Origin of the sequence: Rhodomicrobium vannielii ATCC 17100, assembly GCF_000166055.1 — a bacterium.
Classification (GTDB): domain Bacteria; phylum Pseudomonadota; class Alphaproteobacteria; order Rhizobiales; family Rhodomicrobiaceae; genus Rhodomicrobium; species Rhodomicrobium vannielii.
Genome location: NC_014664.1, coordinates 1485482 through 1541750 on the forward strand (window position 1 = coordinate 1485482; position 56269 = coordinate 1541750).

General features: G+C 62.2%; 54 protein-coding genes and 1 tRNA gene (1 of these 55 only partly in view). 29 read left to right on the forward strand and 26 right to left on the reverse strand.

The genetic code is table 11. The annotated features are described in order from the left end of the window. Positions 1 to 118 precede the first annotated feature (118 nt). The 5 genes from RVAN_RS06745 (at position 119) to RVAN_RS06765 (ending at position 3706) form a co-directional block, all read left to right on the forward strand. Entirely contained in the window at positions 119 to 673 is a 555-nt protein-coding gene (locus RVAN_RS06745) for a hypothetical protein (RefSeq protein ID WP_013419007.1), read from the forward strand. A 356-nt stretch (positions 674 to 1029) separates the two neighbouring features. Beyond that, a complete protein-coding gene (locus RVAN_RS06750) occupies positions 1030 to 1731 on the forward strand; it encodes a GntR family transcriptional regulator (RefSeq protein WP_013419008.1) in 702 nt (233 codons plus the stop codon). A 90-nt stretch (positions 1732 to 1821) separates the two neighbouring features. Next, a complete protein-coding gene (locus tag RVAN_RS06755) occupies positions 1822 to 2415 on the forward strand; it encodes an NADPH-dependent FMN reductase (RefSeq protein ID WP_013419009.1) in 594 nt (197 codons plus the stop codon). Between the two features lie 82 nt (positions 2416 to 2497). Beyond that, positions 2498 to 3118, forward strand: a complete 621-nt coding sequence (locus RVAN_RS06760; protein WP_013419010.1) for a glutathione S-transferase family protein — start codon at positions 2498 to 2500, stop codon at positions 3116 to 3118. Between the two features lie 162 nt (positions 3119 to 3280). Then, the gene (locus RVAN_RS06765; protein WP_013419011.1) at positions 3281 to 3706 is read left to right on the forward strand and encodes a winged helix-turn-helix domain-containing protein; all 426 of its coding nucleotides are present in this window, start codon (positions 3281 to 3283) and stop codon (positions 3704 to 3706) included. Here RVAN_RS06765 and RVAN_RS06770 read toward each other — a convergent pair. Both RVAN_RS06770 and RVAN_RS06775 read right to left on the reverse strand, forming a co-directional pair. Then, a complete protein-coding gene (locus tag RVAN_RS06770) occupies positions 3621 to 4103 on the reverse strand; it encodes a TOBE domain-containing protein (RefSeq protein ID WP_245258043.1) in 483 nt (160 codons plus the stop codon). The two genes, RVAN_RS06765 and RVAN_RS06770, sit on opposite strands and share 86 nt — an antisense overlap. A gap of 157 nt (positions 4104 to 4260) precedes the next feature. Continuing rightward, positions 4261 to 4335: transfer RNA gene (locus tag RVAN_RS06775), tRNA-Val, on the reverse strand. A 363-nt stretch (positions 4336 to 4698) separates the two neighbouring features. Here RVAN_RS06775 and RVAN_RS06780 point away from each other — a divergent pair. The 7 genes from RVAN_RS06780 (at position 4699) to RVAN_RS06810 (ending at position 11445) form a co-directional block, all read left to right on the forward strand. Continuing rightward, a complete protein-coding gene (locus RVAN_RS06780) occupies positions 4699 to 5067 on the forward strand; it encodes a DUF2849 domain-containing protein (protein WP_013419012.1) in 369 nt (122 codons plus the stop codon). A 123-nt stretch (positions 5068 to 5190) separates the two neighbouring features. Next, positions 5191 to 6849, forward strand: coding sequence for a nitrite/sulfite reductase (locus tag RVAN_RS06785; RefSeq protein WP_013419013.1), 1659 nt, complete (start codon positions 5191 to 5193; stop codon positions 6847 to 6849). After that, positions 6836 to 7366, forward strand: coding sequence for a DUF934 domain-containing protein (locus RVAN_RS06790; protein WP_013419014.1), 531 nt, complete (start codon positions 6836 to 6838; stop codon positions 7364 to 7366). Before RVAN_RS06785 ends, RVAN_RS06790 begins: the two co-directional genes overlap by 14 nt. Before the next feature lie 175 nt (positions 7367 to 7541). After that, positions 7542 to 8531, forward strand: a complete 990-nt coding sequence (locus RVAN_RS06795; RefSeq protein WP_013419015.1) for a sulfate ABC transporter substrate-binding protein — start codon at positions 7542 to 7544, stop codon at positions 8529 to 8531. A gap of 58 nt (positions 8532 to 8589) precedes the next feature. Further along, entirely contained in the window at positions 8590 to 9441 is an 852-nt protein-coding gene (gene cysT, locus RVAN_RS06800) for a sulfate ABC transporter permease subunit CysT (protein WP_013419016.1), read from the forward strand. 4 nt (positions 9442 to 9445) lie between these two features. Continuing rightward, positions 9446 to 10372 (forward strand): sulfate ABC transporter permease subunit CysW, encoded by a 927-nt coding sequence (cysW, locus tag RVAN_RS06805; RefSeq protein WP_081449563.1) that lies wholly within the window; start codon positions 9446 to 9448, stop codon positions 10370 to 10372. Next, positions 10369 to 11445 (forward strand): sulfate/molybdate ABC transporter ATP-binding protein, encoded by a 1077-nt coding sequence (locus RVAN_RS06810; protein ID WP_013419018.1) that lies wholly within the window; start codon positions 10369 to 10371, stop codon positions 11443 to 11445. Before cysW ends, RVAN_RS06810 begins: the two co-directional genes overlap by 4 nt. Before the next feature lie 51 nt (positions 11446 to 11496). Here RVAN_RS06810 and RVAN_RS06815 read toward each other — a convergent pair whose 3' ends face one another. Next, positions 11497 to 13377, reverse strand: a complete 1881-nt coding sequence (locus RVAN_RS06815) for an ABC transporter ATP-binding protein (protein WP_013419019.1) — start codon at positions 13375 to 13377, stop codon at positions 11497 to 11499. A gap of 365 nt (positions 13378 to 13742) precedes the next feature. Here RVAN_RS06815 and RVAN_RS06820 point away from each other — a divergent pair, with 365 nt between their 5' ends. The 4 genes from RVAN_RS06820 (at position 13743) to RVAN_RS06835 (ending at position 18063) form a co-directional block, all read left to right on the forward strand. Then, positions 13743 to 14558, forward strand: a complete 816-nt coding sequence (locus tag RVAN_RS06820; RefSeq protein ID WP_155942371.1) for a hypothetical protein — start codon at positions 13743 to 13745, stop codon at positions 14556 to 14558. 42 nt (positions 14559 to 14600) lie between these two features. Continuing rightward, complete coding sequence (locus RVAN_RS06825) at positions 14601 to 16130, forward strand: substrate-binding domain-containing protein (protein ID WP_013419020.1); 1530 nt, start codon at positions 14601 to 14603, stop codon at positions 16128 to 16130. Between the two features lie 290 nt (positions 16131 to 16420). Further along, positions 16421 to 17242, forward strand: a complete 822-nt coding sequence (locus tag RVAN_RS06830; RefSeq protein WP_013419021.1) for a M48 family metallopeptidase — start codon at positions 16421 to 16423, stop codon at positions 17240 to 17242. Positions 17243 to 17328: 86 nt separating this feature from the next. Continuing rightward, positions 17329 to 18063, forward strand: a complete 735-nt coding sequence (locus tag RVAN_RS06835) for an arginyltransferase (RefSeq protein ID WP_013419022.1) — start codon at positions 17329 to 17331, stop codon at positions 18061 to 18063. A gap of 223 nt (positions 18064 to 18286) precedes the next feature. On the opposite strand, the gene RVAN_RS06840 is transcribed toward RVAN_RS06835, so the two are convergent. The 7 genes from RVAN_RS06840 to cutA form a co-directional block, all read right to left on the reverse strand. Beyond that, positions 18287 to 18865, reverse strand: a complete 579-nt coding sequence (locus tag RVAN_RS06840; RefSeq protein WP_013419023.1) for a hypothetical protein — start codon at positions 18863 to 18865, stop codon at positions 18287 to 18289. Between the two features lie 494 nt (positions 18866 to 19359). Next, the gene (locus RVAN_RS18775) at positions 19360 to 20187 is read right to left on the reverse strand and encodes a MipA/OmpV family protein (protein ID WP_013419024.1); all 828 of its coding nucleotides are present in this window, start codon (positions 20185 to 20187) and stop codon (positions 19360 to 19362) included. A 312-nt stretch (positions 20188 to 20499) separates the two neighbouring features. Beyond that, positions 20500 to 21414, reverse strand: a complete 915-nt coding sequence (locus RVAN_RS06850; protein ID WP_013419025.1) for an alpha/beta hydrolase — start codon at positions 21412 to 21414, stop codon at positions 20500 to 20502. A gap of 141 nt (positions 21415 to 21555) precedes the next feature. Continuing rightward, positions 21556 to 22407, reverse strand: coding sequence for a TerC family protein (locus RVAN_RS06855; protein ID WP_013419026.1), 852 nt, complete (start codon positions 22405 to 22407; stop codon positions 21556 to 21558). A gap of 33 nt (positions 22408 to 22440) precedes the next feature. Further along, the gene (locus RVAN_RS06860; RefSeq protein WP_013419027.1) at positions 22441 to 23190 is read right to left on the reverse strand and encodes a CDP-alcohol phosphatidyltransferase family protein; all 750 of its coding nucleotides are present in this window, start codon (positions 23188 to 23190) and stop codon (positions 22441 to 22443) included. 20 nt (positions 23191 to 23210) lie between these two features. Then, positions 23211 to 23612, reverse strand: coding sequence for a hypothetical protein (locus RVAN_RS06865; protein WP_013419028.1), 402 nt, complete (start codon positions 23610 to 23612; stop codon positions 23211 to 23213). Positions 23613 to 23786: 174 nt separating this feature from the next. After that, positions 23787 to 24122 (reverse strand): divalent-cation tolerance protein CutA, encoded by a 336-nt coding sequence (cutA, locus tag RVAN_RS06870; protein ID WP_013419029.1) that lies wholly within the window; start codon positions 24120 to 24122, stop codon positions 23787 to 23789. Positions 24123 to 24158: 36 nt separating this feature from the next. Here cutA and RVAN_RS06875 point away from each other — a divergent pair, with 36 nt between their 5' ends. The 3 genes from RVAN_RS06875 (at position 24159) to RVAN_RS06895 (ending at position 28087) form a co-directional block, all read left to right on the forward strand. Continuing rightward, entirely contained in the window at positions 24159 to 25010 is an 852-nt protein-coding gene (locus tag RVAN_RS06875) for an NAD kinase (protein WP_338053305.1), read from the forward strand. An 81-nt stretch (positions 25011 to 25091) separates the two neighbouring features. Next, positions 25092 to 26975: a hypothetical protein gene (locus tag RVAN_RS18780; protein ID WP_013419031.1), complete on the forward strand. Its 1884-nt coding sequence runs from the start codon at positions 25092 to 25094 to the stop codon at positions 26973 to 26975. A gap of 116 nt (positions 26976 to 27091) precedes the next feature. Continuing rightward, on the forward strand, positions 27092 to 28087 hold the full coding sequence (locus tag RVAN_RS06895) for a hypothetical protein (RefSeq protein WP_013419032.1): 996 nt from the start codon (positions 27092 to 27094) through the stop codon (positions 28085 to 28087). A gap of 24 nt (positions 28088 to 28111) precedes the next feature. Here RVAN_RS06895 and RVAN_RS06900 read toward each other — a convergent pair whose 3' ends face one another. The 3 genes from RVAN_RS06900 to RVAN_RS06910 form a co-directional block, all read right to left on the reverse strand. Further along, positions 28112 to 28843, reverse strand: a complete 732-nt coding sequence (locus RVAN_RS06900) for an MHYT domain-containing protein (RefSeq protein WP_013419033.1) — start codon at positions 28841 to 28843, stop codon at positions 28112 to 28114. A 172-nt stretch (positions 28844 to 29015) separates the two neighbouring features. Beyond that, positions 29016 to 29903, reverse strand: a complete 888-nt coding sequence (locus RVAN_RS06905; protein ID WP_013419034.1) for a DMT family transporter — start codon at positions 29901 to 29903, stop codon at positions 29016 to 29018. 132 nt (positions 29904 to 30035) lie between these two features. Then, the gene (locus tag RVAN_RS06910) at positions 30036 to 30446 is read right to left on the reverse strand and encodes a type II toxin-antitoxin system VapC family toxin (protein ID WP_013419035.1); all 411 of its coding nucleotides are present in this window, start codon (positions 30444 to 30446) and stop codon (positions 30036 to 30038) included. Here RVAN_RS06910 and RVAN_RS20980 point away from each other — a divergent pair. Then, on the forward strand, positions 30445 to 30579 hold the full coding sequence (locus RVAN_RS20980; RefSeq protein ID WP_280642125.1) for a hypothetical protein: 135 nt from the start codon (positions 30445 to 30447) through the stop codon (positions 30577 to 30579). The two genes, RVAN_RS06910 and RVAN_RS20980, sit on opposite strands and share 2 nt — an antisense overlap. A gap of 33 nt (positions 30580 to 30612) precedes the next feature. Here RVAN_RS20980 and RVAN_RS06915 read toward each other — a convergent pair whose 3' ends face one another. Further along, positions 30613 to 30858, reverse strand: coding sequence for a type II toxin-antitoxin system Phd/YefM family antitoxin (locus tag RVAN_RS06915; protein ID WP_013419036.1), 246 nt, complete (start codon positions 30856 to 30858; stop codon positions 30613 to 30615). Positions 30859 to 31076: 218 nt separating this feature from the next. On the opposite strand from RVAN_RS06915, the gene RVAN_RS06920 reads away from it, so the two are divergent. Then, entirely contained in the window at positions 31077 to 31691 is a 615-nt protein-coding gene (locus tag RVAN_RS06920) for a hypothetical protein (RefSeq protein WP_013419037.1), read from the forward strand. Between the two features lie 75 nt (positions 31692 to 31766). Here RVAN_RS06920 and RVAN_RS06925 read toward each other — a convergent pair whose 3' ends face one another. The 5 genes from RVAN_RS06925 to RVAN_RS06945 form a co-directional block, all read right to left on the reverse strand. Continuing rightward, the gene (locus RVAN_RS06925) at positions 31767 to 32528 is read right to left on the reverse strand and encodes an ABC transporter permease (protein ID WP_013419038.1); all 762 of its coding nucleotides are present in this window, start codon (positions 32526 to 32528) and stop codon (positions 31767 to 31769) included. Next, positions 32525 to 33448: an ABC transporter ATP-binding protein gene (locus RVAN_RS06930; protein ID WP_013419039.1), complete on the reverse strand. Its 924-nt coding sequence runs from the start codon at positions 33446 to 33448 to the stop codon at positions 32525 to 32527. Before RVAN_RS06930 ends, RVAN_RS06925 begins: the two co-directional genes overlap by 4 nt. A gap of 97 nt (positions 33449 to 33545) precedes the next feature. Next, positions 33546 to 35135 (reverse strand): ATP-dependent DNA helicase, encoded by a 1590-nt coding sequence (locus RVAN_RS06935; RefSeq protein ID WP_013419040.1) that lies wholly within the window; start codon positions 35133 to 35135, stop codon positions 33546 to 33548. Between the two features lie 230 nt (positions 35136 to 35365). After that, positions 35366 to 36355: a polysaccharide deacetylase family protein gene (locus tag RVAN_RS18785; protein ID WP_169309527.1), complete on the reverse strand. Its 990-nt coding sequence runs from the start codon at positions 36353 to 36355 to the stop codon at positions 35366 to 35368. A 224-nt stretch (positions 36356 to 36579) separates the two neighbouring features. Continuing rightward, positions 36580 to 37779, reverse strand: a complete 1200-nt coding sequence (locus RVAN_RS06945; RefSeq protein WP_049779254.1) for a hypothetical protein — start codon at positions 37777 to 37779, stop codon at positions 36580 to 36582. Positions 37780 to 38084: 305 nt separating this feature from the next. On the opposite strand from RVAN_RS06945, the gene RVAN_RS18790 reads away from it, so the two are divergent. The 4 genes from RVAN_RS18790 (at position 38085) to RVAN_RS06965 (ending at position 41348) form a co-directional block, all read left to right on the forward strand. Next, the gene (locus RVAN_RS18790) at positions 38085 to 38969 is read left to right on the forward strand and encodes an isocitrate lyase/PEP mutase family protein (protein WP_013419043.1); all 885 of its coding nucleotides are present in this window, start codon (positions 38085 to 38087) and stop codon (positions 38967 to 38969) included. A 218-nt stretch (positions 38970 to 39187) separates the two neighbouring features. Next, positions 39188 to 39736 (forward strand): DUF2087 domain-containing protein, encoded by a 549-nt coding sequence (locus tag RVAN_RS06955; RefSeq protein ID WP_013419044.1) that lies wholly within the window; start codon positions 39188 to 39190, stop codon positions 39734 to 39736. A gap of 139 nt (positions 39737 to 39875) precedes the next feature. After that, positions 39876 to 40544, forward strand: a complete 669-nt coding sequence (locus RVAN_RS06960) for a pyridoxamine 5'-phosphate oxidase family protein (protein ID WP_013419045.1) — start codon at positions 39876 to 39878, stop codon at positions 40542 to 40544. Between the two features lie 78 nt (positions 40545 to 40622). Beyond that, positions 40623 to 41348, forward strand: a complete 726-nt coding sequence (locus RVAN_RS06965; protein WP_013419046.1) for a type 1 glutamine amidotransferase — start codon at positions 40623 to 40625, stop codon at positions 41346 to 41348. Between the two features lie 21 nt (positions 41349 to 41369). Here the strand turns inward: RVAN_RS06965 and RVAN_RS06970 are convergent, their stop codons facing one another. Together RVAN_RS06970 and RVAN_RS18795 are read right to left on the reverse strand one after the other, a co-directional pair. Beyond that, a complete protein-coding gene (locus RVAN_RS06970) occupies positions 41370 to 41906 on the reverse strand; it encodes an NYN domain-containing protein (RefSeq protein WP_013419047.1) in 537 nt (178 codons plus the stop codon). A 166-nt stretch (positions 41907 to 42072) separates the two neighbouring features. After that, entirely contained in the window at positions 42073 to 42651 is a 579-nt protein-coding gene (locus RVAN_RS18795; RefSeq protein WP_013419048.1) for a Spy/CpxP family protein refolding chaperone, read from the reverse strand. A gap of 260 nt (positions 42652 to 42911) precedes the next feature. Between RVAN_RS18795 and RVAN_RS06980 the strand changes: the two genes are divergently transcribed. From RVAN_RS06980 to RVAN_RS18800, 3 genes are all read left to right on the forward strand, one after another. After that, positions 42912 to 44552 carry an alpha-D-glucose phosphate-specific phosphoglucomutase gene (locus RVAN_RS06980; RefSeq protein ID WP_013419049.1) on the forward strand — a complete coding sequence of 547 codons (1641 nt, stop codon included), beginning with the start codon at positions 42912 to 42914 and terminating at the stop codon, positions 44550 to 44552. Between the two features lie 157 nt (positions 44553 to 44709). Continuing rightward, positions 44710 to 45444 (forward strand): response regulator, encoded by a 735-nt coding sequence (locus tag RVAN_RS06985; RefSeq protein WP_013419050.1) that lies wholly within the window; start codon positions 44710 to 44712, stop codon positions 45442 to 45444. Between the two features lie 4 nt (positions 45445 to 45448). Further along, on the forward strand, positions 45449 to 46906 hold the full coding sequence (locus RVAN_RS18800; protein WP_013419051.1) for a sensor histidine kinase: 1458 nt from the start codon (positions 45449 to 45451) through the stop codon (positions 46904 to 46906). 49 nt (positions 46907 to 46955) lie between these two features. On the opposite strand, the gene parC is transcribed toward RVAN_RS18800, so the two are convergent. From parC to RVAN_RS07010, 4 genes are all read right to left on the reverse strand, one after another. Continuing rightward, on the reverse strand, positions 46956 to 49208 hold the full coding sequence (gene parC / locus RVAN_RS06995; RefSeq protein WP_013419052.1) for a DNA topoisomerase IV subunit A: 2253 nt from the start codon (positions 49206 to 49208) through the stop codon (positions 46956 to 46958). Positions 49209 to 49429: 221 nt separating this feature from the next. Beyond that, complete coding sequence (locus tag RVAN_RS07000) at positions 49430 to 51283, reverse strand: PHA/PHB synthase family protein (RefSeq protein WP_041787322.1); 1854 nt, start codon at positions 51281 to 51283, stop codon at positions 49430 to 49432. Positions 51284 to 51512: 229 nt separating this feature from the next. Continuing rightward, positions 51513 to 52229, reverse strand: a complete 717-nt coding sequence (lexA, locus tag RVAN_RS07005; RefSeq protein ID WP_041787323.1) for a transcriptional repressor LexA — start codon at positions 52227 to 52229, stop codon at positions 51513 to 51515. Positions 52230 to 52433: 204 nt separating this feature from the next. Next, the gene (locus RVAN_RS07010; RefSeq protein WP_013419055.1) at positions 52434 to 53912 is read right to left on the reverse strand and encodes a DHA2 family efflux MFS transporter permease subunit; all 1479 of its coding nucleotides are present in this window, start codon (positions 53910 to 53912) and stop codon (positions 52434 to 52436) included. Between the two features lie 238 nt (positions 53913 to 54150). On the opposite strand from RVAN_RS07010, the gene RVAN_RS07015 reads away from it, so the two are divergent. Continuing rightward, a complete protein-coding gene (locus RVAN_RS07015; protein ID WP_013419056.1) occupies positions 54151 to 55119 on the forward strand; it encodes a hypothetical protein in 969 nt (322 codons plus the stop codon). Between the two features lie 14 nt (positions 55120 to 55133). Here RVAN_RS07015 and RVAN_RS07020 read toward each other — a convergent pair whose 3' ends face one another. Continuing rightward, a protein-coding gene (locus RVAN_RS07020) for an ATP-grasp domain-containing protein (protein ID WP_013419057.1) crosses the window boundary here: on the reverse strand, positions 55134 to 56269 show its 3' portion. 163 nt of this gene lie beyond the right edge of the window; 1136 of the gene's 1299 nt are visible here — the last part of the coding sequence; its start codon lies off the right edge, out of view; it ends in the stop codon at positions 55134 to 55136.

The window sequence follows — 56269 nt, forward strand, 5'->3', positions numbered from 1 at the left end:
CCCCAGCCGCGCGCTGGCGAAGGGTTCGAGTTCGCTCCGCGCCTTAATCATTCGCTCAGAGGTTGGCCGTCTCATGGACGGCAATCGTTCAGTTGAACGCAAACCAGCGAGTGAAGTCATGCGTAAATCGCTATTGCTTTTAGGCGCGGCATCGGCCGTCGCCCTGACATTTGCGTGGCCTATGCACGCCGACGCGAAGACGATACGGGCCTGCGAGACCGAATGGCGGGCAAATAAGGACACCCTTCAGGCAACCGGCAAAAAGAAAACCGAATTCATGACGGAGTGCCGTGCCCAGACGGCTACGGCGAAACCCGCTCCGAACGCCGCGACCCCGCCCGCCGCCGTAGCACCTCCCGCAACACCGCCCACCGCCGCGCCGCAAAGACGCTCCGAAGCACCCGTGAATCCGGATACGTCGGCGAATACGCGCAGTTCAAACCGCAGACCTCAGGTTCTCGCCGCCGATGGCCAGTTCCCGACCGAGGCTGCCGCCAGGGCGCATTGTCCGCGCGAGATGGTCGTGTGGGCCAACACCCAATCGAAGGTGTATCACTTCCCTGGTTCAAGGACATACGGCAAGACCCGGCAGGGCGCCTTCATGTGCGAAAGCGAAACCGCGCCCGCCGGCATCCGCGTGGCAAAGAACGAGAAGCGCCCGCCAATTCGGTAGGCTCCGTTTTCGCCAGAAACCTGCTTTTTCGAGCCGCGCGCTTTCGTCGCAATTCGCCAGAACCGAAGCGCGCGTTTCCCTTGTATGCAATGCCGCACCTCCTACAAAATATTACAATTTGCCTTCCGCATGACGCGCAAAATTACCAGCCATGCGCTTGCCTCATGATTTATATCAAATCCCACCCAAAGCCGCGATGATACGATCCGTTCGATACAGGAGTGGACGTTTTCCGCGTCATTTTTTACGTGATACCAACAGGTTCGCCTCGGGGGCACGACAGTTATTCAGGCTGGGGCCCCGGTCTGGTTGATGTTTTTCAACCTCTCGAACACGATTACAAGGGAGCATTTGAGGTGGCACCATCGGCCCATCAGCCGGAACTCAAGATCGTCCCTATCGAAGCCGGGACAAGCTTGAGAACATTAGCATACGATGCCCTCAGGCTCGCCATCACGCAGATGGACATCTACGGTCAGATCGAGCCAATTCGTCTGGACGAAAGGCAACTTTCCCAAAAGCTCGGCGTCAGCCGGACACCCATCCGCGAGGCACTCACGCTCCTTGAGCAGGAAGGTTTCGTGCGAGCCGTGCCCCGCCGCGGCATTTATGTCGTGCGCAAGTCGAGGCGCGAGATTTGCGAGATGATCGTTGTCGCCGCCGCCCTTGAAAGCCTCGCGGCCCGCCTCGCCGCACAGAAGGCGACGGAAGACCAGTTCAAGAAGCTTTCCGAGCGCTTCGAGAAGTTCAGCAACGAAACCTCGTCCGAGCTCCTGAACCCGTTTTCGCAGGCGAACCTCGACTTTCATCGGAAGATCCTCGCGCTCGGCGGCTGCGAACTGATCCGAAAGACGACCGAAAACCTTTTCGCACATATCCGCGCGATCCGAACGATTTGCGTCACTCATGAAGAGCGGCCGCGCCACGTCGTCACCCTCTACAAGGAGATCGTGGAAGCGATCAGCCAGCGAGACGGCGACAAGGCCGAAAGGCTCGTCCGCGACTACACGCTCGACCTCGCCGCTTATGTTGAAAAGCACGGCCTGTTCGCCGAGTAGCGCGGCCACGCCATCGAAGGCGCATGTCGGGCGGCGAGGAAAATTCGCCGTGAACGGAAAAGCGCGTGGGGCGTTATGACGGATGGCCGCATGGCCATCCTGAAAGAGAAAGCGCTCCCAATGACCGGACCCTATACTGTCGGCGTTTTTGTAGGCAGCTTGCGCAAGGACTCGCTCAATCGCAAGCTTGCCAAGGCACTCGTCGAACTCGCGCCGTCCGAATTCAAGTTCGAGTTCGTCGATATTGCCGCGCTACCCCACTACAATGAAGACGAGGATGCCGATCCGCCAGCGGCGTGGAAGGAATTCCGCGAGAAGGTCAAGCCGCTCGACGCCCTCTTGTTCGTCACGCCCGAATATAATCGCTCCGTGCCGGGCGTGCTGAAGAACGCGCTCGATGTCGGGTCGCGGCCCTATGGCCAGAGCGTCTGGGAAGGCAAGCCCGCAGCCGTCGTGAGCGCCTCGCCCGGAGGAATCGGCGGCTTCGGCGCGAACCATCATTTGCGGCAATCGCTGGTGTTTCTGAACGTCCCCGCCATGCAGCAACCCGAAGCCTATATCGGCGGCGCGAACAAGCTGTTCGACGAAAACGGGCAGATCGCGAACGACGGCACGCGAAAATTCCTTCACGGATTCATGGACGCCTTCGCGCACTGGGTCGAATTGCATGCAAAGAGGGCGTGATCGGGCCTCGCTTCTCGGTCAGCGAGGAACCTTGGACCTCCGCAAACATTCCTCGCCTTAAGACAACAAAATCGGAGACTTCATGACCACGCTTTATTATGCACCCGGCGCGTGTTCGCTCGCCCCTCACATCGTGCTTGAATGGATCGGGAAGCCCTACGAGGAAAAGCGCGTCGGCTATCAATCGCCGGAACTGCTCGCGGTCAATCCTGCGGGCGCGGTGCCCGTTCTCGACGATGACGGCTTTGTTCTGACACAGGCCGGCGCGATCCTTCATTACCTCGCCCGGAAGCACCCGGAAGCGCGTCTCGGCGGCGGCGAGGGATTGCACGCCTCGGCCGAACTGGATCGGTGGTCCTCGTTCTTCACCGGCGACTTGCACCCCTCGTTCTTCCCGATCTTCATGCCCTACCGCTATACGAAGGACAAATCGGACGCAGCGCAGGAGGCGGTGCGTGACGCGGGACGCGACCTCGTTCGCAAGCGTCTCAAAATTCTGAACGCCCATCTCGAAGGCCGCGAGTGGATTCTCGATGGCGGCCGGTCGGTGATCGACGCCTACGCGTTTCCCATGATCCGCTGGGCCAAGGGCATGCTGCCCGAGGGTATCGGCGCCTATCCGAACCTCGAAGCCCTCCATGACCGGATCGCTTCGGACGAGAAGGTGAAGGCTGTTCTCGCCCGCGAAGCTGCCGAAAACTGACACCGCCGCCAAGCGCGTTTTGTCGTCGCGACGCGTCTCGGCGGGGGAACGATCGCCGATTGTTCAAAAGAAGGCGCGTCCTCGTAAGCGTTTAAAAGCCACGAACGCGGTGCTATATAGGAAAGAAGACAGGTAACGCCGCAACGAGGCTTGGACGCGACAATGGATCAACCCGTGAGTCAGAAGGAAAAGGCGCGCCTTCACGTGAGCCTCGCCCTGCCTAATGGCGGCAGCCTCGACGAGGAAGACATCGCGCTCATCGAAACCGTGCAGAAGTGCCGCTCGATCCTCGGCGCGAGCAAGCTGATGGGCATTTCCTATCGCAAGACGTGGCTGATGACGGACGCGCTGAACCGCACCTTCGAGACGCGCGTCATCGATACGTTTCCGGGCCGTCGCGGCGGCGGTGCCGAGGTGACGCCGTTCGGCGAGCGCATCGTCGCGGTGTTCCGCTCCGTCGAGCGACGCTCCGCACGCGCCGCAACCGCGACGCTCGAAGAGCTTACGTCGTCTCTGGATTGGGCGTTCGAGACTGCAACGTCGGGCGCGGCTCGGGAAGAGACTCAGGATTTACGTTCATCTGCGTGATGGCGATGGTCTTGATCATCGCCCACGCCTTGAGGCCGGGTTCGAGCGCCAGCCGCTCAACCGATTCCCATGTGACGAGCGAATGCAGATTGCAGACGCCGAGATCGAACGTCACCCGCGCATAGGGCGCGTCGAGATATTCCACCTCGACAATCGTTCCGGGCAGCCGGTTGGTGATCGACACGTCCATCGGGCGCGACAAGGCGATGGACACGTCGCTCGCATCGATCTCGACCGCGACACCCGTGCCCGGCTCTGCCTCGACGCGCGGCACGCGCAGTTCGAACGCGCCCAGAAACAGCGTCGTCACGCCGGTCTTGACGTTATGATGATGCACCCGCGCTTCGAGCGTGGTGGAAAGCTTGAACCTGTTTTTCGGCGCGCTGTCGGTCGGCAAAGGGATGTTCCCTGATCGAGTCGTCTGGTTGGTCGGTTTTGCAACACGGGATGCGATACAGCGCTTTGCAAAAAGCATGCAAGCCTCGCGCCATGGCATCGGCTCATAATTGGGAGCGACGCCAAACGGCACTGCGTTCTATCATGAATTGAATGAATGGTGGGCACGACAGGGATCGAACCTGTGACCCTTCGCGTGTGAAGCGAATGCTCTACCGCTGAGCTACGTGCCCGCGCCGCCATAAGCGAGCGAGGAACCTTTATTACCAATGCAGGCCTCGCAATCAAGAGACTTCGGCGAAGTTTTCCTATTTTTCCTGTCCGGCGTTCTTCGACCGGCGTTTCCGCCTGGCGAACAGGAGCTTTTTTGCATAACTCGCGAGAAAAGGGGGATGGTGTTCTCCCTCCGATCTCAGACGCAATATTGTTTTCCTAATAACGCTCTCAACCGCCAAACTGCGCACTTATTTTCCATATAATGCGCATTTATCCTTGAGAAGTTTTCAAAGATCGCCAAACTCTGGCCCAAGGCGAGCGGGTTCCGCTGGCCCCGCGGCGGGCTGCGCCGCTCACTTATCAGGGTCGGGGAAACGAGAATGGCACATCCTCATCAGCAGAAGCTCAAGATCAGCGGACCGGTGGTCATCACCGCAAACCGCCTTGCCGATGGCGTTGTGATCCACCGCACGAGCGAAGGGCGGTGGTCGGAAAATCTCGCGGCCGCGCAAATCCTCCTGACGGCCGACGAAGCGCTCGCCGCGCTGAAGGCCGCCCAGGCCGATGGGCTCATTGCGGTCGGCCCCTATGTCGCTCGCGTCGAGGCCGCGCCTACCGCCAAGCCGGGTCATTCGCCTAAGCCGGGCAATCTGCGCGAGAAAATTCGCAGCCATGGCCCCACATTCCCGCTTCCCTCCGATGCACCCGTTGCCTACCTTCCCAATGAAGTCGGCAAGGTGGCGGCTTAGAGCATGATCCGCAAAGGCTGGGCGCCGTTTTGCGATAAAGATCCCGCTCAACCAAGAACTTGGAGCGCGCTTTTGATTTATCGAAAGCGATAACGTTCTGGAAATTTCGGAGACCGTTCCGCGATGTATGTTTATGACGAATTCGACCGCACGTTCATCGCGGAGCGTGCCGCTCAGTTCCGCGATCAGGTGGCGCGACGTCTTTCGGGCGAAGTGACGGAAGACGAGTTCAAGCCGCTGCGGCTCATGAACGGCGTCTATCTTCAGCTTCACGCCTACATGCTGCGAATCGCGATCCCGTACGGAACGCTGTCCTCGAACCAGCTTCGCAAGATCGCCGAAATTGGCCGCGTCTATGACAGGGGCTACGGGCATTTCACGACGCGGCAGAACATCCAGTTCAACTGGATCAAGCTTTCCGACATGCCGGACGTGCTCGTGAGCCTCGCCGAGGCCGGGCTGCACGCCATCCAGACTTCGGGCAATTGCATTCGCAACATCACGACCGACCAGTGGGCCGGCGTCGCGCCCGACGAGATCGAAGACCCGCGCTTCTGGGCGGAAGTGCTGCGGCAATGGTCCTCGCTGCACCCCGAATTCACCTTCCTGCCGCGCAAGTTCAAGATCGCGATCACGGCCGCCCCGCACGACCGCGCGGCGATCAAGGTGCACGACGTCGGCTTGCGCCTCGTGCGCAACGACGCAGGCGAAGTCGGCTTTCAGGTGCTGGTTGGCGGCGGTCTCGGCCGCTCGCCCTTCATCGGCAAGCTTCTGCGCGACTTCCTGCCGAAAGAGCACCTCATCAGCTATCTTGAGGCGATCCTTCGCACCTACAACGCCCACGGCCGCCGCGACAACATCTACAAGGCGCGCATCAAGATCCTCGTCCATGAAATCGGGGTCGAGAAGCTGAAGGCCGATGTCGAAAAGGAATGGGAGCGCATCCGCGACGGCTATCTGAAGCTGGACGACGCGTTCCTCGCCGACATCCGGTCGCGCTTCATCTATCCCGACTACGAGTCGCTCGAAGACGAGTCCGAGGCGTTGAAGCTGGCGCTCGCCGCCGACGCACGTTTCGCGACCTGGCACAGAAACTCGGTCGCGCCTCACAAGACGCCGGGTTACGGCATTGTCACCGTGTCGCTGAAGCCCATCGGCAAGCCGCCGGGAGACGCGACCTCCGGCCAGCTCGACGCGCTCGCAGACCTCGCGGACACCTACAGCGCGGGCGAGATCCGCGTCGGCCACGAGCAAAACCTCGTGCTGCCCCATGTGCGCCAGCAAGACCTCTTCGCGCTGTGGCAGAAGCTCGACGCGACGGGTCTCGCAACACCGAACGTGAACCTCATCTCGGACTCGATCACCTGCCCCGGCCTCGACTATTGCAGCCTCGCCAACGCGCGCTCGATCCCGATCGCAACCGCCATCGCGGAGCGTTTCGCCGACCATGACAGGGCGCGCTCGGTCGGCCGTCTGCATCTGAACATCTCGGGCTGCATCAACGCCTGCGGCCATCATCACGTCGGCCATATCGGCATTCTCGGCGTCGAAAAGAACGACCGCGAATTCTACCAGATTACGCTTGGCGGCAAGGCGGACGAGGATGCGCGGTTCGGCGATTTGCTCGGCCCGGCCATTCCTTATGAGGAGGTGGTGGACACCATCGAGCGCATCGTGAACCGCTATCTCGACCTTCGGCAGAGTGAAACCGAACTCTTCGTCGACACAGTGAAACGCCTCGGCGTCGAGCCATTCAAGGAAGCGCTTCATGCCGTACATTAAAAAGGGCGAGATCGCGGACGATCCCTATGTCCGCCTCGGCGGAGATGAGCCGGTGCCTACCGATGTGCCGGTCATCGTTCCGCTCGAATGGCTGCTTGCGCAAACGCCGCAGTCGCTGGAGGGCCGCAACGTGCCGCTCGGCGTAGCGCTGCCGAACGACAAGCCGGAGAGCCTGCTCGAACCATACCTTCCGCGCCTGTCGCTGATTGCGCTCGACTTTCCGATTTACCGCGACGGTCGCGCCTTCACGCAAGCGCGGCGGCTGCGGGAAGCCTACGGCTTCACCGGGGAGATCCGCGCCGAGGGCGACGTGTTGCGCGATCAGTTTCTTTTCATGGTGCGTTCCGGCTTCGACGCGTTCGAAGTCAAGAACGATAAAGACGCGAAGGCCTTCGCTGAGGCGCTTCATGAATTTTCGGGCTTCTACCAGCCAGCGGGCGCAGGCGACGCGCATTTTCGGTTTCGCTTCGCTCCGCCATTTTCTCCGGCAAGAAAAGAGGGTGAAAGCGATGCTTGAGGCGTTTCTCTCTTACGTCCGGCTCGGTTCAAGGGGGATCGGCGTCCGCATACCCGGCCGGGCGTCGTGTGGAAGCCCCAGCTGAGGCGCGAACGCGCGCAGCAAGGGGGGAAGACCAGCGCGAGCTGGCGCATTGCAGAAGCATCGCATTCGAAACCGAAATTTGGAGATTTTCATGCTCAGACGGACAGTTCTGGCACTGGCGGCGGCTACGCTGATCGGCGCGCCTGCTTACGCTCTCGATTCATTGCTCAACGTTTCCTACGACCCGACGCGCGAGTTCTACTCCGATTTCAACAAGGCGTTCGTCGCCAAGTGGAAAGCCGACAAGGGCGAGACGCTTGAAATCAAGGCGAGCCATGGCGGCTCTGGCAAGCAGGCCCGCGCCGTGATCGACGGCATCGCGGCCGACGTCGTGACGCTCGCGCTTGCCTACGACATCGACGCCATCGCCGAGAAGGGCATTCTCGACAAGGACTGGCAGAAGAAGTTCCCGGACAATTCCGCGCCTTACACGTCCACCATCGTCTTCCTCGTCCGCAAGGGCAACCCGAAGGGCATCAAGGACTGGGACGACCTCGTGAAGCCGGGCGTCTCGATCATCACCCCGAACCCGAAGACGTCGGGCGGCGCGCGCTGGAACTATCTCGCGGCCTGGGGCTACGCGCTGAAGAAATACGGCTCGGAAGATAAGGCGAAGGAATTCGTCACGCAGATCTTCAAGCAGGTGCCGGTGCTCGACACGGGCGCGCGCGGCTCGACAGTAACGTTCGTCCAGCGCAATCAGGGCGACGTGCTCCTCGCCTGGGAGAACGAAGCGTATCTTTCGGTGAAGGAATTCGGCGACGACAAGTTCGAGATCGTCACGCCGTCCCTCTCGATCCTCGCGGAACCGCCCGTCGCCATCGTCGATTCAGTCGTCGACAAGCGCGGATCGCGGGCCGCCGCCGAAGCCTATCTGAAGGCGCTCTACGCTCCGGAAGGCCAGGAACTCGCGGCGAAGAATTTCTACCGCCCGCGTTCAAAGGAAGTCGCCGACAAATATGCCGACAAGTTCTCGAAGGTGGCGCTCTTCACCATCGATGACGTGTTCGGCGGCTGGCAGAAAGCCCAGAAGGCTCACTTCGGCGATGGCGGCGTCTTCGATCAGATTTACGGTCGCTAAGATTGCGGGGGGCAAGACCTGAACTCGCGTTTATAATCGGACACGGAAACAGACAAGAGTGAGCGCCTTGCCCCCCTTATCGAACACCTTGCGCTTTCGCGAACCGAGCGTCATCCCCGGCTTCGGGCTGACGTTCGGGCTGACCGTGACCTGGCTATCGCTGATCGTGCTGATCCCGCTGGCGGCGATGATTCTCTACGCGTCGAGGCTCGGCTTCGACCAGTTCATCGCCATCCTCACGGCTCAGCGCACACTGAACGCGCTGAAGCTTTCATTCGGCATCGCCTTCGCGGCCGCGATCTTCAACGTGATCTTCGGCCTGATCGTCGCGTGGGCGCTGACACGCTATGAATTCCCCGGCCGCCGCATCGCCGACGCGATCGTGGATATCCCCTTCGCCCTGCCGACCGCCGTGGCCGGCATCGCGCTCGCTACGCTCTATTCGCCGCAGGGCTGGATCGGTCAGTTTCTCGCGCCGCTCGGCATACAGGTCACGTTCACGCCGCTCGGCATTCTTGTGGCGCTGATCTTCGTCGGCATTCCCTTCGTGGTGCGGACCGTTCAGCCCGTGCTGAAGGATCTCGACCCGGAACTCGAACTCGCCGCGGCAAGCCTCGGAGCGTCCCGCTGGCAGGTCATCCGCAAGGTGATCGCGCCGACGCTGCTGCCCGCGATTTTGACCGGCTTCGCTCTCGCCTTCGCCCGCGCGGTAGGGGAATACGGCTCGGTCATCTTCATCGCGGGCAATCTGCCGAACATTTCGGAAATCGCGCCCCTTCTCATCGTCATTCGCCTTGAGGAATTCCGCTATGCCGATGCAACCGCAATCGCGGTTATCATGCTCTTCGTCGCGTTCATCATGCTGCTCATAATCAACCGGCTTCAGCGTTGGACAGAGGTCAGGAGCTAGGATGATGACGCTCGTTGAAGCGACGACCAACCGGCAGGCTGGTTTCGGCGGCGCGGAGGAAAGCTCCGGGCCGGCACGGCGAAGCGAATTCGCGGCGCGCGCGCCGAGAGGCGCCAAGGCGAATACGGAAACGCTTCCGGTCCGCATTCTTCTTGTCTTCGTTGCGCTCGGATTTCTCACGCTGTTCATCGTCATCCCGCTGGTCGCGGTGTTCTTGCAGGCTTTTTCGAAGGGCTGGACCGCCTATTTCTCGGCGCTTACGGACCCCGACGCCATCTCGGCCATACGCCTCACGGTGATCGTGGCGGCCTGTTCCGTCGTGGTGAACCTCTTCTTCGGCCTCATCGCGGCATGGACGATCACGAAATACCGTTTTCCCGGCAAGACGCTGCTGATAACGCTGATCGACCTGCCCTTCTCGATCTCTCCGGTGGTGTCGGGCCTCGTCTTCGTGCTTCTGTTCGGCTTGCAGGGCTTCTTCGGGCATTGGCTTCAGGATAATGACATCAAGATCCTGTTCGCCTTTCCCGCCATTCTGCTCGCGACGATCTTCGTCACCTTCCCCTTCGTCGCGCGCGAGTTGATCCCGCTCATGCAGGAACAGGGCACGACCGAGGAGGAAGCCGCGCTGTCGCTTGGCGCATCGGGGCTCACAACCTTCTTCAAGGTGACGCTGCCGAATATCAAGTGGGGGCTGCTCTACGGCATCCTGCTTTGCAACGCGCGCGCCATGGGCGAATTCGGCGCGGTGTCGGTCGTTTCGGGCCATATTCGGGGCGAGACCAATACGATGCCGCTCCACATCGAAATCCTGTATAATGAATACCAGCTCACGGCCGCTTTCGCGGTGGCGTCGTTGCTCGCGCTTCTCGCGTTGGTTACGCTCGTTCTGAAAGCCGTCCTCGAACGCAAACTGGAGCGCAAGAGATGAAGATCGATGTCCGTAACCTGTCGAAGCGCTTCGGAAACTTCGTCGCCCTCAAGAACGTGGATCTCGACATCGCAAGCGGAGAACTGCTCGCGCTTCTCGGCCCATCGGGTTCCGGCAAGACCACGCTTCTGCGTATCATCGCGGGGCTGGACTTCGCGGATGGTGGCGAGGTGTATTTCGCCGGAGAGAACGCAGCCAACCTCAACGTGCGAAAGCGGCATGTGGGCTTCGTCTTCCAGCACTACGCCCTGTTTCGCCATATGACCGTCTTCGAGAACGTGGCGTTCGGCCTTCGCGTCAGGCCCCGCCGCGAGCGAAAGCCGGAACACGAAATCGTGAAGCGCGTGAAACGGCTCCTCGAATTCGTGCATATCGAAGGGCTTGCCGAGCGCTATCCAGACCAGCTTTCGGGCGGCCAACGCCAGCGTGTCGCGCTTGCACGGGCGCTTGCGATCGAACCGAACGTGCTGTTGCTCGACGAACCGTTCGGCGCGCTCGACGCCAAGGTGAGGAAATCGCTGCGCCGCTGGCTGCGCGACCTGCATGGCGAACTGAACGTCACATCCGTGCTCGTCACCCACGATCAGGAGGAGGCGCTGGAAGTTGCTGACCGCATCGTCGTCATGGGCAACGGCAAGATCGAGCAGGTCGGCACGCCCGAGGAAATCTACAACGAGCCAGCGAACTCCTTCGTGTTCGACTTCATCGGCGAGTCCGTGAAACTGCCGGTGCGCATCGAAAACGGCGGAATCTGGATCGGCTCGCGACGCCTCGCCACAAACGATGAACTTCCGGCGTCGGGCCCGGCCCGGCTCTTCGTCCGCCCGCACGATCTCACCTTCGGAGAGGTCTCGGAAGCGCCGCTTCAGGGTGCTGTGCGCTCCGTCCGCCGCGTCGGCGCGCTGTCCTTCGCGGACGTGCGGCTCGACTACGGCGGCGACGATCTTCTGGTGGAAGCGAGTTTGCCGCCGGAGACGATAGTCCGCGCCGGCGACCTCGTGGGGCTGACCCCGCGGCGCTATCGCATTTACGAGGATGGAGCGGCCGAGTCGCTGACCTCGGCGGCCTTATAGACACCCAACGCGCCGAGCCCGCCTGTGCCGGTTCCGGCGCGCCGCGTGCGCTTATTCGGCCGCGTATCGCCCCGGCTCGGCGATAGGCTCGGCGGACTCGCGCTCCTCCAGCAGGAAGCCGCCCGACTGCCGCGCCCACAGGCTCGCATAGAGCCCGCCGTCCCGGAGCAGCTCCTTGTGCGTGCCGTCCTCGACGATATGGCCCTTGTCCATCACGATGAGCCGATCCATGGCCGAGATCGTCGACAGCCGGTGCGCGATGGCGATCACGGTCTTGCCTTCCATGAGATTGTACAGCTGATCCTGAATCGCGGCTTCCACCTCCGAGTCGAGCGCCGCCGTTGCCTCGTCGAGGATCAGGATCGGCGCATCCTTCAACAGCACGCGCGCAATCGCGATGCGCTGGCGCTGGCCGCCCGACAGCTTGACGCCGCGCTCGCCCACCTCGGCCTCGTAGCCTTTGTTGCCGTGGGAATCCTGAAGATCGACAATGAAATCATGCGCATGCGCCTTCTTCGCCGCCGCCACGATGTCGTCCATCGTTGCGTCAGGCCGCCCGTAACGGATGTTGTCGGCGACGGACCGATGCATAAGCGAGGTGTCCTGCGTCACGAGGCCGATCTTCGCGCGCAGCGAGTCCTGCGTGACCTTCGAGATGTCCTGCCCGTCGATCAGGATGCGGCCGGACTCGAGGTCGTGGAACCGCAGAAGGATATTGATGAGCGTGGACTTGCCCGCGCCCGAGCGACCGACAAGACCGACCTTCTCGCCCGGTTTGATGCGGAGCGAGAGGTCTTCGATGAGGCCCTTGCCGCGCCCGTAGTGGAACTGAACGTGCTCATAGGAAATCGCGCCCTTGTCGACCGTGAGCGGCTTCGCATCCGGCGCGTCGACGACATTCCACGGCTTCGACAAGGCGCGCATGCCCTCTTCGACCGTGCCGACATTCTCGAAGATCGTCGTGATGACCCACATGATCCACGACGACATGTTGTTGATGCGGATGGCGAGGCCCGTCGTCACCGCGATTGCGCCGAGCGTCACCGCCCCCTCGCTCCATAGCCAGAGCGAAAGCCCGGTCGTGCCAGCGATGAGAAGGCCCGTCAGCACCCACTGGCACATCTCGAAGAGCGTGATGACGCGGAGCTGAGCTTGCAGCTTGTGCAGATGATCGGAGATCGCGTCCTTCGCGTAGGCTTCCTCGCTCGCCGTATGCGCGAAAAGCTTCACCGTCAGGATGTTCGCGTAGCTGTCCGTGACGCGGCCCATGAGCGTGGAACGCGCCTCCGAAACCGTCACCGCCATGCGGATGAGCCGCGGCACGAAATACCAGACCATGACGCCGAAGCCGACGAGCCAAAGCAGCAGCGGAATGACAAGTCGCGCGTCGAGATCGAAGAAGATGACGGCGGCCGAAAGCCAGTAGATCGCGACATACCAGAGCGCATCCACCAGATCGATGGCCGATTGGCGCAGCGATTGCCCCGTCTGCATGATGCGGTTGGCGATGCGGCCTGCGAAGTCGTTCTGGAAGAACGACAGGCTCTGGCGGAGCGTATAGCGGTGCTGCCGCCACCGCACGAGCGCCTGCGTGTTCGCGTTGATGCTCTGATTGATGAGCAGCGAATGGATCGTAAACGCAATCGGGCGGATGACGAGCGCCACGATCGCCATGAAGATCAGCGTTCTGCCGTGATCGTGGAAGAAGGCCGCCGGGTTCTCGGCCGCCTTGGCGAAATCGACGATCTGCCCGACAAAGGTGAACAGCGCAACCTCGATCAGCGCTGCGACTACGCCGGAGATGAGGACAAGGCCGAACACCCACCAAACGCCGCCGATGTAATGCCAATAGAATGCAAGAAGTTTCTGCGGCGGCCGCGTCAGCGGGACAGTCTTGAAAGGGTCAATAAGCTTTTCAAACCAGGAAAACATGGCTTTGCTCGCGCTATGAGGTGAATTTTGCGCGGCAAGGCGAAGCTTAAGTGTTCGCGGAGGCTCGCGCCCGATCAGAAAATTTTTTCTGTCGCATTGTTTTGGAGATTTCTTTGCTCTCGCAGTGACAGCAGGAGCGCTGCTTCTACCACAGAACGATGCATTTGGGAAGCCGTCGGCAAAACCGCTCAACCTTCGCGATTACTGACGCATGCATTCACTTTATTGCCCGGCCGTTGTGAAATCCCACCATACCAACCCGTTTTGTTTTCGATAAAACAATAAATTAAGTTGTCATATAATTATCACATCAATATGATCGTATGCAAATATAGCGTAGTCGAGTTCAAGGTGGGACCGAACTCATGAATAGCCGCGCCTCCTGGTTCGCCGGCTCGTGTATGGTCGTGTGCCTGTTCGCCGCGTCTTCGCCTGCCCTTTGCGCTCCGGAATGCGGGCCGAGCGTCGGCGTCGAGCCCGTCAGCGCGGGCCTATCACGGATAAAAATCTCCGCCCCCTGCTTCCCGAGTGGGCGAATCGTTCTGCGCTACGACAGCCTTACGCTCGTTCGGGCGCTCGACGAAAACGGCGCGCTCACCCTGCTTTTCGACTGTTATCTCGGCGAAAAACCTCCCCTCAAACTGACCTTCCCCGATGGCGCGGAGGTTCAGGCCCAGCTCAGGACGATCGATCTCGAACGCGTGACGAAGGTGGCGCTGCTCTGGCGCGGCCGCGCGAACCTCGACCTCCACGCGTTGGAATACGCCGCAGATTTCAACGACGCCGGACATGTCTGGGCCGGCGCGCCTTCGAGCCGCTGGCAGGCGGAGGAGCGGCACCGGCGCGACAAGCGCGGTCACGGCTTCATGACGACCGTCTCTGACGGCACGAGCGAAGGAGACCAACTCGAAGTCTACACCTTCATTCATGAAACGGGCCAGGCTTCCGGCGCCGTCACGCTCGCCCTCGACTACGAAAGCCGCGCCCGCACCCCACAGGAGCCCGACAGCTGCGGCACCGGGCTTTACGCCGATCTCGAATATCGCGTCTCCGTCTTGCGCCCGAGCGGAGGCATTTCGCGCACGCGCGGTTCCTTCGCGCCGCTCCCCTGCGGACAGCCGTCGGATCAGACCGCCCGCTACAGTTCCAAGGCGCTGCCGCAACTCATTCTCACCCGCTGATTCCACCCGAAACGCCGACCGGCTCTCCTCCCGAGGTTTTCCATGTCCATTCGAAACGCTTGTCGCGCCAGCGCATCGCTTCTGGCCCTCGCCGCCTCCTTCGCGCCCGTGAACGCGGAGGATGTCACGCTCACGCTTCGCGGCGGCGGACTGACCGTGATCGGCGAACTTGTCGCCGCTGACGCCGCCTCCTTCGTGATCCGCTCCGACAAATTCGGCATGATGGCGCTCGAAAGCGCGAAGTTCGAGTGCAACGGGCCGTCCTGCCCGAAGCCGCTGATCCCGTCGCTCGGCATCCACGGCTCGAACACCATCGGCGCTCAGCTCATGCCGAACACCGTGGAGCGCTTTGCCGAGGAAGAGGGCTTCGTTGCGGAAAAGGTCGTCGGCGCGGACCCCGAGGAAGTGGTGTTCAAGTTCTCCGACGCCAGCGGAAAGGACGTCGCTTCCATCGACATCAAGTCGCACGGATCGGGCACCGCGCCGAAAAGCCTGATCGAAGGCAAGGCACAGATCGGCGCCATGTCGCGACCAATCAAGGAGGATGAGGCCAAAGCCGTCGCCGATGCGGGCGTCCCGCTCAAGACGCATGTCTTCGCGCTCGACGGCATCGTGGTGTTTGTCTCGCCGAAGAACCCGGTCAAGACGCTAAGCCTCGAACAGATCGCGAAGATCTTTTCGGGCGACATCAAGGACTGGAAAGACGTCGGCGGCAATCCTGGCCCGATCCACATCTACGCACGCGACGCGAAATCCGGCACCTTCGACACCTTCAACACGCTCGTGCTTTCGCCGCTCAAGCTGAAGCTGTCGCCCGGAGCCAAGCGCTTCGAGTCAAACCACGATCTTTCCGACGAGACGGCACGCGATCCGAACGGGATCGGCTTTTCGGGCTTCGCCTATATCCGCAATGCGAAGCCGCTTTCCGTCGCTTCTAATTGCGGGATCGTCTCCACGCCGGACGTCTTTTCGGTGAAGACCGAAGAATATCCTCTCTCGCGGCGTCTCTACCTCTACAGCGGCAAGGCCGGGCCGCTCGGCGACAAGCTTATCGCCTACGCGCTGTCCGACAAGGCGCAGGACATTATCTCCGAAGCCGGGTTCATCAACCAGCACATCGACCTTCAGACCTTCGACCAGCAGGCTGGACGCGTGTGGCCCGCCTTTCTGGTCGCGGAAAAGGACTTCAGTTTCGCCCTCATGCGTGACCTGACGGCCGACGTGAAGTCCGGCAAACGCCTTTCGGTGAACTTTCGCTTTCACCGCAACTCCGCCGTTCTCGACGACAAAGCCATGCAGGACGTCCCCCGGCTCGCGCGCTTCCTGAAAAGCGATGCGAACGGCAAGGACTTGCTTCTCCTCGGTTTCACGGACGGAACCGGCGCTTTCGAGACGAACAAGGCGCTGTCGCTCAACCGCGCGACGAGCTTCAAGAACGCGCTTGTCGCGGAAGGCGTGCCCGCCAACAAGATCACCGTGAAGGGATACGGAAGTCTTCTGCCGGTGGGCTGCAATACCTCGGACGCGGGCCAGAGCGCGAACCGCCGCGTCGAGGTCTGGATGAAGGACTAATCCACCGCAGGTTGTGGATATGGTTAACTTACCGCTGAAAATTATTGGAAAATTGTCGCTTTATTGAGCCTGTTGCAAAAAAGCGCAACCGGGGCTAGGAGAAAGGTGGTAATTTGCATGAGTGCGACAGGGGGAAGATTGCATATGGCCTTTGCCATCCGTTTTCGATAAGGTGGCGGTAATTATACAATCTGTGTCCAAAAAAGCGCAGATTGTTCACAGGGCCCATGCTATCGTTTCTGACGAGTCGCTGAGAATTGAAACCGCGTTGAAGCATTGACGAAAGTCTCATGCTAACAGCATCGATTATTACTCTTGAGCAAACTCCCGTTCTACGCGTCCCCGATGTCGGGTGCACCGTGGAACTCAGACGCTCGCCACGCGCCAAGCGATTTTCTCTCAAAGTCAGCCATACCGAGCGCGCCGCGATCTTGACGCTTCCCAGTCGGGGCCGCGTCGAAGATGCCAGCGCATTCCTCGCCCGCCATGCGGACTGGCTGAAAAGGCAACTCGAACGCCTGCCGGAGCCTGTCCCCTTCGCGGAAGGCTCGCTCATTCCATTGCGCGGCCAAATGCATCGTGTCCGCTTCGCCGGGCCGAAGCGCCATACGCAAGTCGTGTGGACCGAAACGCCCGAATACGCGCAGTCCCTTCCCTGTTCCATCATCCGCCCCGACATGGCGCGCGACCTTTCCTGTTTCCGCGTCGATCCACGAATGCCGGGGCTTTTCGTAAGCGGCGATTTTGAGCATGCGCCGCGGCGCCTTCATGACTGGCTCCGTGCCGAAGTACGCAAAGACCTCGCAGCATGCGTGGAAAAACACGCGCAAGTCCTCACCTGTTGCCCCAAACGCCTTGCGATCCGCGATCAGGCAACGCGTTGGGGCTCCTGCTCCACCAGCGGCACACTCTCTTTTTCATGGCGGCTCATCTTTGCGCCGCCATTTGTTTTGGACTACGTCGCCGCCCATGAGGTCGCCCATCTGAGGGAAATGAACCACGGCCCAAGCTTCTGGCGTCTCGTCCGCGACACTGTTCCCAATTATAATCGCGCCAAAAATTGGCTCAAAACAAACGGTGCGGAGCTCCATCGGTTCGGTAGCGAAATTTAATTTCCCGTTTATTCCCTTTTGCTTCTGGCTTAACGTCTTTTTTTTAGGCACTATGGTCCGGCTTCCACGCTAGCCACCAGAATCCCTTGGACCAGAAACGACGATTTCCCGAGTTTTATGTGACTGCGCCACAGCCTTGCCCCTACTTGCCCGGGCGAATGGAGCGCAAGATCTTCACCCATTTGTCTGCGGATCGTCCCCTCGCCCTCGTCGATAATCTGCTCAAGGGTGGCTTTCGCCGCAGCCAGAACATCGCCTACATGCCCTATTGCGACCACTGCGCGGCCTGCGTGCCCGTGCGCATCGTGGTCAACGAGTTCAAGCCGCACCGCACCCTCGCGAAGATCGGGCGCGCGAACGAGGATCTTTGCGCCCGCCGCGTGTCAGGCCGCGCCACGCTCGAACAATTCTCCCTTTTCCGCGCATATATCGAAGCCCGCCACGCCAATGGCGGCATGGCCGACATGACGCTGCTCGACTATTCGATGATGATCCAGGATAGCGCGGTCGAAACCTATCTTACGGAATACCGCCTCAGGCCGCGCGATGGCGAGAGCAAAGGCCCGCTTGTCGCGGCCGTGCTTTGCGACCGGCTCAGCGACGGCATCTCGCTCGTCTATTCATTTTACGATCCCGACATGGTGAAGCGCGGTCTCGGCAACTTCATCATCCTCGAACAGGTCGAATTTGCCCGGGCGCGGGGTCTGCCATATGTTTATCTCGGCTATTGGATCGCGGGCTCACGCAAGATGGCCTACAAGACCCGCTTTACCCCACAGGAGCATCTGACGCCGCTTGGATGGGTCCGTCGCGAAACTTAGGCGCAGTTGCACAAGCGCTGGAGGCCGCGCGCTTCAGAAGAAGGCGTGGCAGTCCGCCGCCGAACGTCGATCCTGACATCGAGTCGACAAGAAGACTGCTGCGGGCCGCAACATCACTCCACCGCGCCCGCTGCAACGCGATGCAAATCGCCCGCCAGATTCAAGCGCATGGATCGGCCTGCGCCCGCGTGGCGCTTTTACGGCACTTGCGGCGAAACTTCGCCTACTCGCCCATGCCCGCCTGCATCACCGTCGACATCGCCGCGTCGAGCTTGGCCACCATGTGACGCCACTTCGCCGCCGTATTCTTCACGACCTCGTCCATCGCCAGCCGGAATTCGCGGAGCATCGAACAACGCCCATCCTCCGAAGCCGCGTTACTTGCGTCAAAAGACTGCACCTTGACGAGCAGGGCACGGTTCGCGGCGTCCAACGCCGTCGTCGTGTCGTCCTTTACGAAGGGCGTCGCGTGAACCGGATAGGCCTCATCGGACCAGTTGTGAAACGCGCGCAGCGCCTGAAGCTTCGCCTGCACCGCCTTCGCATTGGCCTCCTGCAAGCCGGAGATTGCCGCACCGGTCTCCGCCATCACAGCCTTGAAAGCTCCCGCGCCGCATACCGTCGCTTGCGCGAAAGCAGGCGCGCTTGCGCCAACGAAAAGGACGATGAAAAGCCCTCTGACCTGCATGCCGATTTCGCTTGCCCCAAGCCTATTTGCGCATTCGCTCGGCCGGAACGCCCAACGCCCCGCCGAACCGGAAGCCTTCTTTGCATGTTCGACACGCGCAAAGGCTCGACCCATTTGTTTCTGCGCCTCTTTCAGCGAACCGGTAACCGCTCCGCTCGAAAGCGCTCAAAACGTGGACGCCACGCGTCACGCCTTGTTAACAAACGTTAATAGACAGTTCACGGTGCAAAATTGTGGCGGAGGCGCGCCCGAACCCGACAAAACGTCATCTTTCATCGGGAGATGTCATCGTCTTCTCAGCCGAGCGAACGCGGCGGCGTCGGAAGATCGTCGCGGCTACACGCTCGCGGGACTGACGACCACTGGCGCCATTCCAACGCCTGAACTTAAAAAGCCAGCGCTCGGGAAGCGCTGGCTTTTAGACTTACGGGTCGATCAGTTGTCCCGTGGTTCATAGCACCTGGACAGGGCAATCAGCGATGGAACTGCGCCTGGTTAGCTTGCGCATCCTTCAAAGCGTCGTGCAGCAAATTCGATGCGGCAGGACGCTGTAGTTCCGCGTGGCCAAATCTCCTCGTCAAATCGAGACCGATTTAACGCCGACTGCTTTAATACGCGAAGTTGAACTTGTAAGCAGCGCCGATGCCGGCCTGCCACTGGTTCTCGTCGCCGCGAAGCTTGACGAGTGGGCTGTCGGCCGCGTCGCCTTCGAGGCGGTTCCACTCCGCGAAGCCGCGAATAGACCAGCGCTCGTTGACGTCATATCGCGCGCTGCTGGAGACGCCCCAAGAGTTCAAGCCGCCATCAGCATTGTAAGCTCGCCCCAAATTCAGATATGACGCCGGCGTCGAGAAGAACTCGGAGTTATACTGGCCATCGACAAACTTGAGGCGCGGACCAACCGTGAACTGCCATTGCGCAGCCGGGCGATAGATGAAGTCCGCGATGAGGTTGGCTTCGAAGCCTTCCGCGCCGGTGATGCCCTGCAGCACTTCGATGCGGGTGCGGATGAACGGCACCGGATAGTATTCGGCGAAGCCGCCGAGCTGGATCGTGTAGTCGATGTCCTGGAGGCCCTGGAGGGCGCGGCGGTCGTCGCTAACATTGCGGTCGTCGATGTAGTTGCCCGCAACGCCGAATCGGAAATTACTCGTCTGATAGAGCGTGAAGCCGAACGAGTCGTTCGGAAGGCTCAGCCATTCGCTTTCGCCAGCGCGATAAAAATCGAAGATCGGGCGGAACGTGAAGTCCGTCTCCTTGGAGCCCGGGAAAGACGGCTCGACAGCGGCGTAGCCGCCAACGGTGACGACCCAGTAAGGTGCCGCCGCGCCATCCTTATATCCGCCATCCGCACTGAACAGGTCCGACGCCTGAGCGCCGCTCGCTGCGAGGCCCAGAAACGCAACACAAGCCGCAGCTTGTTTCAATCCCACCATAGCCCACGCCCTTGCCGTTTGACGTTTGAATCTGTGCGTAAGATGGCTGAGTCAGGCCCCGATGGCTTGTGTTTTTTGAAAGTGTACGGATCGAAGATCGATGCAAGTTGTATTTTTACATCGAATTTGAGAGCGCATTCTGAATACTTCGTACCAGCGCGGGAATGCTTCACCGATCAACCGTGAATTATAGTTGCCGCCGATGCTTACGATAATACGATCTCTCATCTGCGGAATTGACACGCGGACTTTTCCCCTCTGATGTGGCCGAGGAAAACGCTGAACGTGCTGGCCAGTTCGCCGAGTTCGGCCTTATCCCTGCACGCGGTGAACGAGGAATTCCTTGACCTTCTTGGCGAGTTCCTCCGCGCCGAGGTCGTGGAAGTTCTGATCGGTGCCGGGAACCACCGCCAGCGTCACCGTCTTGAGCTGCGAAAACTCACCCTCCGCCGCCTTGATTTCGGGGAGCGCCGGATCGCCGTCGCCGACCGCAATCAGAACCGGCAGCTTGATGCTCGGCAGAAGGTTGGTCGTCTTGAATTTAGGGTTGGACCCGTAATAGTTCGCGAACGCACCCGCCGTCACCGCCGGATTTGAGCAGGTCAGGAAGCCCGGCACATTCACGAACTGATTGCCGTTCTGGCTCGCCACGAGTTCCTCGGCCTTCCCGAGTTCCTGCCGGAGCGAACCTTTGAAAATAGCGCGATATTCCGCTTCGGCGCTTTCCTCCGTCTGCATCAGCGGAGCCATCAGGACGACGCGTTTCACGGACTTGTCGAGGCGGTTGATGGCGTAAAGCGCCACCTGGTTGGCGCCGCGGCCATGCCCCGCGACGGTGATGGAAGACGCGCCCTTGTCCTTCAGCCACTTCACCCAGTCCGCAATCTCGTCGATCGCGTCCTCGTGGTGATGGGCCTGTTCCAGCGCGCAGTTGAAGTTGCCCTTACGGTTATCGATGCCAAGCCCGAGCGTAATCGCAAGCGTATTGATGCCGTGGTCGCGCAGCGCGTCCTGAAGCGTCGCGATGGGCTCCATGCGGTCGCTGCCGAGCGTGTTGTGGACGATCAGCACGGCGCCGTCGCCCTTCAGCGACTTGCCCGGCGCAAGTTCCAGATTGGCGGTAAGGTCGAGCCCGAGATGGTCGATCGTAACCCGCTCGGCGACGCAAGGGGCCGCTCCCGCCGCGATCATGAACGCCGCGAAGGCCGTAACGATAAGGCCGCGCATGATTCCCCTTCCCGATATTGGTACCCAACCCGCAACCACTGGCTAGCGGGCGTTATGGACGAAATCAGGGCCAAGACCGCGGCCAAGTCAATGGCGCGGCTCCCGGTTGTGGAGAAAACGCGAGGGTTTGCCGCAAGTAGCCTATCGACGGCGCTGTTTTTGCGGGGATTTCCCCCGTCGAGGCGGCCTGCCTGCGTCTGATGCACCCCCTCCGGCTGACGGCGCAGCGACAGAAACGGGGCGCGTAGCCGGTTTTGATTCGGCACGCGCGGCCTGCGGGGCGGCGCGCTCGCGACGCGCCTTCGCCCATATGTTGAAAGCCTCGATCACCGCCGCAAAGCCCATCGCAAAGTAGATGTAGCCCCGCGGGATGTGGACCTCGAAGCCGTCCGCGATGAGCGCCACGCCGATCAGGAATAGAAAGGCAAGGCCGAGCATCTTCGTCGTCGGATGCCTCTTGATGAATTCCGCGACCGGGTTCGCCGCAAGAAACATTACTGCGATTGCGATGCAGACAGCCGCCACCATTACTTCGATGTGCTGTGCAAGGCCAACCGCCATGATGATTGAATCGAGCGAGAAGACCGCATCCATCAGCGCGATCTGCGCGATGACGGCCCCGTAACTCGCCTTGGCTGCTGAGTTGCTCGCGTGTCCATCGCCTTCGACAGAGGCGTGAATTTCCTGCGTGGCCTTCACAAGCAGGAACAGACCGCCGCCGATCATGATGAGATCGCGCCACGAGAATTCACGCCCGATGACTGAAAACACGGGATAGGTGAGGTGGATGATCCATGAAATCGCGAACAGCATCGCGATCCGCAGCACGAGCGCGAGGGTGAGCCCGATGGCGCGCGCCTGTCTTGCCTGCTCCGGCGGTAGACGCTGCGTGAGGATCGACAGCACCACAATGTTGTCGATGCCGAGGACGATTTCGAGCGCCGTCAAGGTGACGAGGGCGGCCCACACTGACGGATCGAGTAGCAATTCCACGGTTGTTCATCCGCTCGCAGAGCGGTCCTCAAATCAAGCGCCGGACTGTGTCGCCAACTTCGATGTATCGGATGGCGAAGCGCTTCGCCTTCTCCCGCTGACGCCGACCGCGATCAGGTAAACCGCCGCAACCACGAAAACGATCCGTTCTCCGAGCGTGCCGGGAAATCCGTGGACAATCGCCGAGATTGCTGCCGCGCCCCATGCCAGCGCAACACCCAGCGTGAGGAGGCGCAAACGCCGAACGCGCACCGGATGCACCCAGCACAACGGGATGAAGGTGAAGACCACGCAAACCGCGATCACGCCGGCTGCGATCGCCTGATCGAGGCCGAGCACGAAGCAGTAAAGAATGACAGCGTTCCAGATGGCTGGGAAACCGACGAAATAGCCCTCGGCCGTTTTGCTCTCCTTGTCGGAGAAATGATAGAGCGATGAGAGCATGATGAGCGCCGCCAGCGGCAGGCGAAGGCCCTCGGGCGCGATGGGCGAGGTCACCACCATATAGGCGGGTACGGTGACATAGGTCAGGTAGTCGACGACATGGTCGAGATCTTCGCCCGAAAAACGCGGCAGCGTCTTCTTGATGTCGAGCGCTCGGGCGAGGGGACCGTCGATGCCGTCCACCACCAGCGCGACCCCGAGCCAAGCGAATGCGATCTCCCATTGAGAGTCGCTCGCAGCCATGAGCGCGAAAAGGCCGAAGACAGCGCCGCTCGCGGTGAGAAGATGAACGCCCGCGCAAGCCCAGATCTTAAGCGTCGAGACAAAGCGCGAGGTCATCGAAAGCCCGCTGGCTGATGTCAGAATTTATGTGTGAAGGTGCCCTTGATCTGCACGTCGTCCTTTTCGATCGCGCGTTGATCGAATTGGAGGGGCGGAGCCGACAGTTCCGCCGCGGAACCGCCACTTTTCGGGCCGTACAGCAGTTCAAGGCCGAAATCGAGCTTCGGCAGGGTGCCGACGATGCCGATGCCGGGGATGGAAACTTCCGTGCCGCCCGACTTGGCGACCTGCTCCCCGGGCGCGTTGAATTCCGCCTGAGGCTGGGCCGGTTGTGCAAGCGGTGACGATGGAACCTGCGTCGCAGCCGGAGGTGTTACCGGCTCGGCCGTGAAGGCTTCCGCTGTCGTCGTCTGCTGGGCAAGCGACAAGGCGATACAACACGCCAGTGCTGCCTCCTTCAACTTTCCTTGCCTACCCATGCACTTTACTCCCCCGCTACAAACCTAAGATGATTGCGAACCTCTATGAATGCAAGTTCGTTGATTCATCCTTTAAGTACCTCTGTTTTCGAGGGTTTTAGGATTGTTGATGTGGAAGCGTTGCGAAAAAGCACCAACCTTGCGCGAAGCTTGCCATAATTTCGGCTCAATGAGCTAGCGCGAGGTGGCGGTTTGATTGCAGAGCCATTCGAGATAAGATGCCGCCACATCGCTGGGCTCGAAAACCAGGATGGCGGGGACCGTGTAGGGATGGCGAGCAGAAATTTCACGCATCACCTGCACCTTCAGGCTCTTTCTGGTTTTAACGAGCATGACGGCTTCGTTTCCGTTTTCGACGGCGCCTTGCCATCGATAAATTGAAACCATTCCGGGAAGAATATTGACGCAGGCGGCGAGCTTCTCTTCCACCAGCGCGCTGCCTAATTTCTGAGCATCCTCTTCACTCGGAAGCGTGGTATATATGACGATCATTGCGGCATCTTCGGTCATGGCTTCATCTCGGACGGGTTCACGAATGCGCATCGCATGTCGGCTGGCCGGCTTGCCGGACAACAGGGCCGGATTCTCATGGCCGAGGTAAGCCAGGCCACGAGCCGCGGCGCGGTCTTCGCGGATAAGGTGCGCCTCGGCTTCGTTGCAAGCCCCGCGCCGGAAGCACAGGCCGCCCTGAAGAAATTCGCAAAGCGTTATGGCGCGGTGGACCCGTCCTCGGCGACCGTGATCGTGGCGCTGGGCGGCGACGGGCTCATGCTGTCCACGCTCCATCGCTTCATGGGCACCGAGGTGCCGATCTACGGCATGCATCGCGGCTCGGTCGGCTTCCTCATGAACGAATTCATCGAGGACGACCTGCCCGAACGCGTGGCCAACGCCAAACTGTCGATCATCCACCCCCTCAAGATGCAGGTCGAGAACATGGCGGGCGAGACGCTCAACGCGCTCGCTGTGAACGAGGTCCATCTGTTCCGCCAGACCGCGCAGAGCGCTAGGCTGTCGATTTCGGTCGATGGCAAGGAGCGCATCGGCGAACTCGTCGCTGACGGCGTGCTGGTGGCGACGCCAGCGGGCAGCACCGCCTACAATTTCTCGGCGGGCGGCCCGATTCTGCCGTTGAAGGCCAAGCTGCTTGCGCTCACCCCCATCAGCCCGTTTAGGCCGAGGCGCTGGCGCGGTGCGCTTCTCTCGAACAAGGCGCATGTGAAGATCACGGTGCAGGAAGCCGGGAAACGCCCCGTGAGCGCTGTGGCCGACCATGCCGAGTTCCGTAACGTGCTCTCCGTTTCGATTCGCGAGGAGCGCGCCATCGGGCTGAAGCTCCTTTTCGATCCGGGCCACGCGCTTGAAGAGCGCATTCTCGCCGAACAGTTCCGGTTCTGACCGTGCGCCCTCGGCATCCGGGAAAGCGCGACGTAACCTTTGCCGGATAATGATGCTTGACGCGCGAAAAAGGGGTTTGCGATGCGGACGGGTCTTGCGGGTCTCCTTGGCGGCTTTTGCGTCGGCGGCCTGATGCTGCTTTCGGCGATGGGAGCGGCGGCTGCCGAGACACGCGCGGTGATCGTGCTCGATGCGACGGCGCAGATGAACGCGCATCTCGGTGCAAAGACGAAGATCGACATCGCGCGGGCAAGCATCACCAGCGCGCTCGCGAAGCTCGGTCCGGGCGCTAGCGTCTCGCTGTGGACGTTTGGCGGTAATCCGCAGAAGAAGTGCGCAGATCGCGCCGATTCGCTGTCGGGTCAGTCGCGGGAAGCGACGCTGCCAGCTCTGACCAAGGCACTCGCCAAGATCGAGCCGAAAGCAGGGCGCGCGCCCGCGTTCTCGGCCGTCGAAGAGGCGGTGATCGCATTCGGCGGCGACAGGCCCGTTTCCGCTGTGCTGATCGCGGGCACCGGCGACGACTGCGCGGCCGATGTCTGCGCGGCGGCTCGCGCGCTCCACGACGCAGCGCCGCAGGCGAAACTCACCGTGTTCGGCCTCGGCGCTAACGAGAAGGCGGCGGCCGCCTACACCTGCGCGGCCAAGGCCATGGGCGGCACCTTCACCGCGATCAAGGCGCCCGCCGATCTCGACAAGGCGCTGCGCCAGACCCTGGCCGACGCACAGGCCGAGACGGCGAAGGCCGCCCCCGCGAGCGAGTCTGCCCCGCCTGAGGGCGCGCCCGCCAAACCCGCGACAACCGCCGTTCCTTCGCCGCTGGAGGCGGACGCCGCCAAAACCGTCGCCGCCACGCCGGGCGAAGCCGCGCCTTCCGCGCCGCCTCCCCCGCCGCCTGCTGCACCCGCCGACAACAAGCCAGCGCCGCCCGCACCTGCGCAGCCCGAGCCGAACGTCGTCCTTTCCGCCACGCTCGCGCCGGGCTTGCCGATGCTCGACGCCGGAGTGACATGGGAAATCTTCAAGATCGTGCCGACCCCCACCGGTCAGATGCGCGAGGCTGACGCGCCGCTCTGGGTCGGCGGTGGCGGACAGGCGAAAGCCAAATTGCCGGACGGCCGTTACAAGGTCCAACTCACCTATGGCCTTGCCACGGCGAGCGCGGAATTTGCGGTCGAGGGTTCAAGAGTTGAGCGCACTGTGCCGCTTGACGCTGGCACGATTGCCGTCGAAGCGCTGAGATTGCCTGGCGGCGATCCGGCGGTGGGTGCATTCTTCACGCTCTGTCGGCAGGGCGCAAACGGGGCGCGCGAAGAAATCGGCCGCTCAAGCATCGCGCCCGCGATCTTTCAGGTAAACAGCGGCAGCTACATCCTCGCGGCCACAGCAGGGCTTTCGCGGCTTGAAACGCCGGTGCGCGTTGAAGGCGGAAAGGTTTCCGTCGTCAGTATGGCGCTGAACGTCGGCACGCTCGCAATCAGGACGCTCGCCGCCCCAACAGCGCAGACGGCGCTTCCCGCATGGCATCGCCTTTTTGCCGACGGCGCCAACCCGGCCGCGAAGGGTGGCCCGCCGCTCGTTCGGCTGTCTGGCGCATCGCCGCGCATCGATCTTCCGGCGGGAACCTATCGCCTTGAAACCGTCTATGGCGCGATCCGCGACGTGCGGACCGTGAGCGTCGCGGCGGGGCGGACGACAGCGGAAAACATCATTCTCGATGCGGGCGAAGCGAAAATCGCCCTGCCCTTCGGCAAGCAGGACGGCGTGTGCGCGGTCTACGAGGCGGGCGGTGAACGCGCGGCGGCGTCGCCCTTGGTCCGCGCGGCGGGCGGTGAGCCCCATTTCATCCTGAGGGCGGGCCGCTACGACCTCGAATGCCGGGCGAAGAACAAGCCGGACGCGCCGCGCCGAGCCGAAATCGTCATCGTCGCGGGAGAGGTAAAGACGACGAATCTCGGGGAGTGACCGCTTTCGCCTCAATTTCATCGAAGGCAGTTTCTAGCGTTTCCCGCGAAGCAGACGCTTCAAGAGGATGAGGACGACCTGAACATCCGATGACGACTTTCCGGGCGGAAAAATCGATGTGCGCTGCAACACCGGCGCTCCTTGGACGCGCCTTCGCAATCGCGCTCGCGGCGATGCTGTGCGTGGCGATGGGATTCGCCGTCGCCGACGCCGCGACGAAATACAAAGGCAGCCCGAACGTCGTCGATGGCGAGGAAATCCCGACCGACGCCGAAGCCGTCATTCCGCCCGACGCAGGCATGGAGGCCGAGCAGCCGCATTCGCGGCCCGCACCCCCGAATTCAGGGCCGCCCGCTCCGGTCACCCTCACGGCTTATCTGAGCGAGGGCAGCGCGCCCATGGTGGCCGATGTGGTCTGGCGCGTCTTCCAGCAGCGTAACGCCCGCGACGGCACCTACAAGATCGTCACGAAAATTCACGAGGCACGCCCAACAATCGAACTGAAGCCGGGCCGGTATCTCGTGAACGTCGCCTACGGCCGCGCAAACCTTACGCGAAAGATCGACGTCTGGCCGCAGACCCCCTCCAACGAGGATTTCGTCGTCAACGCGGGCGGGCTTCGGCTGATGGCTACGCTGGCGCATGGCCCCATCGTGGCCGAACACCTGCTGAAGCTCGAAATCTACTCCGATGCGCAAGATCAGACGGGCAACCGGCAGCGGCTTTTCGGCGATCTCCGGCCGGGTATCGTCATTCGCCTGAACTCCGGCATTTATCACATCGTCAGCACGTACGGCGACGCGAACTCGGTCGTATCGACGGACATCGTGATCGAACCCGGTAAGATCGCCGAGGCGAACGTCGATCACGACGCGGGCAAGGTTACGCTTAAGCTCGTACAACGCAGGGGCGGCGAGGCGGTCGCCGGCACGCGGTGGACGATTTACAATGCCGGCGGCGAGGTGATCCGCGAAAGCGCGGGCGCGTTCCCGACGCACGTGCTCGCGGCGGGAGAGTACCGCGTGGCGGCGCAGCATGGCGAGCGTCAATTTGCCGGAGCTTTCACGATTGCGGCGGGCGACACGACCCTAGTCGAAGTCCTCATGCAATAGGCCGGGCCGCGCAGGCGCGCGCATTCATTTTTGCTCGGAGCGGAACTGAGAGAGCACGAAGACGCAAAGACAAACGCTGCACACGACGTAAAGCGCGATGGTGGCCGTCCATGCGAGTGACTGGTCGCTCGTTTGCTCCACCGCACGCGGCAAAACGGCAAGCGTCTCGTCGAGGCGCATGGTGGACGCGACCGCCATATAATGCGTCGATGAAAGGACGATGCCGAGCGCCACAGCGCCCGCGCTTGTCAACACGATGCCCCGCAGCCGTATCCGCAACAGGAGCCATAGCGCAACGATTGCCGCCTGGATCGAAATCGCGACGCCTATGACCGTCAGGAACCAGGACAAGCGCAGTTCCCGCCCGGCTACCGCCGCGAGGCCCGAATAATTCGTAAGCACGAGCGTAAAGCCGAGGAGCGTCGCGGCGAGCGGCAGACGTGTCGCGGCCCCGTCCGACCTTATGCCGACGAGAAGCAGCGCGGCGGTGGTTCCGGTGAACGCCACGAGCGCAGAAAGGGCGAGCAGCTCCGGGTTATGTCCGAGATTAACTGGCGATTCGAGCGCCAGCAGGCCCACGAAATGCGTCGTCCAAATCGCGCCGCCGAGCACCAGCCCGGCCATGAGAAGCCGGGCGCGCCTTTCGCCGCCGCGAAGCCGATCCAGATTTGACATGAGGATGGCCGCCGTCAGGGCACCGATGAGCGAGATCGCCACCGACAGGATCACCAGCTCTGTCTCGTGTGGAATAGCCATCCGGCGCTTTCTGCTCGTGGTCGCTCCGCTAGTTGGCGATGCCCGCGACAAGCCGCCACCCTACCCCTTGCGGGTTTTCCCAAGCTTGAGCGATGGCGACGACATGGCTGCCTGCCGTGGCGCGCATGGCTGGCCCCATAGCACTGGCTGTCGCAAAACGGATGGCGGCCGATCAGGGAACCTGCGGCGGCAAGACCACGCCGCGTTTTTTCTCGCGCATCAGCGTCAGCATCCCGGACCCGACGATGAGCGCGATCCCCGCCGCCATCGGCGCGTCGACGTCATCACCGAAGAACAGATAACCGAACAGCACCGCCCAGATCATCTGGCTGTATTGCGTCGTTCCGACGAGCGAAGCTGGCGCTTCGGCGGTCGCGTGGATGAGCAGCACGCTGGCAACCGCCGCCAGCAGCCCGTATGAGGCGAGCAGCACCCACTCGATCCGCGTCGGCATCTGAAAAGTCGGGATCGACGCGAGGCCGCAAAGGACGATCGCGCCGAGCATGCCCGCTCCGAACAGCGATGCATTCGTTTCCTTCGGCCCCATGGCGCGCAGGATCACCACCGAAACAGCAGCGCCGAGCGCGCAGATGAACGCCCCCAGATGACCCACGGTAAGCTCGCGAAAGCCGGGACGCAGCACGATCAGCACGCCCGCGAAACCGATCAGCACGGCGGACCACCGCCGCACGCCGACACGCTCCTTCAGGAAAACCACCGACAGGACGATGATGAGCGAGGGCATGAGGAAGATGAGGACGAAAGCCTCCGCCATGGAAAGATGCGTGAAGGCCACGATCGCGCCGACCGAACTCAGAGCCGACGAGACGAACCGAACAAACCAGAGCGGCCTGTTCGTCGTACGCACCATGTCGAAGAACCCTTCCCCCTTCGCGAGCGCGAGCGGCAGCGCCGCCAGCCCGATGAGCGTTCCAAGGAAGGCCGATTCGTAAGCCGGGATCGCGCCCGCGATGGCCTTCACCGAGGCGTCGCTCACGGCATAGGCGAAGAAGGCGAGAAAGGCGATGAGAACGCCTCTGAGATGCTGATCGGAGGACAAGGGTTTGCTTTGCGGTGCGAGGGCGGGCGATGCAACGCTGGATAGCGCCCGTATGTGGCAGGTTGGCGACAGGGCGGCCGGAAATGATGCCGTGGCGCTACAGCGGTCGCGGGCTGATTTAGTGGAGCGGCGTCATTCCCACGGATTGAGAAGCGGCACCTCGGTTGCGACGAAATCCTTCACATTGCGGGTCACGACGGTAAGGCCGTGCACAAGCCCCGTCGCCGCGATCAGAGTGTCGATCACCGGCGCGCGGCCTTCCTTGCTGAGCGCGCCCCAGACGCGGGCCACTTCAGCGGTCACGTCGAGGATACGGTCGGAGAAATCCGTTTCGATGCGGTCAGCCCAGCGGCCGATCTGGTCGGCGGCGACCGCGTCCGAAAGACGCTTCTTCTCGACGCCCTTTTTCATTTCGCCGATGGTCAGCACGCTGAGATAGAGCTTCGTTCCGTCGGCGCCTTCGAGAAAGCGGATCACACCCGCATTCGGACGCAGCTTGCGCGTTTCCGACAGCACACAGGTGTCGAGGAGGTAGCCAGCCATGGTGCGCTTTCAGATGGAGCGGGTGGAGGAGCTGTGCGCCGCGATTGATTCACGACTGAAGCAATTCGGGGTGAGCTTCGTGGGAGCCTTGTGGGAGCTTCGTGCGGCGCGGCTGGTGCGAGCGCAAGAGTGACGCGTTTACGCCAACCGGCAGCCGACTCGAAACCTAAAAGTCGAAATCGCGGCCCGTGTCGCGGCTTCGCGGCGTTTCGAACTCCCCGACCTTCGGGCCGCCCAGCAGATGCGCCTTGAAGCCGCCCGAACCCGCCGCAAGCCGCCGGTAATCCTCCATCGAAAGAACGACCGCTCGCTCGGCCCCATGCCGCGTGATGATTTGCGGACCTTCGCCCTGCGCGCGCTCAATCACCTCGCTCAAGTGCGCCTTGGCGTCCTGAACCTGCCAATGTGTCATGTGAGCGTCCTCCAGACCAGAATATAGGTCATTCTGGTCTGAGACGGAAGGGCGTGGCTACGACTGGAGACATATGACCACCAGAGCCGCGCCATGCCGCCGCCGTATTCGTAAGGGGAAATGGCGAAGCTTTACCGAAACTGTGACATGCACGTCGCGTCAGTCATTCCGCGAGCGATATTGGGCTGACTGCCATTCCGAAGAAAGCGTGAGAATCAATGACTCGTCGTCGGCAGAATCACATCCTCCGCATTGTCGTTGCCGTTCTTGTGGGCTTCATCGCCTTATCGCTTTTGTCAAAGATCAACGATGACAACTCCCGCCTTTCCAATCTGTATGAGTTCATAAAGGATTCTTCGCTTCTGATCGCAACCATCGCAGTCGCTTATCTGGCGAATATTTATCAGAGAAGGCAGAACTTTCTTGATTCCTTGCGGGAGCAATGGCGCGAAATTGTGAAGACGAAAGGGGTTCTGCTCTATTATTGCAAGACGTCGGAACCGGATGCCGACCAATATTGGAGAACTTTTACGCAACTCTCCGAATGCATCGACAACATGCGCATCGTCTATGCCAATGTCGGCGAGACGAACGAACTGATCGGTGCCTACCCTTTCGAGCCTCTCCATGACATGCGGCGGGCTTTCGAAACGCTCGACCCTGCCCGTGGCGCTTCGACCGCGGAAGATCGCGTTCTGGTCTGGGGTAAAATTGAGCAGGCGTTCAACGCAATCCGCGAGAAATTCCTCGACGAATTCGACATTGATGAGCCGTCAAAGCCGATCCTGAAAAGAGGGGCCGGGCGAACGAAGGTAAAAGGCGCTCGCGTCTGAGACAATGCTTCGGCGATTGGCGCTATCGCCAAAAGTGCTCTACAAGCGTATTCGGCTTCGGGCTTTTCCGAGCCGTCACGTCTTCAGCCGGTAACCGGTGCGGAACACCCAGTAGACCGCGAGGATGCACAGCGAGAGGAAACCCGCCGTCATGGCGAGGCTCACGCCGGGACTCACGTCGGCGATGTTGAAGAACGACCAGCGGAAACCGCTGATGAGGTAGACGATCGGGTTGAACAGCGTCACCGTCTGCCACGCGGGCGGCAGCACATGGATGGAATAAAACGCCCCGCCGAGGAAGGTCAGCGGCGTGATGACGAGCAGTGGGATCACCTGAAGCTTCTCGAAATTATCGGCCCAGATGCCGATCAGGAAGCCGAACAGGCTGAAGGTGATCGCGGTCAGCACAAGGAAGCCGATCATCGCCACCGGATGTGCGATGTCGAGCGGCACGAACAGACCGGCGGTTGCGAGCACGATCAGGCCGAGAATGATGGATTTCGTCGCCGCCGCGCCGACGCAGCCGAGCGCGATTTCGAGGCCGGAGATTGGCGCTGACAGAATTTCGTAAATCGTGCCGAGGAAGCGCGGGAAATAGATGCCGAAGGACGCGTTCGCCACTGAGTTCGTCAGGATCGTCAGCATGATGAGGCCCGGCACGATGAACGCGCCGTAGGTCACGCCCTGCATGTCGGTGATGCGCCCGCCGATGGCCGAGCCGAACACCACGAAGTAAAGCACCGTCGAGATGACGGGCGAGACCACGCTTTGCAGCAGCGTGCGGCGCATGCGCGCCATCTCGAACTTGTAGATTGCGTAAACGCCGCGCCAGTTCATTTGCCGCTCACAAGCCCCACGAAGATATCTTCGAGCGAGCTTTGTTTCGTGTTCAGATCCTTGAAGCGGATGCCCGCCGCTGAAAGCTCATTCAGAAGCGCCGTAATGCCGGTGTGCTCGCCCTTGGTGTCGTAGGTATAAACGAGTTGCTGGCCGTTCCCGGCGAGCAGAAGACTATGACGGCCTAGTTCCGGCGGAAGCGCCGCGAGCGGCTGCGCAAGATCGAGGATGAGCTGTTTCTGTCCGAGCTTGCGGATCAGCTCCACCTTTTCCTCGACGAGCACGATCTCGCCCTTGTTGATGACGCCGATGCGGTCCGCCATCTCCTCCGCTTCCTCGATGTAGTGCGTGGTGAGGATGATGGTCACGCCCGCCTCGCGCAGCTTGCGGATCAACTCCCACATGCTGCGGCGCAGTTCAACGTCGACGCCTGCCGTCGGTTCGTCGAGAAACAGGATTTGCGGCTCGTGCGCGAGCGCCTTCGCGATCATGACGCGGCGCTTCATGCCACCCGACAGCGTCATGATCTTGCTGTAACGGCGATCGTAGAGCGAGAGATCCTTCAGCACCTGATCGATGAAAGCGGGGTTCGGCGCTTTGCCGAAAAGACCGCGGCTGAATGAAACCGTTGCCCACACCTGCTCGAACGTGTCGGTCGCGAGTTCCTGCGGCACAAGCCCGATCAGCGAGCGCGCAGCGCGATAATCCGTCACGTTGTCGTGGCCGCCAACCGTGACCGTGCCGCCGCTTGCGTTCACGATGCCGCAGATGATGCTGATCAGCGTCGTCTTGCCCGCGCCGTTCGGCCCGAGCAGCGCGAAAATCTCGCCCGGCGCGATGTCGAGGCTCACGCCCTTGAGCGCGACGAGGCCCGAGGCGTAGGTTTTGCTGACGTTCGAGACGGCGATGATGGGTTGCATGAGGTCTTCGGTGGGGAGGAAAACGCGGCCGGTGTTCTTCTTCGAGAGCTTAGAAAGCAGAATTCGGCCGCCCTGTCACCTTTCGCGGGCGGTGCCATTATTTCATGATGAGCCCGAGCTTCACGAGCCGCGCGCGAATGCCGCCTTCCTGACGGCCGACAGCGGCGGCGATGGCCTTAACGCTCTCGCCGCGTTTGTAGCGAGTCGACACGTCGGTCTCTTCCTCCTCGCTCCATTTCTTGTAGGCGTTCGCGATGCGGCCATTCTCCGCGTCTGCGGTGGGCGCGGGCTGGGCGGCGGTGTGCGACGCTGCGGCCGGACCGGCGGGCAGCCCCTTCATGTCGCGCAGGTTCGAAACGCGCAGCGCCTCGATCGCCTCCGCCCCTTGCGCGGCGAGCCGGTCGGATTCGCTGGCTGAAGCCTCGCGGAAATCGGCGTCTTTTGCCAGCGCCTCCGGGTGCACGCGAAGCGCGCGCTCGTTCCAGCCGAGGAGATGAAGCCCGCCGAGCGAGCGAACCCGCGACAGCGCAACATAGCCCTGCCCGTATTCGAACGCATTCGACAGATCCATCAGCGCCGCGTCGAGCGACATGCCCTGACTTTTGTGCACGGTGATCGCCCAGGCGAGACGCAGCGGCACCTGCTCGATGCCCGCCTTCACTGCGTCGTCCTCCTGCACCTTCCATTCGGCGGGCTTCGCGGTGACCGTGAAGCCGCTCTTCGTTTCGACCACCGGCCAGCCGCCGTCGCGGTCGAAGTTGCATACGACGCCGAGCGTGCCGTTCACGAAACGGCCTTCGGGGTCGTTCTTGGTGAACATCACCACCGCGCCGAGCTTCAGCGCCAGTTCTTCCGGCGAAAGACAGCCGCGCTTCAGCCCCTCGGATAGCACCTTGTCGCCCATCGTGCTCATGAGGAAGACGTTTGGCTCGCCCGGCAGCTTCATGAGTTCGGCGTAGTTGATGCGGTCCACGTCCATGTTGTGGGTGTAGAGCCGCGTGATGCCGTGCGGCAGCGTTTCGCGCGTCGGCTTGCGGCTGCCGAGGATATCGAGATGCTCGCGGCGGCAGGCGTTCGAGCGGATCGCGCCGAGAAGCTCGGAGAACTCGCGGTCGGTCTGGCGATGCTGCTCGGTGAGGTAGCAAATGGCGGGGTCGAGGTCGCGCCACGCGCGGCTCGCATAGGCGAAGGGCGACGCGTCGGCCTCGTCCTGGCTTTCCGTCTCGGCACCCGGATGCTCGTCACGGCGGACCACGGGCGGAAGCTGGAAGAAGTCGCCGACGAACACCGTCTGGATGCCGCCGAAAGGCGCGGGCGACTTGCGGACATACTGGCAGACCTGGCTGACAGCGGTGAGCGTCTGCCCGGACAGCATCGACACCTCGTCGATGATGAGCACGCGCGCCTTCTTGATGCGGTCGGTGACGCGGCGGTTGCGCGCGATGAAGTCGAGGTCGGAGCGCGATAGCGTCGAGCGCGTGCCGATGCCGCTCCACGCGTGCACCGTCATGCCGCCGAGTTGAGCGGCCGCGATACCGGTCGAGGCAGTGACGCTGACGGCGATGCCCTCGCGGCGCAGATAGCCGACGAAGCGCGATGCGATGTAGCTCTTCCCGCTGCCCGGCTCGCCGGTGAGGAAGGCGCTCGCCCCCGATTTGAGGATTTGAAGTGCTTCGTCCTGTCTCATGCCTGCTCGCCACCCCTTTGAGGGAGCAAACATAGCGGATCGCGAAAGGCCACAACAAGCTGCGATTGAGCGCTGTCCCCTTCCTTCACGCTCGCACGCGGGCTTTGCGCTATGCCGTCGGGCTCGCGTTACCGCCGGACGTCAGCACCGCGCATCGCAGCACGTGTGACGCCGGTCGCCGGACGCCGGAACGATGGACCTATCGAACACGCTCTGGCGACGCGCGGTCGTTACTGGATTTGGCCCGTCACGAGCCAACTGTTGGCCATATAGGCGCCGCCGGTCTGGCCGCCGTTACCGCCACCGCTCGTGCTGGTCGCCACGTAGCCGCTAGCCGTCTGGCCGCCCGCGCTGGCCGTCTCGGAGCGCGCCTTGCCGGTAAGCTGCTCATTCGCGAGCTTCAACTCGACCCACTCGGTCCGCATCACGTCCACGCTTCCGGCCTTGATCTCGGCCCGCGCCGTCCACCGGCCAGCCGTGGCGGCTGTTTCAGGCTTCGCGCGGAATGTGTCGGCGTTTGCCACCATTTCGGGATTGGGCTGGTAGTTCGTGTTGGAAACGACATGCACGAACTTGTAGCCGTCTTTCTTGAGCGCGGTGATGATGCCGTCCAGCGCCTCGGCCGTCGGCTTCTTGATATCGTGGAAAAGAATGATGCCCTTGCCTGCCCCGCGAACGCGCGCCAGCACATCCCGCGTCACCTTGGCGGCATTCGCGCCGGGGTCCGTATCGCCCGAAATCACATCGACCGACCACGTGCTGATGTTGCGGCTGGCGAGATAGGCGACGACCTCAGGCGAATCGCGAAGACCGGGGAAGCGGAAGAACGGCGCGACGGGCTTACCGAGCGCATGGCTGACCGCCGCAAAGCCCTTTTCGATCTCGGCGATGGCGTCCTGCGGTGGCATACGGTCCATGGCGAACGGATGCGAAAATGTGTGCGTGCCGATGGTGTGGCCGCGCCGGTCGTATTCCTTGAGCAGCTTCGGATCGGCGAGCGCCATACGCCCCACGGAGAAGAACGTGGCCTTCACGCAATGCTTGTCGAGCGTGTCGAGCACCGTGCGCGTGTTCGTGCCCAGCGGGCCGTCGTCGAAGGTCAGAACCACTTCGCGGTCGCGCAGGTTTAGTGTCCGCGCATAGGAGCGGTTCGATTGCGCATTCAGCGCCGTGCCGTAAAGCGCGCCGTGCGTGGAATCGGCGGCGACGATGCGCGACATCGCGGAGGTTTTCGGGTCGTACGCGCAGTCATTGTCGCTTGCGAGCGCGCCCGAAAAGACGCCCCCTGCCAAAATCAGACTTAGTACGAACCGCATCTCGAAATACCCATCGTCCCGCTAGACGCCAAAACTATAGATCGGAACCGCATACTCGACGAAGCGCAAAGGCCGCGATGCAGTCGGATTTTCCCCGCCCTGTTGATTCGGGGAGACAGCTCCCGCCATCACGATGCCGGCGCGAGCTTCCGGGTAAGAGTTTCGAATTCCCGCCTTAAATTTTCATTTCGGAAAATCTGCTCGAAGCCGGGAGCGTCAAGCTTCTGCAAAGAATCGAACGACGTTTTTGCTTCATCCATTAGCGCTTTCAACTGAAAGCTCGCTTCAACAGTTTCGTAGGTATTGTCGGCAACATTCAGATCGAACAGAGTTTTTTCACGGGTCTGCCATAGAAGTCGCCGCTGCGTAGCGAGATAGTCGCGATAGAAGCCCGACACCTTGCGCGAAAGCTCCTGCGCCTTGGCGTTCGCTTCGAGCGTGCGGCGCTGATCGTCGCGCGTCGCCGACTCCATCAAATCCCGCGTCTTCGCGCCCGTCCTCGCGATGTCGCCGATGATGCCGTCGAGCCGCGCCATATACACCTTGTCGATTTTTTCGATCAGCAACTCCTGAGCCTGCACGAGAAGCGCGAACAGCGCCGCATGCATCGCGAAGTAGCGCCGCGCGGCCTTCAGGTCGTCATTCGACTGCACCACGAGCGCCGCAAGCTTGCGGTCGGCGATTTTCGCAACCTCATACGCGGTCATCAGCCTGAGAAGGTCGCCGCCGAGCACGCTGTCGAGCAACAGGTCGAGCTGATCCTGACTGAGCGGAATCCCCGCCACATCGAGCGCCTTGCCGATCTCCTGCTTGACGCGGAGGATGTCGGCCTCGCGCTCCTTGATGTCGTCTTGAAGCGCGGCGATGGCCCCGTCGATGGAATCCTTCGTTTCGGTGAGGATGGCCGGCCAAGCGCTGCCCTGCGGCGCGTCGAGCCGTCGCTCGCGCAACGATGCGATGCGGTCACGGTTCGCCGCGATCTTCTCGCGCTGGCGGGCGATGTCCTCCTGAAACTTCAGAACAGGCGCGTCGGTGACGATGGAGAGCGCGCCGTCGAGGAGCGCGCGAACGGATTTCTCCCGGTCCTGCCGCGTTTCGGTGAAGACCGGCTCGAACAGGAACTTGTCACGGTTCGGCAGCGTCTTCGCCGCCTCGCGCTCGGCCGCTGCGCGCTTCAGGATGCGATCGATGGCGGAAAGCAGCGCGTCCGACTGAAGCCCGCGCGTGTCGGGTGCCACGATCGGGGCGGCGGCGATCGCATCGGGGCGATCCTCGGCGGCACGTGACACAGCGAGCCCCAGCGGCGCGGCGAGAACGACGAGCGCCATGGCGGCACGAGCAGCGGCGGTTCGGCGTGACAAGGCAGGCAACATGATACAAGTCCGGTCTGAAGGCAGATCCGCCGTAATATGGCGTCGCTTTCGGAGGTTCCAACATCGCCCGCACCCGAGCGAAAAAGAGCAGGCGATCCAAGGTTGCACGCCGGGCGGAAAGCGCGTGTGGACGGCATGAGACGCGCCATTGCAAGGCCGCATTTTGCTTGCGGGATCGGCGAAGGACATTTAACCAAAAAACACTCTTATCCGGCGTCGCCTCGCAGGACGCGGACCAATGGGCAGGGGCAGTGTGTGAGATGATTTCGAGCCATGTCGCAGATTCCTATCACGCATCAGGCATCGACGAAAACGCCCTCAGGGATCAGAAGGAAAAGGTTCGCCGCTTCCGCAAGCGCTTGCAGGCGCGCGAGGCGTTCATCCTGCCCGAGGTCTGGGACGTCATTTCCGCGCGCGTGATCGGCGACGCGGGCTTCGATATCGTCGGCATATCGCCCGTTTCCGTCGCGTGGTCGTGCGGGCTGCTGCCGAGCGACCGCGTGCCGCTCGACACGCTCGTCGAGACTGCGAAGAGCGTCGCGATGAATTTCTCCGTACCCGTCAACGCGGATCTCGAAGGCGTTATCGGCCGGTCCATGGAAGAGATCGGGCGAGCGGTCGGCGCCGTAATCTCGGCCGGGTGCGTGGGCGTGACCATCGGCGACGGCGGACGCGGCGGCCAGCACGGGATGGCCTCGATGCACGACATGACAGCGGCCATCAAGGCGGCGAAGGCGGCCGCGCTCGAAACCCGCGTTCCAGCCGTTGTGACGGCCCGCACCGAGGCGTTCCTGCTCGAACCGCCGCCCTATTCCCCGTTCGAAACCGCCGTCGAGCGCGCCGAAGCCTATTTCGCGGCGGGCGCGGACTGCATCGCTGTGCCCGGCGTGCAGCATATCCAGATTATCGAGCGGCTTTCCGCGCATGTGGACGGCCCGCTCCAGATCACCGTCGGGCTGACACCCGCGCCGGATCTGAAGGCGTTGAACGCGGCGGGCGCGTCGTCTGTCGCACTCGGCACGGCGCTGATGCGTTCGCTGCTTGGCAATCTGCGCCTCAAGGCCGAGGAAATCTTCGCCTTCGGCCAGTTCAACAACCTCGACAAGGCCATCCCCGCCGACGCGCTGAACGATCTGCTGCGGTAACGGGCCGCGCGCCGCAGCGGAAGCTTCGCGTTCGAGCTTGCGCGAATAGAGCGTTCGCATTATCCTTTGCGTCGGTCGGCAGTTCACCGAGGCGTCGCTGTTCCCTTTGGGAAGCTAAACCTGCCCTCATTATCCTTCGACGGGACACCCTCGGTGCCAGTCGTCAAGAGCGACCCGCGACCCGTTCTCCAAGCGGTTTGGCGCCATGAGGATGAGCCATGTCCAGAACCGTATTTCCTTACGCCGCCACCGATATTTCCGCACTCGCCCGTTCACTCGGCCGCGAGCTTGAAACCACGCCAGAAAAGCCCGGCCACGTCGAATTGCTCAACATGCTCGCGCGGGGAGCAGGATTTCGCAACTTTCAGCATTTCCGGGCGCAACAAGAGGCCGAGGCCAAGCTCGAACGCACGCCTATTGCGCCCGAGCCCGTGGATTTTGTTCGCGTCGAACGCCTCGCGCGGTATTTCGATGCCGCCGGGCGCTTCATCCGCTGGCCCTCCAAGGCAAGCCACCGCGATCTCTGCCTTTGGGTGATGTGGTCGCGGTGGCCCGCAGGTCTGGTTCTCCACGAGCGCGAGGTCAACGGCCTTCTCAACGCAAACCATCTGTTCGGCGATCACGCGCTGCTCAGGCGGGAGATGGTCGACACAGGTCTTCTGACCCGAACGCCGGACTGCCGCGAATATCGACGCGTCGAGAAAAAGCCTCCGGCGGATGCGGTCGCGCTGATCCGGCACGTTGGGCGCGCGTGCCAAGTGCAGTGAAGTGAAGTGAGGCGTAGGAGTTTGCTCGGCGCGTGATTCAACGTGCACCAAACGCGTGCGCCAACACACAAGCTCACGCCTGGCCTCGATCTTGCTAACGGAACTTATATATAGAGTGATACAAGAAAGGTTCCCGATCATGACCGAGGCCGAAACTCCGAGCAGCACTCCCCCGAGCGCGCGCACGACCGTCAACCGCTATCGCTGGCTCGCGAAGTACGACAAGGACACCATCCACGCCATCCTCGATGCGCAGCCGCTCTGCCACGTGGCGTTCATCCACGACGGCAAGCCTATCGTGACGCCGACGATGCAATGGCGCGAGGGCGACCGCATCTACTGGCACGGCGCGGCGGCCGGGCGCGCGATGAAGGCTTCGACGAGTGCGGAGGTCTGTCTTTGCGTCTCGATTCTCGACGGATTTGTCATGGCGCGCGCCGCTTTTAACTTCAATGTCAATCATCGCTCCGTGATGGTGTTCGGCAAGGCCGAGCAAGTTACCGACCGCGCGGAGAAGGAGCGGCAGTTGAAGCGCATGGTCGATGGCTATGTCGCGGGCCAATGGGATCGTCTGCGCCCCGTCACCGAGGCCGAGATGAACGCAACCACGATCCTGTCGCTTTCGCTCGACGAGGCGTCCGCGAAGGTGCGCACCGGTCATCCCGAAGACAATGATGCCGACTATGATTTTCCGGCGTGGGCGGGTACGATCCCGATCCGCTTCGATGTCGGCGAACCGATCCCCGACCCGCGCAATCTGCCGGGCGTGGAAATGCCGGCCGGTGTGAAGGACTTCAAGATCGGCTAGACTCCTATTATCTTTCTGACATGTTTTCATCGCGCGAGGCGGGCTCCGTTTCGCGCGAAAACGCTTCGGGGGTTCACCATGCGCATTCTCGTTTTCCAGCATCTCGCGGTTGAACATCCCGGCGTCTTCCTCGATTTCTGGCTCGACGCGGGCCATGAGGTGCTGGCGGTCGAACTCGACGAAGGGGACGAGATTCCCGACCTCGAAGAGTTCGACCTGCTCGTCGCCATGGGTGGCCCGATGGACGTCTGGCAGGAAGACGAATTGCCTTGGCTCGCGGACGAAAAGCGCGCGATCCGCCGTTGGGTGGTCGAGCTTGGCCGCCCGTATCTCGGCATTTGTCTTGGACATCAGCTTCTCGCGGCGGCGCTTGGCGGCGAGGTCGGCCCGATGGCCGCGCCCGAGGTCGGCTTCACGCATGTCGACCTGACCGAAGCGGGTCTCGCCGATCCGATCTTTCGGGGCTTCCCGCCTCGCGCGGAAATCTTCCAGTGGCACGGCTCGGAGGTGAAGCGCCTGCCCGAAGGTGGTGTCGTGCTCGCATCCAACGCAGCCTGCACCACGCAGGCGATACGCGTCGGCCGCCACGCCTACGGTTTCCAGTACCATGTCGAGATCACTCCCGACACGGTGCCCGAATGGCGCGACATCCCGGAATACGCCGCGAGCCTCGAAAAAGCGCTGGGCAAGGAAGGCGCGGCGGCGCTTGAAGGCGAGACGGAAGCGCGGCTGCCAGCCTTCAACGAAGCCGCGCGTCGGCTTGACGACAATCTGATGGCGCTGATCTCCCCCACGAACGCGTAACTTCGGCAGGCGGCAAATTGGCTACGCTGCGGGCGCGCGTCCGATCATGGGTGCGAGGTCCGCGAGGTCGATGAACTGATCGGCCATGCGGCGAAGATCGTCGGCGACGATGGGCGGCTGCGTGCGGATCGTGGATACGACGGTCACACGCCGCCCCCTCCGCTGCAAGGCCGACACCAGACCGCAGAAATCGCCAAGGCCCGAAAACAGCACAATATGGTCGAGCGAGTTCGCGAGACTCAACGCGTCAACCGCCAGTTCGATGTCCATGCCACTCTTGATCTTGCGTCGGCCGTTCGCATCCACGTAGTCCTTCGCGGGCTTCGTGATGACGGTGTAGCCATTATACTGAAGCCAGTCCGAGACGCCGCGCAGCGGCGAGGTGGCGAAATCGTCGGCGATCGGGAGATAGTAGTTCACGCGAATGAGTTGGCCCGAGTTGCGAAACAGCCGCAGAAGCGAGCCGTAATCGATCATGAAACCGAGCGTTCTCGCCGCCGCAAACAGATTCGGCCCGTCGAGAAATAGCCCGAGGCGTTCGTTCTGGTAAAATTGCATCTTCGAAAAAGGTCCACAAAGGTTGGAGAAGCTGGGAAAAGGGAAAGCGCGGCGGCCTTCCCTCCTCTGGAGCGGCGCCCAACGAACGTGCATGCCGCTCCATGCCATTGATTTGATTGAGCCTATCGCCGATCGAAGTTATTCATTCGCGCGAGGATCAATCTCCTCACGAGCGATGCTCATGCGGCGGAGGGGGCGGCGGAAAGCGCAACCGGGCTTCCGCATCGGCGAGTTTCGTCAGCTGCTCCGGCGTGAGCTTGGCGCGAAGGGCCTCGACGGACTTGACGAGCGCGTCGGCGGATTTTGCCCGCTGGCTCGCGGACTCGGCGAGGCGCAACGCCAGTTCGAACGGCTTCGCCTTTTCAGGCGCGTCAGCGGGAACCGGAGGTTTCGGCGGGCGGGGCGGCTGGGCGACCGCAAGGAACGCATCGGTGAAATCGCGCCAGGCGTCGATCTGGTTCGCGCGGATGCCGATCTCGGTTTCTAGTGTGGAAAGCACCTGCGCGAGCGGGGGCCGGGGCGGATGGCGGAAGCCGTCGCGCGAGAACGGCGGAGCGTCGCCGCGAGGTGCGCCCGGACCAGCGGCCTCACCCGGTCCACCGGGGGCGCCCGGCAACGGCGGCTGAGCGGCGAACGCAACGTTCGGAAGCGGCGGGCGATCCGGCGTCTGCGCGGAAGCCGAAGATGCGATGCACGGGACCAGAAGCGCTGCAACAAGCGCGCCCCGCGAGAGTGAGCAAACCATCGAATATACTCCTTGTTCGATAGCCGGAGCTTACGGTTCGCAAGGCCGATTTCGATGATCGCGAGGCGACGAAGTGTAACGCTCGGTTACATGATTACCTGTTCGCCGGTATTACCTGTTCGCCGGTGCAGACCGGGACATTGATGGAAGCCGAATATCCTCCCCCTGCTTCATCGGCGCCCATCACGCGTCATGATCCCGGCTGGCAAAAAATGGCGGCGCGGGTTATGCCAATTCCAACCAACGCCTGCGGAGCTCCCATGAAAATCCAGCGTATCGCGACCACCCCGATCGAGGGCATGAAACCCGGCACGAGCGGGCTGCGCAAAAGGGTGACCGAGTTTGCCCAAGGGCATTACCTCGCGAACTTCGTTCAATCGGTGTTCAACGCGGTCCGGCCGCCTGAGGGCTTCGGCGGCGTTACGCTGGTGGTCGGCGGCGACGGGCGCTATTTCAACGCGGAAGCGATCCAGACGGTCATCCGCATCGCGGCGGCCAACGGCGTCGAACGCTTGCTGGTCGGCGCGGGCGGCATCCTTTCCACGCCCGCTGCGTCGTGCGTCATTCGCAAGCACAAGGCGTTCGGCGGGCTGATCCTGTCGGCCAGCCACAACCCCGGCGGACCCGACGGCGACTTCGGCATCAAGTTCAACGCCGCGAACGGCGGCCCCGCGCCGGAAAAGATTACCGACGCGATCTATGCCGAAACGCTGGCGATCAAGGAAATCCGGACGCTCGACACCCCCGATATCGACCTGAATCAGATCGGCAGCCACCGCCTCGGCGATACGCAGGTCGAGGTGATCGATCCCGTCGCGGATTATGTCGAGCTGATGCGCGAGCTTTTCGACTTTCCGGCTCTGCGTGCGAAGTTCGCATCGGGCCTGACATTTGCGTTCGATGCGATGCATGCGGTCACTGGCCCCTACGCCCACGCCATCTTCGAGCGCGAGCTTGGCGCGCCCGCCGGAACCGTTCGCAACGGCACGCCGCTTCCCGACTTTGGCGGCCACCACCCAGACCCTAATCTGGTGCACGCCAAGGAACTGCTCGATCTGATGATGAGCGCCGACGCGCCCGATCTCGGCGCGGCTTCGGATGGCGACGGGGACCGCAACCTCATCATCGGGCGCGGCATTTTCATCTCGCCCTCGGATTCGCTCGCGATGCTTGCGGCGAATGCCCATCTCGCGCCGGCTTATCGCAACGGGATCGCGGGCGTGGCTCGCTCGATGCCAACGAGCGGCGCCGTGGATCGCGTCGCCGACAAGCTCGGCGTGCCCTGCTACGAGACACCCACCGGCTGGAAGTTCTTCGGCAACCTGCTCGACGCGGGACGCATCACGATTTGCGGCGAGGAAAGCGCGGGCACCGGCAGCAACCACGTGCGCGAGAAGGACGGCATCTGGGCGGTGCTGCTGTGGCTGAGCATCCTGGCGGCGCGTGGCCAGAGCGCGGCCGAAATCGCGAAGGAACATTGGGCGACATACGGGCGCAATTATTACACTCGCCACGACTATGAGGGCGTGGATACGTCAGCGGCGCAGGGGCTGATGAGTGCGCTTGAGGCGCGGCTGAGGGGCCTCGTCGGCACCACCGTGGGCGGCCGCCGGGTCGCGATGGCCGATAACTTCAGCTACACGGACCCGGTGGACGGCAGCGTTTCGAAGAATCAGGGGCTTCGCATCGTTTTCGAAGACGGGTCGCGGATCGTATACCGCCTGTCGGGGACGGGCACGACGGGCTCGACGCTGCGCGTATACATCGAGCGCTACGAAGCCGATCCGGCTCGCCTGGCGCAAGAGACGCAGGAGGCGCTGGCGGACCTGATCGCAACGGCCGATGAACTGGCCGGGATACGCGAGCGTACCGGGCGCGCGCAGCCGGATGTGATTACCTGAGGTATAACGCGAACGCCTCCACACATGACTTATGCGGCGACGGTACGGCAATGGATCGGCGCGAGGCGACCGCGTGTAACGCTCGTTTACACGCGGAGGGTGGCGGCGTAAGCTTTGCCCCTTTATAGGTGCGCAAGTCCGGTAAGCGGAGGTTACCTTGGCTTCGACACCTCATATTCTCGTCGTGGATGACGACAGGCGCATCAGGACCAGCCTGAAGCGCTTTCTCACCGACAACGGCATGCGTGTTACGGAAGTCGCCGACGGCGTTGCCATGTTCGCCGCTGTCGAGGCGGGGCGGTTCGATCTGATCGTGCTCGACGTGATGATGCCGGGCGAGGACGGGCTTTCGCTCTGCCGCAGACTTCGCGGGACGAGCAAGATTCCAGTCGTGCTGCTCACCGCCATGTCCGGCGAGACGGATCGCATCATCGGCCTCGAAATCGGCGCGGACGACTATGTGTGCAAGCCCTTCAGTCCGCGCGAGCTTCTCGCCCGCATCCGCGCCGTGCTGAGGCGAACCGGCGACGCCGCGTCCGAAACGAGAGTGGCGGGCCTCACCTATGTCTTCGAGAACTGGCGGCTCGACGTGGTGCGCCGGACGCTGCGCAATCCCGAGGGCGCGCTCGTGGACCTGACCGCGGGCGAGCACGATCTCCTGCTCGCCTTCCTCGAACGGCCGCAGCACGTCCTCACACGCGACCAGCTTCTCGATCTCGCGCGCGGCCGCGTGGCGTCGCCCTTCGATCGCAGCATCGACGTGCAGGTGTCGCGGCTGCGCCGCAAGATCGAGGCCGACCCACAGACGCCCGAACTTATCAAGACCGTGCGCAGCGGCGGCTACATCTTCTGCGCGCCGGTTGCGGTCGAAGACACAAGACAATCGGCGTGACGGAATGAGACTGCCGAGCCTTCGCCCGCGTTTCAGCCTCGGCACGCGCATCGCCATCACGACGCTGATTGCCCTCATCGCGGTGCAGGCGCTGAACTCGGCCGTCTTTTTCCTGATGCCGCGCCCGCCCGTAACGGTTTACAGCGCGCGCTGGCTCATAGCCGAAGTGACCGAAACGACGCGCGCCGTCTTCGCCGTTCCCGAGGCGGAGCGGCAGGTCGCCGCAAGAGAATTCGCAACCCGCACCGGCCTCGAAATCCGCTGGCACCCGCGCGAAATGGCCCCGCCGCCCCCTCCGCCCGACTTTCCGCTCACCGGACGCCGCTCGTTCCATGAAAGGATCCGCGCGACCCTTGCCAGCGAACTCGACGGATCGGGCACGGGCGTCATCATCACGAGCCGAGGCCCGCCGTCATTTCCGAGGCTGGAGCCTGGCGAAACGCGCTTCGTTCCCCCGGAGTTCATGAAGGCGATGCGGACCGGCCCCCTTGAACCCGGGGAGGGCGATCTTCCGCTGTTCGGCGATTTCGAGATCGTCATGCAGGGCATTAACGGCGACACGCTCACGATCGGGCCGAACCGCCCGCCGCGATTCGCACCCTTCTTCGATCCGAGGATGGCGAGCATCCTGTGTGCCATCCTGCTTGTGGTGATTCTGTCCGCGATAACGTCGCGCCGTGTCCTCGCTCCGCTCAGCCGACTCGTGGATGCCGCCCAGCGTCTCGGCCGCACGCGCGACCCGGTTCCAATCGACACGACCAATCTGAACGAGTTCACCGTCGTCGCCGAGGCGCTGAATGACATGCAGGACCGCATCAAGCGCTTCATCGACGAACGAACGCAGATGCTTGCCGCGATCTCGCATGACCTGCGCTCCTCGCTCACCGGCCTTCGCCTGGATGCCGAGCGGCTGCAGGACGGCGGGACCAAGGACGACCTCATCGCCGCCATGGAGGAGATGGAGCGGATGATTTCGGCGACGCTCACCTTCGCCGGCGACGACCTCAAGGGCGAGCGCGCCGAACGCGTGGATCTCGCGGCGATGCTCATCAGCCTGTGCGATACGTTCTCCGACCGCGGCCGCCCCGCCGAGTATGAGGGACCGGATCACGCCTTTCTCATCTGCCAGCCGACCGCGATGAAACGCGTCTTCGCCAACCTGATCGATAATGCGGTGAAGTACGGCAGCCGCGCGGAGGTTCGGCTGGCGGCGAAGGAGGACGGCGTCGAGGTGACGGTGGCCGATCACGGGCCGGGCATTCCGCCGGGCAAGACGGAGATCGCCTTCCAGCCGTTCCGCCGCCTCGAAGATTCCCGCTGCCCCGAGACGGGCGGCGTCGGCCTCGGCCTCGCCATCGCGCGGGACATCGTGCGAGCCCATGGCGGCGAAATCGCACTGGCGAACAGGCGCGAAGGCGGCCTCAGGGTGCGGGTGTGGCTCCCTGCCGCCAGCGCGTCGTAGGCGGCCTGCAACCTACCGGAAAGCGCGCCGAAAACGCCTCGCGAGCCGATCAGGCGGTTTCGAACCCCGTCAGCCCGAAGCGGCCCGATTTCGGCCAGCCCTTCGGTACGGCCGAGCCAGCAGCCGCGCGCGCGCCCTTGAACTCGTCCAGTTCGGTCACGGTGCGAACACGCCCTGACGTATCGCTGAGCTTGAGGCCCGTCGCCGCCGTGAACACCTGCACATCGGCGAGGCCGCCATCCTTGTATTTCTGGAGGCGAACGCCGCGACCGCGCGTCAATTCGTTCAGCTCGGCGAGCGGGAACACGAGCAACCGGCGGTTCTCGCCGACCACGGCCACCGCATCCCCTTCCGCCGGGCGACACAACAGAGCGCGCTCGCCATCGCCGAGGTTCAGCACCTGCTTGCCCTTGCGCGTCTGCGCGACGACCTCATCCTCGGTCACAACGAAGCCGTTGCCCACACTCGACGCCACGACGAGCTTGCGGCCCGGCTTGTGCACGAAGGTTTCAAGCAGTTCGTCCGCCTCGTCCAGATCGATCATGAGACGCACTGGCTCCCCCTGCCCGCGCCCGCCCGGAAGCTCGCTCGCTTCGAGCGTGTAGAATTTCCCGTTGGTGGCGAACAGCACGATCTTGTCCGTCGTCTGCGCCTTGATCGCGACCTTCAGCACATCGTCCGTCTTGAAGGTAAGCTTGGCGAGATCGCCGTCATGGCCCTTCAGCGCGCGGATCCAGCCCTTCTCCGACAGCACAACCGTCACCGGCTCCTTGTCGATCAGCGCTTCCTCGACGGCCACGTCGATGTCCGGCAGCGCCGCGGTGACGGTCTTCCGTTTGCCGAGCGGCGTCGCCTTGCCGAACTGCTTCTTGATGCCCTTGATCTCGGCCGAAATCCTGTCCCATTGCATCTCGTCGGAGCCCAGAAGCTCGACCAGCCCTTCGCGCTCCGTCGTGAGGCGATCGTTCTCGGCGCGGATTTCGATCTCTTCGAGCTTGCGCAGCGACCGCAGCCGCATGTTGAGGATCGCTTCGGCCTGCACGTCGGTCAGCGCGAAGCGCGCGATCAACGCCGGCTTCGGCTCGTCCTCGTTACGGATGATGCGGATCACTTCGTCGAGGTTCAGATAGGCGATGAGCAGGCCGCCCAGCACTTCGAGCCGGTGATCGATTTCGCGCAACCGATGCTCGGAGCGGCGGCGCAGCACGACGCGGCGATGGTCGAGCCACTCCTGAAGCACCTGCGCGAGGCCCAGCACCTGCGGCACCTGCCCCTTCGACAGCACCGTCATGTTGAGCGGGATGCGCGCCTCAAGCTCGGTCAGGCGGAAAAGCTGCTCCATAAGCAGCGCCGCGTCCACGTTGCGTGATTTCGGCTCGATGACAATGCGGATGTCCTCGGCGCTTTCGTCGTCGATGTCGCCGAGCAGCGGCAGCTTCTTCGCCTGAAGCAGGTCGGCCATCTTCTCGATAAGCCGCGACTTCTGCACGCCATAGGGGATTTCGGTGACGATGATCTGATAGCCGCCGCGCCCCGTGTCCTCGGTATGCCAGCGCGCGCGCAGGCGGAACGAGCCGCGCCCCGTGCGGTAGGCTTCAACGAGGCCCGCCGTGTCGTCCACGAGCACGCCGCCGGTCGGGAAGTCCGGCCCCGGCAGATAGGTGAGCAGCGTCTCGACGCTCGCCTTCGGGTGCTTGATGAGATAAAGCGCCGCGTCGCAAACCTCGTCGGCGTTGTGCGGCGGGATCGACGTTGCCATACCGACCGCGATGCCCGACGAACCGTTCGCGAGCAGGTTCGGGAAGGCGGCGGGCAGCACCACCGGTTCCTCTTCCTCGCCGTCGTAGGTCTCGCGAAAATCGACCGTGTCCTCGTCGATGCCGTCGAGCAGCGCGGCCGCGATGGCCGTCATGCGCGCTTCGGTGTACCGCATCGCGGCCGCGTTATCGCCGTCGATATTGCCGAAATTGCCCTGCCCGTCGACGAGCGGGTAGCGCTGCGAGAAGCTCTGCGCGAGGCGCACCAACGCGTCGTAGACCGACTGATCGCCGTGTGGGTGATATTTACCGATCACGTCGCCTACGACGCGCGCGCATTTCTTGAAGCCGCCCGCCGGGTCGAGCTTCAATTGTCGCATCGCGAACAGCAGGCGGCGGTGCACCGGCTTCAGGCCGTCGCGGACGTCGGGCAACGCGCGATGCATGATGGTGGAGAGCGCGTAGGCGAGGTAGCGCTCTTCGAGCGCGTCCTTCAGCCGGATCGGCTCGATGGGGGGGGGTGCGAGAATCGTTTCGTCGGCCATGGGGAAGAGGTAGCGGGTTCGCAGCGGCGGCTCAAGGGCGGATCAGATTGCCGTCGCTCGAAATGGCGAAGCTATTTCGGCTTATTCTGGATCAGCCGCACCGATATCGGTCCCTCATCTTTTACGGTTAGTCGTTCAGGCGAGAAGTTAACGTTGGATTCTGTATCGAGAGGAAAGAGGTAGAAGGCGGGCATCGCGCGCCCGCCACGTGGCGTCAGAGCCTACGCCCCCGCGCGCACGTAGGATCCCGGCGCGTCCTCGATGGGCGCGTAGCCGTTGCCGCCGGGTTCGCGCGGCGGAACCTTGTCGCCGGCAAGCGCGCCGAGCCACTTCGCGTAATCCGGCCACCACGAACCCGCATATTCCTTCGCGCGCGCCACGAACGCGTCGACGGTCGGGATCGATTTCGGATCGCCGTCCTCAAGGATCCAGTGCTGGTATTTCGACCGGCTGGTGGGGTTGACGACGCCCGCGATGTGCCCCGACCCGGCCAGCACGAAGCGTACCGGCCCGCCGAACAGCTTCGAGCCGACAAGCACCGACTGCGCGGGCGCGATGTGGTCCTCACGCGTGGCGAGTTCATAGATCGGGATCGTCACGCGGGACAGGTCGAGCGGCACGCCGCCGAGCGACAGAAGCCCACGCGCGAGCTTGTTGTCACGATAGAACTCGCGCAGGTAGAAGCTGTGGTTCGCGGGCGGCATGCGCGTCGAATCCGCGTTCCAGTAAAGAAGGTCGAACGGGAACGGCTGCTTGCCGAGCAGGTAATTGTTGACGATGTAGGGCCAGATGAGGTCACGCGGGCGGAGCATATTGAAAACCGCCGACATACGCGCGCCGTCGAGGAAGCCGCGTTCCGCCATCACTTCGTCGAGCGCCTTCAATTGCTCGTCGTCGATGAAGACGAGCAGATCGCCTGCGTGGCTGAAATCGGTTTGCGCCGCGAGGAATGTGGCCGAGGCGATGCGGTCGTCGCCGGTCGCGGCCATATAGGCGAGCGTGCTAGCGAGCAGCGTGCCGCCGACGCAATAGCCGACCGCGTTGGTGCGCGGCTCGCCCGTGATTCGAAGCACCGCCTCGGTCGCGTCGAGCACGCCCTCGCGCATGTAATTCTCGAACGATTTCGAAGCAAGGCTCGCGTCCGGATTGACCCAGGAAACCACAAAGACTGTGAAACCCTGATCGACGACCCATTTGATGAAAGACTTCGGCGGCGTCAGGTCGAGGATGTAATATTTGTTGATCCACGGAGGCACAATCATCAGCGGCACGCGATACACGCTCTCGGTCGACGGCGTGTACTGGATGAGCTGCATGATGTCGTTTTGGTAGACGACCTTCCCCGGCGTGACGGCGAGATTCTTGCCCACCTCGAACGCCGACATGTCGGTCTGTCGGATGCGGAGAAGCTCGCCCGACTGGTTCAGATCTTCGACGAGGTGCTGCATCCCCTCGGCGAGGTTCTGCCCTCCGGTCGAAACCGTGGTGCGGATCACCTCCGGATTGGTGAACGGGAAATTCGAGGGCGAAAGCGCGGTCACGATCTGGTTCAGATAAAAATCCGCGCGCATCTTCGCATGTTTATCGACGGTCGACGCGTTTTCGACGAGATCGCCCGCCCATTTTCCGGTCAGGAGATAGGCCTGCTTCAGGAAATCGAAAAACGCGTTATCGGACCACTCCTTGTCCTTGAAGCGCGGATCGCTGGGAGCCGGCTCGATCAGCGGCTTGACCTCTTCGCCAAGGAAACGCTGATAGGTTCGCCCCCAAAGATCGATGAGATCCTCGTTAAGCTTCGCCTGGGCTGCGGCAAGCTTCTGCGGATCGTTCATCCAATATTGCGCGATCGGCGCGAAAATCTTGCCGATGTCCGCCATTCCGCCCGCAACCGTGAAAGCTCCAGAGCGCTTGTCCTTGTCCTCGTAGATTTTCGCGACGGCCTGCCCGCTTGCCTCGAAGGCGCGAAGAAGGTTCGTCGCGAATTGCTCCGGAGACTGAAGGCCCGGCAAAGGTCTGGATGGCGCCGGGCCGCTTGCGGCTTCTCGCTTGTCGCCTTTTTGACGCTTGTCTGACATCCGTGCGTAGCTCTCCCAAACCGCAAAGTTATTCTTGCGTCCTTTTGCGCCCGTTGAATCGAGCATGGACCAATAATATAACATTCTGGCGTCGTTTGGTGAGGGGCTAAAGGCATTTCTTAGCCCGCTGCAATAGTCCTCCGACTAAGTACGCACTATAGCGCTTCGTGCGCGCATGTCCCGCTTCCGCGTTGTCGTCATATCAGCCATGACTCGACGCGATGGCGACTTAAAATCGTCGCAGGAGCGCGACCAGCTTGCCTTGGATTTTCACGCGGTCTGGACCGAAAATCCGTGTCTCGTAAGCCGGGTTGGCGGGTTCGAGAGCAATCGATTGTCCACGCTTGCGAAGCCGCTTCAGCGTGGCCTCCTCGTCGTCGATGAGCGCGACCACGATATCCCCGCTCTCGGCAGCCGCCGTCTTTTTCAGAACGACGGTATCGCCCTCTTGAATGCCGGCCTCAATCATCGAATCGCCGCGTACTTCAAGCGCGAAATGATCGCCCGTCGAAAGGTATTCGGGCGGCATGACGAGAACGTGGCTGTGGTCCTCGATGGCCGAGCGGGGCACGCCCGCCGCGATGCGGCCCATGACGGGAACCGAAATGCCGCCATCGTCACGGTCGCGGATGAAAGGAGCCTGCGGTGCTTCTTCGAAAGACGAGCGGCGCGCCCCCTCGATCACGGTTGGCATGAAGCCTCGCCTTCGGTCGGCTTCAAACCCGACGCGGCGCTCCGGCATCTTCATCACCTCAAGCGCGCGAGCGCGGTGCGGAAGCCGTCGGATGAAGCCGCGCTCTTCCAGCGCCATGATGAGGCGATGAATACCAGACTTGGATTTGAGGTGCAGCGCCTCCTTCATTTCGTCGAACGACGGAGGAACGCCGGTCGCTTCAATGCGCTCGTTGATATAGAGAAGGAGTTGCTTTTGCTTCGGTGTCAGCATGGGCGGCCCGGTTGTGGCGAAGGACTTGTACAAACCAAGAACACCAATAAGCGTTCTCATTAAGTTCCGCAAGGGAAAAGGGCACTTTTGCAACCCGCCCTGCACAGATGGGAATCTGTAGCCTCCCGAGATTTCCCAATGGCTAATTCGCCTTTCATGGCACGAATTTCGGGAAAGAATGATGTCTTTGCGCGAAGCGGAAGATCAGCGATAGCCACGATTCATGCGAACCTGACTGCGATGGACGACGCGTTCTCCGTCTTCTCTTTTCAATCCGGCGAAGATGAAGGTCGATAGAATCGTCATGATCCCGAGGACGATGAAGGCTTCGTGAAGACCGAAGCCCATCATTGCCTTTTCACGCGAAGGCGCATGTTCTGGAATGAAGAACGCCGTGATAAGCCCCGCCGCCGCGATGCCGAAACTGATGGAAAGTTCCTGAGCGGTGCTTGCAATCGAGCCCGCGCTGCTTGTCTTGTGCTGGTCCATATCGGCATAGGCCATGCTGTTCATCGTCGTATACTGCAACGAGCTGAACGCGCCGTAGAGGGAGGCCTGCAACACGATGAGCCAGACGGGGGTGTATGGCCCCACGGTTGCGAACAGCATCAGGAGCGCCCCGAGAATGATCGTGTTCGACGTGAGCATGTTGCGATAGCCGAGGCGGTCGAGAATGCGGGACAGCGCAAGCTTCGCAAGAATGCCGCCGATAGCCTGGGGCATGATGAGCAGTCCCGACTGCATCGGCGTGAAGCCCAGCGGGATCTGGTAGAGGAGCGGCAGAAGGAAGGGCACGCCGCCAACGCCGAGGCGGGTGAAGAAGCTGCCGCTGACGGAGATGCGGAACGTGCGGATGCGGAACAGGCCAAGCTCAAGCAGCGGCCAACGTGTCCGCAGCGAATGATATCCGTAGGCGAGGATGAGGGCGACGGAAACCGCCAGAAGCGCGATGGTTTGGGATGGCGTCAGGATATGCTCGCCGAAGATCTCCAGCACGTAGGACATCAAGGCGACGCCTGCCCCGAAAAGCAGGAAGCCCTTTATGTCGGGTGGCCTTTTCTCTTCGCGATAATCGGGCAGATAACGGGCGACAAGGATAAGGCCGAGAATGCCAATCGGCACGTTCACGAAAAATATGAAGCTCCAATGGAGGTGAGCGACCATGAAGCCGCCCACCGTCGGGCCGATGACCGGGCCGATCCAGCCGGGAATGGTGACGAGGCTCAGGATGCGGATGAACTCGGTTCGATCGAACGTCCGCACCAGCGTCAGCCGACCCACGGGCACCATCATCGCGCCGCCGCACCCCTGAAGGATCCGGCAGGCGATGAGCATGTACATATTTTGCGAGAGCCCGGCGAGCAAAGACGCCAGCGTGAACAGCCCGATTGCCCCCGCGAACACGCGGCGCGTCCCGAAACGGTCCGCCATCCAACCGCTGATCGGGATGAAAATCGCCAGACTAAGCGTGTAACTCGCCAGCACGGCTTTCATGCTGAGCGGGGGCACGTCCATCGCTTTCGCGATCACCGGCACCGCCGTGTTGAGGATGGTCGTGTCGAGCGATTCCATGAAATACGCGACCGCGACCAGCCACGGCAGCAGCCGCTTGACCGCGTCGGATGGCGGCTCTGGGCATGTGCCACTCGTGTCGGTTCGACGAGTTCTTACCTGATCGTCCATAGGCCTGGCTGTTCTTGCTGGCAAAGCCGGATCAAAAGATCATAGACAGGCCGTATAGTAAAGTTTACAAGCTAAGCTTTAACGAGAAGCAATATTGCTAATGTCCTTATTCATATCCAAACAGTATTGTGATGCGCATTTTGATTTGCGTTTTTATTTATGGTGAACGGGCTCCGATTAGAATCGAGAGATTGGAAAGCTACAACGTTGGCCTTCCGGCGTTGAGCAGAAGGTTCAGATGCACATCGACTCGCCACTCGTTCTAGACCGCTATGAGGCTCGGATCGAAGAGTTCGACCGGCTGTTCATCGACGCATCGCTGGCGCAGGTTCATCCCCTGATCCGCAGTTGGGGCGCCGACGCCACCGAAGTGGAGTTGCATGAGACACAACGCAACGCAATCCGCGCGCTCGTGGAAAGCGGCGAGCGGATGGCGCGAGCCTCGCGCCATCGCCTATCGCTGCCGATAAGCCGCCTTATCGAAATCGAAGGCCACCGGCTGATTGCGACCCTCAACATGCAAAACGCGGCGGACGAACGCCCGTTCATCTGCCTTTTCCGCTCGACCATTCCGCCGGGCACGATCCCGGACTGGTCACGCCTGAAGCGACGGCTTCTCCATCGCTTTGCCGCGTTCGAGCCGAGGGCGGTTCTTTTCTTTCATCCGTCCCACCTCCCCCTCATCGCGGAAACTGCGGGCATCGACGATCACCTCCTCGCCGCTCCTGCTCGTGAAATCGCCGGGATGCCGAAGGCCGTGGGTTCCGAGCGCGTCTTCCTGAAACGAAGCACAAGCCTCGCGTTCTACCCGCGTTACAAGGCCGTCTACGAAGCGACCTATGTCGAGCGGCCAGAGCTACGCGGCGAGGTGCGAACCGAGACCGAGGGCAGCCTCGCCTATTGTCTCCGGCGCGGCTTCCTTTTCGAAATCTTCGTCGATGGCAAATGGGCAGGCGTCGTTGCGGCGAAGTGGCGGACGCTCGTCGGCATCCGTGGCGTCTTCATGGTCGAGATCGTGCTGGCAGGGGATGTGCGCGGGCAACGGCTCGGCCCAGCGGTCCACCAGCTTTTCGCCGAAGCCGTTGCGCAGGCGGAGCCGGGCGCGGTCATCATCGGCACGATTTCGGCGAAAAATCCGTGGTCACTCAAGGCCGCGCTGCGGGCCGGGCGGATCGAGATCGGCGCATGGCATTGGGTCGATTTGTGATTGCTGAGGCTTCGCTATTCGATCTCGACGCCGATCCAACCCAACAATTCGTTGGCTCTGCGTTGAGCGGCGCCGCAGGTCTTCCCCGACACGCAAAATTCGACGAGATAGGCTTCGCGGTCCATCCGGTCGATTTCGCCCCCCTCAGGCACAAGCTTCCTGACGAAAACGCAGTCGGTCTGTTGCCGCACCTTGTCGATCCCGCGGTAGCGCCTCACCCTGCCCGACCTTTCCGGCTGCACCACGACGGTAACGAAGCTCCGGTTGACGCGAACCTTGTCGAGCACGGCCTTGATGCCAAGCTCATGCAGATTGACCGCGTGAATCGAAGCGACAAGGTCTGCAATCGAGCCGCCGCCAACCCTTGGATTGAACTCGACCGGCTTCATCCTGGCCGATCCCTTCAGTTCGATATGAAAGGGCGAATGCTCGAATTCCAGAACGCGAAGGAGCGACGAAACGCACTCCATGGCCTTTTCATTCGGATGATTGTTGCTGACGAGATATTCGAGGTCGCGGAAAACCGGCTCCTCCACCCTCCTCGTCTTCCGTTGCGCCACGAAATACGCGATGCCGCCGTCCGAAGTAGCGAAGCCTTCCATGCTCCGTTCCGTGCCTTCGATATAGGCCTCGACAAGCACGAAGTCGTTCACCGGGCGACGGCAGGCGAACTCCAGAAAGGGCGCGGCGACCCTGTCCCCGAACATGCCGCGCTGCAAGGCCAGCGCTTTCTCGGCGGCGCGCCCGAGATTGCGCTCGAACGCATCGTCGTTTTCGACATGGGTCACGCCGAATCCGCCCGAGCCGACCACGGGCTTCACGATCAGGCGGCCGCTCCGCTCGGCCAAAGCGCGCAACGGCGGAAATTTGCCCGGCCGTTCGATGTATCGGCGCGGCAGGAGAACATAGGGAACGTGATGTTCGGAATTCCGCAAAAGGAACCGCAAATTGGGCTTCACCGATGTCTTGACGATGAGCGAGGGCGGAACCCCGGCGGCTGAGGGAAACGCTCGCCGAAGATCGAGGTAGCAGAGCCACATACGGTCCTGCCCGTTGAGGATGGCCCTGACGTGGATGCGCCCGCCGCCGAGGACGCGCCCCATGCGGCGGATTTCGTCGACCAGCGCGCGGTGATCGCGGTTCACGTTGC

Excerpts from the sequence above, each read along its gene's own strand:
- RVAN_RS06945 (WP_049779254.1), bottom strand. The coding sequence starts at position 37,779 with ATGGCGCTCGTCGTTCTCGCCGCGCCGCTGGGGCTCGCTGTGTCACGT.
- RVAN_RS06960 (WP_013419045.1), top strand. The coding sequence starts at position 39,876 with ATGACCGAGGCCGAAACTCCGAGCAGCACTCCCCCGAGCGCGCGCACG.
- RVAN_RS06865 (WP_013419028.1), bottom strand. The coding sequence starts at position 23,612 with ATGGGTAGGCAAGGAAAGTTGAAGGAGGCAGCACTGGCGTGTTGTATC.
- RVAN_RS18775 (WP_013419024.1), bottom strand. The coding sequence starts at position 20,187 with ATGGTGGGATTGAAACAAGCTGCGGCTTGTGTTGCGTTTCTGGGCCTC.
- RVAN_RS06795 (WP_013419015.1), top strand. The coding sequence starts at position 7,542 with ATGCTCAGACGGACAGTTCTGGCACTGGCGGCGGCTACGCTGATCGGC.
- RVAN_RS06820 (WP_155942371.1), top strand. The coding sequence starts at position 13,743 with ATGAATAGCCGCGCCTCCTGGTTCGCCGGCTCGTGTATGGTCGTGTGC.
- RVAN_RS06895 (WP_013419032.1), top strand. The coding sequence starts at position 27,092 with ATGTGCGCTGCAACACCGGCGCTCCTTGGACGCGCCTTCGCAATCGCG.
- RVAN_RS06915 (WP_013419036.1), bottom strand. The coding sequence starts at position 30,858 with ATGACACATTGGCAGGTTCAGGACGCCAAGGCGCACTTGAGCGAGGTG.
- RVAN_RS07000 (WP_041787322.1), bottom strand. The coding sequence starts at position 51,283 with ATGTCAGACAAGCGTCAAAAAGGCGACAAGCGAGAAGCCGCAAGCGGC.
- RVAN_RS06780 (WP_013419012.1), top strand. The coding sequence starts at position 4,699 with ATGGCACATCCTCATCAGCAGAAGCTCAAGATCAGCGGACCGGTGGTC.
- RVAN_RS06955 (WP_013419044.1), top strand. The coding sequence starts at position 39,188 with ATGTCCAGAACCGTATTTCCTTACGCCGCCACCGATATTTCCGCACTC.
- RVAN_RS06935 (WP_013419040.1), bottom strand. The coding sequence starts at position 35,135 with ATGAGACAGGACGAAGCACTTCAAATCCTCAAATCGGGGGCGAGCGCC.
- RVAN_RS06765 (WP_013419011.1), top strand. The coding sequence starts at position 3,281 with ATGGATCAACCCGTGAGTCAGAAGGAAAAGGCGCGCCTTCACGTGAGC.
- lexA (WP_041787323.1), bottom strand. The coding sequence starts at position 52,229 with ATGCTGACACCGAAGCAAAAGCAACTCCTTCTCTATATCAACGAGCGC.
- RVAN_RS18800 (WP_013419051.1), top strand. The coding sequence starts at position 45,449 with ATGAGACTGCCGAGCCTTCGCCCGCGTTTCAGCCTCGGCACGCGCATC.
- RVAN_RS06815 (WP_013419019.1), bottom strand. The coding sequence starts at position 13,377 with ATGTTTTCCTGGTTTGAAAAGCTTATTGACCCTTTCAAGACTGTCCCG.
- RVAN_RS06825 (WP_013419020.1), top strand. The coding sequence starts at position 14,601 with ATGTCCATTCGAAACGCTTGTCGCGCCAGCGCATCGCTTCTGGCCCTC.
- RVAN_RS06930 (WP_013419039.1), bottom strand. The coding sequence starts at position 33,448 with ATGCAACCCATCATCGCCGTCTCGAACGTCAGCAAAACCTACGCCTCG.
- RVAN_RS06970 (WP_013419047.1), bottom strand. The coding sequence starts at position 41,906 with ATGCAATTTTACCAGAACGAACGCCTCGGGCTATTTCTCGACGGGCCG.
- RVAN_RS06900 (WP_013419033.1), bottom strand. The coding sequence starts at position 28,843 with ATGGCTATTCCACACGAGACAGAGCTGGTGATCCTGTCGGTGGCGATC.
- RVAN_RS18780 (WP_013419031.1), top strand. The coding sequence starts at position 25,092 with ATGCGGACGGGTCTTGCGGGTCTCCTTGGCGGCTTTTGCGTCGGCGGC.
- RVAN_RS06785 (WP_013419013.1), top strand. The coding sequence starts at position 5,191 with ATGTATGTTTATGACGAATTCGACCGCACGTTCATCGCGGAGCGTGCC.
- RVAN_RS18790 (WP_013419043.1), top strand. The coding sequence starts at position 38,085 with ATGATTTCGAGCCATGTCGCAGATTCCTATCACGCATCAGGCATCGAC.
- RVAN_RS18785 (WP_169309527.1), bottom strand. The coding sequence starts at position 36,355 with ATGTCGCGCATCGTCGCCGCCGATTCCACGCACGGCGCGCTTTACGGC.
- parC (WP_013419052.1), bottom strand. The coding sequence starts at position 49,208 with ATGGCCGACGAAACGATTCTCGCACCCCCCCCCATCGAGCCGATCCGG.
- cutA (WP_013419029.1), bottom strand. The coding sequence starts at position 24,122 with ATGACCGAAGATGCCGCAATGATCGTCATATATACCACGCTTCCGAGT.
- RVAN_RS06830 (WP_013419021.1), top strand. The coding sequence starts at position 16,421 with ATGCTAACAGCATCGATTATTACTCTTGAGCAAACTCCCGTTCTACGC.
- RVAN_RS06980 (WP_013419049.1), top strand. The coding sequence starts at position 42,912 with ATGAAAATCCAGCGTATCGCGACCACCCCGATCGAGGGCATGAAACCC.
- RVAN_RS06875 (WP_338053305.1), top strand. The coding sequence starts at position 24,159 with ATGTCGGCTGGCCGGCTTGCCGGACAACAGGGCCGGATTCTCATGGCC.
- RVAN_RS07015 (WP_013419056.1), top strand. The coding sequence starts at position 54,151 with ATGCACATCGACTCGCCACTCGTTCTAGACCGCTATGAGGCTCGGATC.
- RVAN_RS06840 (WP_013419023.1), bottom strand. The coding sequence starts at position 18,865 with ATGGGTCGAGCCTTTGCGCGTGTCGAACATGCAAAGAAGGCTTCCGGT.
- RVAN_RS06910 (WP_013419035.1), bottom strand. The coding sequence starts at position 30,446 with ATGGCTGGCTACCTCCTCGACACCTGTGTGCTGTCGGAAACGCGCAAG.
- RVAN_RS06925 (WP_013419038.1), bottom strand. The coding sequence starts at position 32,528 with ATGAACTGGCGCGGCGTTTACGCAATCTACAAGTTCGAGATGGCGCGC.
- RVAN_RS06745 (WP_013419007.1), top strand. The coding sequence starts at position 119 with ATGCGTAAATCGCTATTGCTTTTAGGCGCGGCATCGGCCGTCGCCCTG.
- cysW (WP_081449563.1), top strand. The coding sequence starts at position 9,446 with ATGACGCTCGTTGAAGCGACGACCAACCGGCAGGCTGGTTTCGGCGGC.
- RVAN_RS06755 (WP_013419009.1), top strand. The coding sequence starts at position 1,822 with ATGGCCATCCTGAAAGAGAAAGCGCTCCCAATGACCGGACCCTATACT.
- RVAN_RS06760 (WP_013419010.1), top strand. The coding sequence starts at position 2,498 with ATGACCACGCTTTATTATGCACCCGGCGCGTGTTCGCTCGCCCCTCAC.
- RVAN_RS07010 (WP_013419055.1), bottom strand. The coding sequence starts at position 53,912 with ATGGACGATCAGGTAAGAACTCGTCGAACCGACACGAGTGGCACATGC.
- RVAN_RS18795 (WP_013419048.1), bottom strand. The coding sequence starts at position 42,651 with ATGGTTTGCTCACTCTCGCGGGGCGCGCTTGTTGCAGCGCTTCTGGTC.
- RVAN_RS06920 (WP_013419037.1), top strand. The coding sequence starts at position 31,077 with ATGACTCGTCGTCGGCAGAATCACATCCTCCGCATTGTCGTTGCCGTT.
- RVAN_RS06860 (WP_013419027.1), bottom strand. The coding sequence starts at position 23,190 with ATGACCTCGCGCTTTGTCTCGACGCTTAAGATCTGGGCTTGCGCGGGC.
- RVAN_RS20980 (WP_280642125.1), top strand. The coding sequence starts at position 30,445 with ATGGTGCGCTTTCAGATGGAGCGGGTGGAGGAGCTGTGCGCCGCGATT.
- RVAN_RS06965 (WP_013419046.1), top strand. The coding sequence starts at position 40,623 with ATGCGCATTCTCGTTTTCCAGCATCTCGCGGTTGAACATCCCGGCGTC.
- RVAN_RS06850 (WP_013419025.1), bottom strand. The coding sequence starts at position 21,414 with ATGCGCGGCCTTATCGTTACGGCCTTCGCGGCGTTCATGATCGCGGCG.
- RVAN_RS06790 (WP_013419014.1), top strand. The coding sequence starts at position 6,836 with ATGCCGTACATTAAAAAGGGCGAGATCGCGGACGATCCCTATGTCCGC.
- RVAN_RS06810 (WP_013419018.1), top strand. The coding sequence starts at position 10,369 with ATGAAGATCGATGTCCGTAACCTGTCGAAGCGCTTCGGAAACTTCGTC.